Source organism: Oscillibacter sp. ER4, assembly GCF_000765235.1.
Classification (GTDB): Bacteria; Bacillota; Clostridia; order Oscillospirales; family Oscillospiraceae; genus Hominicoprocola; species Hominicoprocola fusiformis.
This window is the reverse complement of sequence record NZ_JPJG01000014.1, coordinates 55449-112519: the sequence shown is the minus strand read 5'-3', so window position 1 is coordinate 112519 and position 57071 is coordinate 55449. Positions and strand designations below refer to the sequence as shown.

The window sequence follows — 57071 nt, the reverse complement described above, 5'->3', positions numbered from 1 at the left end:
AGTTGTCAAGATTGGGCACAAGGAAGTACTTGACGCCCTCCAGCGCACCGGGGCGGGTCACGGAATACACGGCGATGATCAGCGACAGCACCACGAGAATGGGCATCATGATCTTGGAGACGCGCTCGATGCCGTTTTCCACGCCCGCGAAGATGATCGCCAGCGTCATGGCCGTGAAAATCAGAAAGCAAAGCTCCGAGGACACGCCGTTGGAGATGAAGGACGAGAAATAGCCGTCCTCCGCGACGAGGTGCGCCTCACCCATCAGGTATTCCGCCAGATATTTGATGACCCAGCCGCCGATGACGGAGTAGTAGGGGACGATCAGAATCGGAATGATGGCGTTGATCCAGCCGCTCACGCGCAGCGCAGGCTTATCGCTGAAGGACTTGTAAGCGCCGACAGGGCTCTTGCCGGTCATGCGGCCGATCGAAGTCTCCGCAATGATCATCGTGTAGCCGAAGGTCATCGCCAGAATGATGTATACCAGCAGGAAAATAGCGCCGCCGTATTTGGCGGCCAGATAAGGAAAGCGCCAGATGTTTCCGAGGCCGACGGACGCGCCCGCAGCCGAAAGGACAAAGCCAATCTTGCCGGAAAAGGAACCTCTTTTATGATCCATGAAGAATCTCCTCTCTTTTTTACGACATACAACTCACCCAGTATATCATAGAATAAAGATAAAAACAATCTGAAATCCGAAGAAAAGAGAGCTATTTGTCGTTGCCGTGCAGAAAAATAAAAAAGGAAGACTCGAAAGAGTCTTCCTTTTTCCATATTTAAGACCAGAGCAGCTGCATCGCGACGATTAGCGCCGCAGCGGCGAGGATATACACACCTGCGATCAGCAGTCCCGCCTTGAGCGCGCCGCGGATGGCGGCATTGCGCTCCTCGCGCGTCAGCTCACCGGCAACGCTTTCCCACGGGCGGTCGTTCGCACGGGGCGCGTCGGGCGCGGAAAAGTCGCTGCGCTTGCGGTGAAAGTGCGGGAGAAAGGTCGGCTGGCGTTCGATGCCGCTCATGTCGGCGATCGTGCGGCCGTCGTCCTCCTCGTAGAAGTCGTCCTTCTTCATCACATATCGTACAGGTGGCAGCACACGAAGTGGCCCGGCTCGATCTCGCGCTGGACGGGTGCTTCCTCCTTGCAGCAGGCCATGCAGTTGGCGCAGCGGGTGTGGAATTTGCAGCCCTTGGGCGGATTGGCAGGGGAGGGGATGGAGCCCTCGAGCACGATGCGGTTCATCTTCACCTTCGGGTCGGGGATGGGGATGGCGGAGAAGAGCGCCTTCGTGTAGGGGTGGAGCGGGTTGCGGAAGATATCTTCCTTCGCGCCGTACTCCACAAGGTTGCCGAGGTACATGACGCCGACGGTGTCGGAGATGTGCTCGACAACGGAGAGGTCGTGGCTGATGAAGAGGTACGTCAGCTTGTATTTATCCTGCAATTCGTTCAGCAGGTTGATGATCTGCGCCTGGATGGACACGTCGAGTGCGGAGACCGGCTCGTCGCAGACGATGAACTCAGGGTTGAGCGCGAGCGCACGCGCGATGCAGATACGCTGGCGCTGACCGCCGGAGAATTCGTGCGGGTAGCGGTCCTTGTGGAACGGCTGTAAGCCGCAGTTGTCCATGACCTGATCGATATAATCGTCGAATTCCGCCTTCGGGACAAGGTTGTGCTCGCGCACGGCCTCGCCGATGATCTCGCCGACCGGCATACGCGGGGAGAGCGAAGAGAACGGGTCCTGGAAGATGATCTGCATCTTCGTGCGCAGGGCGCGCAGCTCCTTGTGGGAGAGGTCGTAGACCTCCTGCCCGTTGAAGAGCACCTGACCGCCGGACTTGGAGTCATACAGGCGCAGGATCGTGCGGCCCGTGGTCGTCTTGCCGCAGCCGGACTCACCGACAAGGCCCATCGTCGTGCCGCGCTTTAAATTGAACGTGACGCCGTCGACGGCCTTGACATAGCCGACCGTCTTCGACACCATACCGCCCTTGATCGGGAAGTATTTCTTGAGGTGATTGACCTGCAGGATGTACTGCGGGTCGTATTCCACGGGGGTGAAATTGTTGTCGATGATGAGTGAGGACTTCTGCGCCTCATCGGCGTGCTCCTGCTTCTTGACAAATTCATCGGCATTCTGCTTCTGCGTTTCCTTCAGTTCATCGAGGACCTGATCGTCGTTCTTACCGGCTTTCCAAAACGGCATCTTATTCACCCTCCTTTCCGTTTTCCTTGCCCTCGGCCAGCTCTTCCTCCACGACCCCCTCAAGGTCGGGGCGCTTGCCGTCGTAATAGCGGTAGCAGCTCACCTTGTGCGTCGGCGAGATGCTGACCTCGCACGGGTAGTCGCCCTCGCAGCCGTTCACGCACATTTCGCAGCGGTCCTTGAAATAGCAGTAGTTCGGCATGTTGATGGGGTTCGGCACTTTGCCGGGGATGGAGTAGAGCTTGTCGACCTGACGGCCCACGACCGGCTTGGAGGCCATGAGGCCGATGGTGTAGGGGTGTGCGGGATGGGCGAAAATCTCCTCCGCCGTGCCCTGCTCGACGATGCGGCCAGCGTACATGACGACCACATAGTCCGCCATTTCGGCGATGACGCCGAGGTCGTGCGTGATGAACATGATCGAGGAATTGATCTGATCCTTCAGATTGCGCAGAAGGTCGAGGATCTGCGCCTGGATCGTCACGTCGAGCGCCGTGGTGGGCTCGTCGGCGATGATGAGCTTCGGGCTGCACGCAAGCGCCATGGCGATCATGACGCGCTGGCGCATACCGCCGGAGAGCTCGTGCGGGAACATCTTGTAAACGCCCTCGCTGTTGGCAATGCCGACCATTTCAAGGAGCTCAATGGTGCGCGCCTTGATCTGCGCTTCGTCGTGGCCCTTTTCGTTGTGCAGGGCCAGCACCTCGTCGACCTGGTCGCCGATGCGGAACACGGGGTTCAGCGCGGTCATCGGCTCCTGGAAGATCATGGAGATGTAGTTGCCGCGTAAGTGCTGCATGACGCTGTCAGGCGCCTTCGTGACGTCGTAGGCCTTGCTGCCGAGGTTCAGGCGAATTTCGCCTTCCACGACCTGACCCTGCGGGCGCTGCAAAAGTTGCATGAGCGACAAACTCGTGACCGATTTGCCGCAGCCGGACTCGCCGACGACGCCGACAGTCTTGCCGATGGGCACGGAGAACGTGACGCCGTCGACCGACTTGACAACGCCCGTGTCGGTGAAAAAGTAGGTGTGCAGGTTGTCGAATTCGACCGCGTTGTTGGGGTCGTGCATCTCGGTCAGATACTCGGATTCGGGAACGTTCTTGCGCTTGCGCTTCTTTTCGAGCGCATTTGTGATCTTGCGGTTTTCTTTGGAAATGCGGCGGGATTCCTTTGCGGAAAGATAGCCGTCATTATGCTTCTTAGCCATTCAAATTCCCTCCTTTCTCAGCGCTTCATCTTCGGGTCGAACGCGTCGCGCAGACCGTCGCCGACGAAGTTGAAGCCGAGGACCGTCAGCATCAGGCAGATGCCGGCGGGGATCCAGATGAACCAGTAGCTCGTGAGGACGTAAGAGTTGGAAACGTCGTTCATGATGTTGCCCCAGGAGGCGAACGGGAACTTGACGCCGAGGCCGAGGAAGCTGAGCGTTGCCTCGGTGATGATGGTGGAGCCGAGGCTCATCGTGCAGTTGACGATGAGCTGCGGGATGACGTTGGGGATCAGGTGGCGGAAGATGCGGCGCGAAACGCTGATGCCGCAGGCCTCCGTCGCGGTCATGAACTCCTGCTCGCGCAGAGAGAGGATCTGGCCGCGGACGAGACGGGCGATACCCGGCCAGCCGAGGAAGCCCAAGATCAGCATTAAGTAGAGCATTCGGATCTGTGGGTCGACGCGCATGCCGTCCATCGCTGCGCCCAGAATGATGATGAGCGGGGTGGAGGGGATGCAGTAGAAGATATCGACGATACGCATGATGAGGTTATCGACCCAGCCGCCGAAGTAGCCGGAGACGCCGCCGAGCACCACGCCGAGCGCCGCGGAGATGATGACGACGATGAAGCCGATCATCAGCGACACGCGGCCGCCGTACATCAGGCGGGTGAGCATATCCATACCGTTTTTATCCGTACCGAGCCAGTGCGCGGAGCTGGGGAAGGAATAGGCGTCGAACACGCGGGTGGACGTGCCCTCCTTGATCGACCACTGGTACTTGGCGGGATTGTATTCAAGCTTGATCTCGCGCTCCTGACCGGCGTCGTTCACATAGGTGTACTCGGTCTCACCGTTTTCGACGGCCTGCTGCACGCGCTCTTTGAAGTCCTTGCTGATGACCGTGCCGCTGACCTTGGACTGGATGACAAAGCGACTGATGTAGGCGATCTCCTCGCCATTCAGCATGACGCTGTCTTCATCAAGCGTATAGGTCTTGCCGTCGGCCGTGAACTCCGCTTCGCCGTTGGCGTGCGCCTTAAGGGCGCTGAAGCTGAAGTTGAAGCCGAACTTCTGGCTGGGGTCGTTCGAGCTGATGATGTCCTTATAGGCGATGGCAAGGAGCCTGCCGCCGCTCGAGACGGAGTAGAGCGAGTCGCCCTCCTCGGTCACGTCGTAGGTGACACCCTTGTAGGAGAAGCTGTCGTCCTTGCCCATGTGCAGCGTGAGCTGCGCCTGGAGGATCGTGCCGAACTCCTGGCCGTCGGCCACGAGATAGCGGTACTCGGTGTTCTCGCTCATGGCGGCGTATTCCTTGAGCTGGATATCGTCGCGGTAGAAGACCTCGTCCTGCCCGTAGGGGCTGATGAGGCCGCCGATGAAAGAGAAAATGAACATCACGGCGAGGATCGTCAGACCCACGACTGCGAGGCGGTTGCGGAAAAAGCGCTTGGCGACCAGCGTGCCCGGGGAAAGGACCTTGACGCGGCGGTCGTCGTTGAGGGAAAGCTGCTCGGGGGAGCCGCTCTCCTGCTGATCGTTGATCTTCTTTTCTTCAGACATGGATTAGCGCCTCCTTTCTTACGCGATGCGCACGCGGGGGTCGACCACCGCGTACAGGATGTCGGAGATCAGGTTGCCCAGCAGGGTCAGGATCGCCAGGAACGTCATATAGAACATGGAGAAGGGAATATCGCCCGCGACCATCGCGTTATACGAGATGTAGCCGATGCCGGGGATGGCAAACAGCGTCTCTGTGATCAGCGCGCCGGCAAAAAGACCGGGCAGCGAGCCGCCGATGAATGTCACGAGCGGAATAAGCGTGTTGCGGAAGGCATGGTGATAGATGACCTTGTGCTCGGAAAGACCCTTGGCGCGGGCGGTGCGGATGTAGTCGGCGTTGAGCACCTCGAGCATGTTCGTGCGCACATAGCGCATCCACGAGCCGATGGAAATGAACACCAGCGTCACGATGGGCAGCACCAGATGCTTTGCCATATCGAGGATCTGACCAAACTGGCTGAGGGAGTTGAAGTCACGTCCCGTCAGGCCGACAAGGTCGAACCAGCCGAGCTTGACCGAGAAGATGAGCTTTAAGAGCGTCGCGAAGAAGAACGTTGGCAGCGACATACCCAGCAGTGCGACCGTCGTGACGGTGTAGTCAGTCACGCTGTACTGCTTGGTGGCGGCCACGATGCCGAGCGGCACCGCGATGAGAAGCTCGAACACGAGCGAGATAGCGCCCATGATGAACGAGACCCAGATGACCTCGTTGAACTTCTGGATGACGGGCACGGTATACTTCCAGCTGTCGCCGAAGTTGCCGGTGCACAGGTTCTTGAGCTGGACGAAAAAGCCGGGGATGAGGCCCAGGTCCAGACCGTATTGTGCGTTGAGCTGTGCCAGCCACTCCTCATAGGGCTTGGAGCCGGGAGCCTGCGAGAGCTGCCGCGCCATATTCTCCACGTAGGAACTGGGCAGGCAGCGCATGAGCACGTAGATGATGAATGTCACAAAAAAGAGGATCACCACCGACAGCAGCAGGCGTTTTACCAGATATTTGCGCATAGAATCCCTCCGTTTTTTGATAACGGCCGCCCCGCGCCCGGGGCCTTGTCGCCGTTTCGGGTTTGATATGTCTCTCTCTGCATATCAGCCAAATGCTCCGATGCACCGGGGCATTTGGATCATAAGCAGATGTGCCTGAGGCAGGCTACCCCGCGGCAAAAGCCGCAGGGTAGCCATGCGCCTAAGTAACGTTTTTGTGCAGCGACGGAGCTTACTGCAGGTCGAGCAGCTCGATGTCGTTGTACCAGGCCCAGTAGGTGGTGATATCAGGCGTCACGGTGTCGAGGTTGACACGCTTGGCGGAGATGATCACGCAGTTCTGGCGCTGATAGATGGGGATCTCGACTGCCCAGTCGGCCACGATGTCAAGGCACTGCTTATACAGGGTCTTGCGGTAGGTCTGGTCGGTGGACTGACGAGCCATCATGATGAGCTCATCGAGGTCGGCATCCTTGATCCAGTAGGACTTCTCGTTGGAGCCGCCCTGGCTGTGATAGATCTGGAACATATCCGGGTCGGGCGTGGCCTGCCATGCCATGGCGAACATGTCGGCAGTACCGGCGTTGATCGCGTTGGTCATCTCGCTGAAGTTGGACATATCGGAGACGATCAGGTTGAAGCCGATCTCCTTGAGGGCATCGGACGCGAGGGTCAGAGCCATGAAGGAGGGGTGGTCGCCCGTGCCGCCGCCGCCGACCATGACTTCAGCGTCCATGCGGCCGCCGGCGGGAGCAGCGGTGATCTTGCCGTCAGCGACGGTGTAGCCGGCAGCCTCGAAGTAGCCGAGAGCGGCCTGCTTGGCGGCGGCGTATTTGTCGTCGGCGCTCATGCCTTCGGTGTAGATGTCGTTGCCGTTGACGTCAACGGAGAAGGCGACCTTGTAGCCCTCATCGGTAACGCGCGGAGCGGCCCAGGAGGTGTCGGAGATGGGGTAGTTGATGACGTTGGCGAACTCACCGTAGTAGGAGTCGACAGCGACATCGCGGTAAACGGCGATAACCGTGGCGATGGCCTTACGCAGATCCTTGGAGGCCTCATCACCGCCGTTGCCGTCGCCGACCTTCACGCGGTTGGCGTTGAAGCCGACATAGCCGTAGCCGAGGTTGGCGACGAGGTCGGTCTGGATGGTATCGCCGGAGATCTCACCGTTAGAGTTGGCTTCCTTGATCTGCTCGGCAGCTTCCTTGGAGTAGGAGGGGTCAGTGATGTCGATCGTGCCGGAGACAACGCCGGGGATCTTATCGACGTCCTGCATCTCGCGCCAGATGACGGTGTCGATCTTGGGCTCGCCCTTCCAGTAGGTCGGGTTCTTCTGCAGGGTGACAGCACCGTTGGACCAGCCCTCGAAGGTGTACGGGCCGGAGCCGATGGGGGTGGAGGTCACGGACTTGACGTGGGACAGATCGCCCTTGACAAAGCCGAACATGTTGTTGTCGTAGTCATACTTGTCAGTCTCGCCATAGTAGTGCATGGGGCACACGGTGACGGGGAGCTGATAGATGGCGGTGGCGTTGACCTCGGTGAGGGTGACGGTCATGGAGTAGTCACCGGTCTTGACGATACCGGCAACGTTGGGAGCGGACTCGCCGGTCTGGACGGCGACGGTATAGTCGGTGTAGGCGTCGCCCAGCTCAGCCTCGAGGAAGGAGGAGATGCTGGTGCCGGCGGTCTCGGCGTTGATACCGTCATCGGAGATGTCGTAGCCGTACTTAGCAACGATGGCAGCCCAGAAGTCTTCGACGGTCGCGTCATCGGCGAGCTCGAAGCCCCAGTTGCCAGCCTGCGCGGCGACGGAGTCGTCAGCGGTGGCGTAACCGGCGGCGACCACGTAGTCAAGGATCTCCTGGGCGAACTTCACGCCGGCGGCGTTGAAGGCGGTCCAGTAAGCGTTGTACTGCTCTTCGGTGTAGAAGTCGTTGGCGGCGTAGGCGTCAGGACCGGCGGCGAGGATCAGGTTCTGCACAGTCTCCATACCGCTGCGATAGGCTTCCAGACCCTTGATGGGCAGGGAGTACAGCGTGGAAACGCCGTCATAAGCGGGGTCAAGCAGGACATAGTAAGAGAAGATGACATCGTCGATGGTCATTTCCTCACCGTCGGAGAACTTGACGCCCTCTTTCAGCGTGATGTTGTAGTCGACCGTGCCGTCGCTGTTTTCAACGATGTCGCAGTCGGCAATGCCCTTGTAAGTATAGTCGGTGCCGTTGTAGGGACGGACGTCGCCCTCGATGCCCTTGAGGACGACAGAGCCCTCGCGGTCGACGAGAAACAGACCGTCGAAGACCATACCCATGACCTGGTTTTCATAGTCATTGGTATAGAAGAAGGGGGAGAACTTACCGTCGAAGTTCTGCGTGCCGACAACAAGCGTCTTGCCGTCGGTCTGGCCGTCGTCCGTCTTCTTGTCGCCGCAGCCGGCCAGAAGACCAAGACACATGACCAGAGAAAGGATCAGTGCAAGTGTTCTTTTCATTGAATCTACTCCTTTATAAATTTTTGCCAAAACGGGTCGCCCCGTGCAGCACAAAGTAAGATGCCCGCGCGTATACACGCGCGGAAAGGGAAGTGCGCCGCCTATGGACATTTGTGCGCCGAAAAACAGCGCATAGAATTTATTTAATTATAGCATGAAAAGATGAACATTGTACAGAGTAAAATCTTAGAAGTTATCTTTTTTAGGCAATTTGTCCCATTCTGCCTGCATAATTTCGGCGCGCAGAACAAGGACACTCAGTAGGGCTATCAGCTTCAGCAGGACATAGAGCAGCGCGAAAAACGTCTGTCCTGCGTGGTCATTGACGAAAAAGAAGATCAATTCGCACACGACGCCGAGAAGAGAAAAGACCGCCGTGACCGCCGTTCGCACGGGCAGAACGGCCACGCTTTTTTTGTAGTTGTACTCGCGCACCGCGCTCCAGTCCATTCCGAGCTTTACGAGCGCCCAGATGACGCTTCCCGCCGCCAGAAACTCGCCGAGGTAGGGGAGCAGAACGTAAAAACAGTTCTGCATCCCCGGCGCAGGAATGCACCCGCCCGCGGCGACCGCAACGGTCAGAATGGCTGCCATTCCCCACACGGCGCGCTTAGATCTGCGCTGCTTTGCATCATCGTTTTGGCAGGCGTAGAGTGCCCCATCGTAAACATATTCGCCCGCGATGTTCAGATGAAAGTCGTTCAGGTGCTCGCGGCGGCTGTGCTTTTTGTGCTGTTCACCCATTATTCGATGCCCGTGAGGTCAAAGTCCGCGAGGGCCTTCTCCGCCTCGGCGCACACGCCGCGAAGGCACGCTTCGTCAAACGGACTTTCAAGGCCGGCGTTTTTGAGAAGGTCGGTGAACGTCCGGCTGCCGCCCTGCACGGTGTAGGCCATGTAGTGCTGCCAGGCGTTCCCCACGTCCTTGCGGATCATCGCCCAGAATTCGAGCGCCACGGTCTGGGCAAGGCAGTAGTCAATATAATAGAAGGGGCTCGAATAGATGTGGTGCTGGCGCTGCCAGCCCATGCCCTCGGAGTAGAACGGGATCTCGCCGTCAAGCTTCATCCACGGCATGTAGACGCCGAGCAGCTCCTTCCAAACGGCGTGGCGCTCGGCGGGCGTCATTTCGGGCTTTTCATACACGATGTGCTGGAAGTGGTCGACCATCGTGCCGTAGGGGATGAACGTCAGCGCGCCGGAGAGGTGGCTGTAGAGGAACTTTTTCGCGTCGGGGCCGAAAAAGCCGTCCGCCCAGGGCTCTGCGAAGAACTCCATAGACATCGAGTGGACCTCGCAGGCCTCCATGCTCGGCCAGATGTAGTCGATGGGGATGCGCTTGCGGTTCGTCCAGGCCTCGAAGGCGTGACCGGCCTCGTGCGTCACGACCTCGACGTCGTGCTGCGTGCCGTTGAAGTTGGCGAAGATGAACGGCACCTGATAGTCCATGATGCTCGTGCAGTAGCCGCCCGCCTGCTTGCCCTCGGTCGAGAGCACGTCGAGCAGCTCGTCGCGCAGCATCGTTTCGAAGAACTCCTTCGTCTCAGGCGAGAGCTCGCTGTAGAACTTCATACCCTGGGCGAGAATGTCGTCCGGCGTGCCCGCGGGGCGGGGATTGCCGGAACGGAATTCGAGCGCGTTGTCGGCAAAGCTCATCGGATACTGCTTGCCCAGGCGCTTGGCCTGCTCGCGGTACACCTTGTCCGCCACGGGAACGAGATACTTGACGACCGCCTCGCGGAACTTCTCGACGTCGTCTTTCGTATAGCAGTTGCGGCCCATGCGGTAGTAGCCGAGCGTGGTATAGCCCTCGTAGCCGAGCTTTTTGCCCATCGCGTCGCGCAGATGCACGAGCTTGTCGTAGAGCTCGTCGAATTTTGCCTGATTGTCCTTGTACCACTGGCCCTCGGCCTTCCACGTGGCAAGGCGCTTTTCATCGTCAGCGCAGGTCTTGAACGGGGAGAGCTGCGAGAGGGTGTAGACCTTGCCCTCGAACGGGATCTGCGCCGAGGCGAGCAGCTTTTCATACTCCTGCGTCAGGTCGTTTTCCTGCTGCAATTCAGGAATGATGGCGGGGGAGAAGGTCTTGAGCGCGATCTCGGCGTTGACGAACATCAGATCGCCGTATTCCTTCTCAAAGTCCGCGCGGAAGGCACTTTCGAGCATCGCCGCCGTCCACGCCTGATTGTATTCCTCCAGCTCGGGGTTGAAGTTGTTCCAGAATTTTTCCTCGCCGTCGTAGAATTTGTCTCGTGTGTCGATCGAGTGGCGGATGCTCGCAAGCGTCGCGGCGGTGGAGATGTGGCTCATCAGCTCCTGCTGCGAAAGGAACACCTTGCGCGCTTCCTCATAGCTCTTGGCGGCCTTGAGTTCCGCCGTCAGCGCGGAAAGCTGCTGCTTGCTCGCCGCGGGATCGGGGCGGGTGTAGGTCATTTCGGAAAATTTCATGTTGTTTCCTCCATCAAATTTTTATTGTTACATTTCTTATTCTTGCCGGTTATAGATCGCGGACACGTCCTTGCGTCCGCCGCCGATGACGACGACCGCCGCGGCCGCCGTGACGAGCATAAAGCCCGTCAGCACGCCGCGCACGGGGAGAAACGCCACCAGCGCACCCGCGAGCAGATTGCCCGTGAAGCTGCCGACGGTGTTGAGCATGTTGAACGCGCCGTTGAAGCGGCCCTTTTTCTCGTCGGGCACGTAGCTCTGCGTGGCGGAGATGCGGATGGTGTAGCTCGTCACGCCGAGGATACCCGTTAAAAAGCACGAGACCATCATCACCGGCAGCGGGCAGTAGAGATAGAAGCCCTCACACAGCGAGATGACGACATAAACCATCAGGGCAATGGAATACTTATGCTGCACAGGCAGCTTGATTTTATAATGAATGCCGCCGCCGATGGCGCGGCCGAAGATCGCCATGCCCCAGACGAACATATAGATGTATTCGCCGTTATCGAATGTCGACTTGAAGTACGGCAGCGTGATGACCTGCGACGCGCCCGAGGCCAGCATGCTGAATGTGAAATAGATGGCCACGCGCAGAAGCCCCTTTTCACTCATCAGATAGCGAAAGCCCTCTTTGATGTCGCGCAGGAGCTGGCGGCCCGAGGAATGCTGCTCTTCGAGCGCGAGCGCGGCACGCTGCTTTTCGATGTAGTGTTCCTCGGCGCGGATCTGCGTCTCCGCCGTCGCGGCGATGAAGAAGCACAGCGCGTTGATGCCGAGCAGCGGCGCAATGCCGAAGAGATTATAAAAGTACGTTGCGATCGGGATGATGAGCGCCGAGAGCGTCTCCAGCACGCTCGCGATGGAGTAGGCCTTGGAGTAGTTCCCCTCAGAGATCAGCAGGGGATAGAAGCTGTCGTAGGCGACATAGTAGATGCTGTTGATCGAACCGATGATAAAGCAGAAGACCGCGAGCATCGGAAAGCTGAACCAGCCGCGGCTCAGGATCAGCGCAGCGACAAGGTAGACCCCGGAGGAAAGGAAGTCCAGCGTGTAGATCGTCTTCTTGCGCGAAAAGCGGTCGAGGATCGCGCCCGAGAAGATCGGCATGACGATCTGCGGCAGCGTAAATGTCGCAATATAGATGGCATAGAGCAGGTTCGAGCCCGTGTAGTCCAGCACAAGCAGGCTCAGCGCGAAGCCGGACATCGAATTGCCCAGCATCGAGATCACGCTGCCCAATGTGATGATAGTGAAATCCCGCGTCCACAGCGGTGAGACCGGAACTGGCGCGGGAGAAGAGGATTCGTTCATAGAAATAGCCTCCTTCCGGCTTAAGAGCGCAAACAAAAGCCCGCTCGATGCGGGAGGGGGACGGAAATCAACTGTATTATAAAGGATTTCGATAAAAGAATCAACTATAATTCCACCAAATATGGACAAATGCACAAATGCTGCCCCTGTTTTGTACGGCACAGAGGGAGTGTCCGCTTGCCGAGAAGCATGACATGTGCTATAATACCGCCAAACAAAAATAAACTGTGGAGGACATCACCATGCAACATGCACCGGCAAGAGAACTGCTGCATTTTATCAAAAATAGCCCCACCTGCTACCATGTGACCGAGAACATCCGCCAAAAGCTCCTCGCAAACGGCTATACCGAGCTTTCCGAACGCGAACGCTGGGAGGTAGCCCCCGGCGGGAAGTATTTCGTCCGCCGCAACGGCTCGAGCACCATCGCCTTCCGCGTGCCAAAGACGCTCAACGGCGGCTTTACCATGGCTGCGGCGCACTCCGACTCGCCAGCGTTCCGTTTAAAAGAGCATCCCGACCGCCGCAGCGCGCATTATGTCCAGCTCTCGACCGAAAAATACGGCGGCATGCTGATGTCCACGTGGTTCGACCGCCCACTCTCCGTCGCGGGCCGCGTCTTCGTGCGCGCAAACGGCGAGATTGTCGAAAAACTCGTGAGCGTCGACCGTGACCTGCTCGTCATTCCCAATGTCGCCATCCACATGAACCGCACGGCGAACGACGGCATGAAGTACCTCGCGAATATCGACACGCTGCCGCTGCTCGGCGGTAAAGACAGCGGCGGCATCCTGCCCATCGTCGCCAAAGCTGCGGACGTTGCAGAAAACGACATCCTCGGCAGCGACCTGTTCCTCTACTGCCGCGGCGAGGGGACGCTGCTTGGCGAGAACGAGGAGTACATCCTTTCTCCCAAGCTCGACGATCTCGAGTGTGCCTGCGGCTGCCTCGAGGGCTTCCTTGCGGCGAAAGAGAGCGGAAATATCGCCGTCTGCTGCATTTTCGACAATGAAGAGGTCGGCTCGTCCACCAAGCAGGGTGCGGGCTCGACGTTCCTGCGCGACACGCTGCGCCGCATCGCCCTGTGCCTCGGAAAGGACGAGCAGGAGCTCCAGATGATGCTCGCGCGCAGCTTCCTCGTCTCGGCGGACAACGCGCACGCCCAGCACCCTAACCACGGTGAATACGCCGACCCCGACAACTGCCCGTATATGAACGAGGGCGTCGTCATCAAATTCAACGCCAACCAGCGTTACGCGACCGACGGCCGCTCCTGCGCTGTTTTCCGCGCCGTGTGCGAAAACGCAGGCGTTCCCACGCAGGTCATGTCGAACCGCTCCGACCTTGCCGGCGGCTCGACGCTCGGCTCGATCTCCGACACGCTCGTGCCGGTCAGCACGGTGGACATCGGCCTGCCCCAGCTCGCGATGCACTCTTCGTGGGAGACCGCGGGCGTGCAGGACTATGAATTCCTGATCCGCGCGATGACGGAGTATTTCGGCAGCGCACTGTAAGAGACCTGCCGAAACGGTAGACAAAAGCGCGGAAACATGCTAAAATAAAACGATTTTTGATCAAATACGCTTTCAACGACAGAAAGGAAATATATCATGGACGTTAAGAAAATTCTCAAGCACGTTGACCATACCCTCCTCAAGCAGACCGCCACCTGGGAGGACATCAAGCAGATCTGTGACGACGGCATCAAATACGGCTGCGCGAGCGTCTGCATCCCGCAGACCTATGTGAACCACGCCGCACACTATGTTGCCGAGCAGCAGCACTACGGCTTTGGCCAGCTGCCCATCTGCACGGTCATCGGCTTCCCCAACGGCTACACGCCCAGCGGCATCAAGTGCATGGAGGCCGAGTCCGCCGTCGCTGACGGCGCGACCGAGATCGACATGGTCATCAACCTCGGCTGGGTCAAGGAAGGCCAGTACGACAAGATCCTTCAGGAGATCAACTCCGTCAAGATCTCCTGCCACGGCAACATCTTAAAGGTCATCATCGAGACCTGCCTGCTCACCGACGAAGAGAAGATCAAGCTCTGCGAGGTCGTCTCCAATTCTCACGCCGACTATATCAAGACCTCCACGGGCTTTGCCGGCGGCGGCGCGACCCGTGAGGACGTCGCCCTCATGGCCGCCCACATGACCAACGGCAAGAAGATCAAGGCCGCCGGCGGCATTGCGAGTCTGCAGGATGCCGAAGACTTCCTCAAGCTCGGCGCCGACCGCCTCGGCACGTCCCGCATCGTCAAGGCTGTCAAGGAGCTCGAGGCCAAGGGCGAACTTTAAGAAAGGGGAGGGCTCAATATGCCGACTCCGCATAACAGCGCGAAAAAGGGCGACTTCGCCAAGACCGTTCTGATGCCCGGCGACCCGCTGCGCGCGAAGTTCATCGCCGAAACATTTTTAGATGAACCAAGGCTCGTCAACAACGTCCGCGGCGTGCAGGGCTACACAGGCACCTACAAGGGCGTTCCCGTCAGCGTGATGGCCAGCGGCATGGGGATGCCGTCCATCGGTATCTACTCCTACGAGCTGTTCACGCAGTACGATGTCGAGAGCATCATCCGAGTGGGTTCGGCGGGCGCGCTGCAAAAGGACTTGAAGCTCGGTGACGTGGTCGCGGGCATGGGTGCGTGCACCAACTCGAACTACGCCGCGCAGTACGGCCTTGGCGGCACATTTGCCCCCATCGCGGACTTTCAGCTGCTCTCCGCCGCCGTTGAATCGGCGAAGGAGCTCGGCGTCCGCATGGACGTCGGCAACCTCTACTCGTCCGACACGTTCTACGACGCGTCGAACCCGTCGCTCAAGTGGGCGGACATGGGCGTGCTCGCCATCGAGATGGAGGCCGCCGCCCTCTACTGCAACGCCGCCTATACGAAAAAGCGCGGACTTTCCCTCTGCTCGATCTCCGACAATATCCTCACCGGCGAGGAGCTTTCGCCCGAGGCGCGGCAGACGAGCTTCACCGCCATGATGAAAATCGCGCTCGAAACAGCCGTGAAGATGGCGGCAGAATCCCAAAAGTAAGGAGATTATCATGCCATGCGCGTGATCGATATTGAAAACATTGTGACCAACATGAAGGACGACACCCGCTTCGTCCTGCGCTGCGAGGAGGTCTTCCACGACAAGATCAGCTCCGCCGCGGCGAGCATTTTAATGAACAAGGGACAAAAGCCCATCGTCTGCCTGACGGGCCCGAGCGGTTCGGGCAAGACGACGACGGCGATGCGTCTGCGCGAATACCTCGAAAACCTCGGCGTCAAGGTCTGCATGCTCAGCATGGATAACTTTTTCCTGCCGCTTGATCAGCGCCCGCCCGAGGCGAGCGACTGGGAGTCGCCCTACTGCGTGAACCGCGATTTACTCATCGAGGATATCCACCGCCTGATGGACGGCGAGCTCGTGGAGCTGCCGGTCTACGACTTCAAGGCCGGCGGCGTCGGCGGCTACAAGCCCATGCAGGGCGACAAGGACGCCGTCATCATCGCCGAGGGCATCCACATGCTCAACCCGCTGATTTTCGACCAGCTCAGAAGCGAAGCTACGGGCGTTTACGTTGCCCCACGTACGCGTATCATCACGCACAAGGACCGCATCGTTCGTCCCGAGCAGCTGCGCGTGGCGCGCCGCATGATCCGCGACTATCAGGGCCGCGGCCATTCGCTGCGTCAGACCGTCGAGCGCGCCGAGAGTGTCGACCGCGGCGAGCTCAACTACATCATGCCGAACAAGCCGAACGCGAGCATCCACATCGACACGTTCCACGACTACGAGCCGTGCATCCTCGCGCGGTATTTGAAGGAGATCCCCGAGTTTTACAGCCAGCTCGACGATCAGTTTATCGCCGAGCACGGGCTGAGCGACCTGATGGACGTTGTCAACTCCGTGCCGTCGCTGCGCACGGACTATGTCCCGCGCGACTCCATCGTGCGAGAGTTCGTCGGCGGCAGCTGCTTTGAGTATTAAATCGGCAAAATCCGACAACGAACTGCAATTTCTGATTTTGATAATACAAAACGTAATCGAAATTTGGCGCTTTTGCGCGAAAAGGGGAGGGAGAGCGAATGCATTCTGACGAGCGGCGAAAGGCCATTGCCGACGTGCTGCGCGCGGCGGACGCGCCGGTCAGCGCCTCCGCGCTGGCGGAAAAATTCTCCGTCTCGCGCCAGATCATCGTGGGCGATATCGCGCTGCTGCGCTCCTCGGGCGAGGAAATTCTCGCCACTCCGCGCGGCTATGTGACGCCGAAGGAGGCACGCGGCATCCTCCGTCGTGTCGCCGTGAAGCACACGCCGCAGGAGATGGAAGCCGAGCTCAACACCATCGTCGACAACGGCTGTACGGTCATCGACGTCATCGTCGACCACCCCATCTACGGCCAGCTCACCGGCCCGCTGCAAATTTCGAACCGCTACGAGGTCAGCCAGTTCATTGAGCGCTGCAAAAAGGCGGAGCCGCTGTCCAGTCTCACCGACGGCATCCACCTGCACACGCTCTCCTGTCCCGACGAGGCGGCGTTCGAGCGCACGAAGAGTGCGCTGCGCGCACTGCGCGTCCTGCTGGAGGAAAACGGAAATTAAGGGTTGACAATCCTCACACAAGCGATTATAGTGTCATATGCATGTGTCAAGACACCTGCATATGACACTATTTTATTTTTAGGCTGTGAGGATATCATGGAAAAATTCAAAGCGTTCTGCAAACGCAAAAACATTGAAGTTTCGGCCAAGCGCTACGGCATCGATGCGCTCGGCGCAATGGCGCAGGGCCTCTTCTGCTCGCTGCTGATCGGCACGATCATCAAGACGCTCGGCGCACAGCTTGGCGTCCCGTTTTTGACGGATATCGGCACCTATGCAATGTCCGTCTCCGGCCCTGCGATGGCCGTCGCCATCGGCTATGCGCTGCAGGCACCCCCGATGGTGCTCTTCTCCCTCGCGGCGGTGGGCTATGCGGCCAACGCCGAGGGCGGCGCAGGCGGCCCGCTCGCCGTGCTCATCATCGCGATCCTTGCCGCCGAGTGCGGCAAGGCCGTGAGCAAGGAGACGAAGATCGACATTTTGGTGACGCCCGCCGTGACCATCCTGGTTGGCGTCGCGCTCGCCAAGTGGATCGCCCCGCCCATCGGCACGGCGGCCTCGGCATTTGGCATTATCATCGACAATGCGACCAAACTCCAGCCGTTCTGGATGGGCATCGCGGTCTCTGTGCTTGTCGGCGTCGCGCTCACACTGCCGATCTCTTCCGCTGCCATCTGCTCGGTGCTGGGCCTGACGGGTCTTGCCGGCGGCGCGGCCGTCGCGGGCTGCTGCGCGCAGATGGTCGGCTTCGCCGTGATGAGCTTTAAGGAAAACCGCTGGGGCGGCCTTGTCTCTCAGGGCCTCGGCACCTCGATGCTCCAGATGCCGAACATTGTCAGAAATCCCCGCGTCTGGATCGCGCCGACGCTCGCCTCCGCCATCACCGGCCCCATCGCCACGTGCGTGTTCCATCTTGAGATGAACGGTGCACCGATCAACTCCGGTATGGGCACCTGCGGCCTGTGCGGCCTCATCGGCGTGTGGACGGGCTGGGTCTCTCCGAGCGAGGAGGCTGTCGCCAAGGGCGCGGCGGCCATGAGCCCAACGGGCTTTGACTGGCTGGGTCTTATCCTCGTCGCCATCGTGCTGCCCGCCATCCTTGCTCCGCTCATCAATATGGTCTGCCGCCGCCTCGGCTGGGTCAAGGACGGCGACCTGAAGCTCGACTGAGAAAATAACGTGTAAAAAGTGTGGACTTTTTGTAAAGAATCCCATCAATTATCACAAAAAAGTAAAATTGGGGAGAATCGGACTTGATTCTCCCCTTTGCTTTTGCTATACTGTCAGACGAAGTGCGTCCGCACTTCAAAATAAACCGGAGAGCGGCCCGCCGCCGACCGGAAAAATAAGGAAGGATAGAAGAATGAAGAAGTTTTTTGCGCTGCTTCTCGCTCTCGTCATGGTTCTGTCCCTCGTTGCCTGCGGTGATAAGAAGACCGACGACAACCAGGGCGACACCAACACTGACGATCAGCAGGGCGAGACCACCACTTACACCAATCCTGACGATATCGAAGACAACATGACGTCCGAGGACGGCAAGTATGAGATCGCGTTCGTCACCGACGTTGGCCAGCTGAAGGATAAGTCCTTCAACCAGGGCACCTTCGACGGCGTGAAGCTCTATGCCGCCAACAACGGCCTGAGCTACAAGTACTATCAGCCTGCCAACGGCGATCAGGCCACCGATGACGACCGCTACGACGCTATGAAGGCTGCCGTGGACGGCGGCGCCAAGGTCGTTGTCTGCGCCGGCTTCATGCAGGAAAAAGCTCTCAAGCGCGCTGCTGAAGAGTTCACTGATACCTCTTTTGTCTTCATCGACGGCTACAGCCTGAAGGACTCCAATGATCAGGTTCTCTCCAATGTTGCCGGTATCGCCTTCAAGGAAGAGCAGTGCGGCTACTTTGCCGGTTACGCTGTCGTCAAGGAAGGCTATGAGAAGCTCGGCTTCACCGGCGGCGGCGGCGGCACGAACCCCGCCTGCATCCGTTACGGCTGGGGCTTTGCTCAGGGCGCCAACGACGCTGCTAAGGAAATGAATAAGACCGTCGACCTGAACTACTCCTGGGAGTACGGCGCTTCCTTCCAGGCTTCCCCCGAGCTGCAGACCATGGTCTCCGGCTGGTATTCCAACGGCACTGAGATCGTCTTCGCCTGCGGCGGTTCCATGTTCCAGTCCGTCGCCGCTGCCGCTTCCGCTGAGGACGGCAAGGTCGTCGGCGTCGACGTCGACCAGTCCAGCGAGTCCGAGACCGTTGTGACCTCCGCCATGAAGGGCCTGAGCGACGCTGCCGTGTGGGCCATCGCCAAGGTCTATGACGGCACCTTCTCTGAGATCGGCGGCACTGACACCTCTCTGGGTGTTGCTGAGAACTCCGTTGGTCTTCCGACCGATACCTGGTCCATGGAGAACTTCACCGTTGCCGACTATGAGGAGCTCTTCCAGAAGGTTCTCAACGGCGAGCTCACCATCAACAACAACGACAAGATGGCCAACCCCGATGAGGGCGGTCTGACCAACGTCAACGTCAACTACATCGGCGGCTAATTCCCAATAGCGCATACATAAAAGAACGGAAGACTTCGGTCTTCCGTTCTTTTTCACATTTCTGACAGGGAAAGACATGCGAAAACCTTTTGCTTTTCATCGGAAAACGTGATATAGTATAATGTAGTTATGGTTTCCGTCCTCGCAGCGCAGCGCGTGCGGGCCATCAAAACGGAAGGAGGGCGAAAAAACTTGGAGAATCAGTATGCGATCGAAATGCTGAATATCACGAAGAAATTCCCCGGTATTATCGCCAATGACAACATCACCTTACAGCTCAAAAAGGGCGAGATCCACGCCCTGCTCGGTGAAAACGGCGCGGGAAAATCGACCTTAATGTCGGTTCTCTTCGGCCTTTATCAGCCGGAGGAGGGTATCATCAAAAAGGACGGCAAGGTCGTGTCCATCAAGGACCCGAACGACGCCACCGCGCTCGGCATCGGCATGGTGCACCAGCATTTCAAGCTGGTGGACGTTTTCACGGTGCTCGACAACATCATCCTCGGCGCGGAGACGACGAAGTGCGGCTTTTTGCAGAAGAAAGAGGCACGCAAAAAGGTCGAGGAGATCTCGAAGCGCTACGGCCTGAACGTCGACCTTGACGCGAAGGTCGAGGATATCACAGTCGGCATGCAGCAGCGCGTCGAAATTCTGAAGATGCTGTATCGCGACAACGAGATCCTCATCTTCGACGAGCCGACCGCGGTGCTTACCCCGCAGGAGATCGAGGAGCTGATGGCCACGATGAAGGAGTTTGCCCGCGAAGGCAAGTCCATCCTGTTCATCTCCCACAAGCTCAACGAGATCATGGAGGTCTCCGACCGCGTGAGCGTCCTGCGCAAGGGCAAGTATATCGGCACGGTCAACACGAGCGAGACCACCAAGCAGGAGCTTTCCAACATGATGGTCGGCCGCCCCGTGCAGCTCGAGGTCACGAAGGACGAGGCCAAGCCTGCGGGCGAGGTCTTGAAGGTCGACCACCTCTGCGTCCACTCCCACGTGCAAAAGCGCAACGCCGTGAACGACGTTTCCTTCACCGTTCGCGCGGGAGAGATCGTCTGCATCGCCGGTATCGACGGCAACGGTCAGACGGAGCTTGTCTACGGCCTGACGGGCCTTGATAAGCCGTCCTCCGGCACGATCACCCTCTGCGGCAAGGATATCTCTCATGCCTCCATCCGCCACCGCGGCGAGCACATGAGCCACATTCCCGAAGACCGCCACAAGCACGGCCTCGTGCTCGACTTCACACTCGAGCAGAATATGGTGCTCCAGCGCTTCAACGAGCCGCGCTTTGAAAACCACGGCTTTATCAACAACAAGGCCGTGCGCGACTATGCCAACTACCTGATCGACAAATTCGACGTGCGCAGCGGCCAGGGCGCGATTACGCGCGCGCGTTCCATGTCCGGCGGCAACCAGCAGAAGGCCATCATCGCCCGCGAGGTCGACCGCGACAAGGATCTCATCGTCGCCGTGCAGCCCACGCGCGGCCTTGACGTCGGCGCCATCGAATTCATCCACAGCCAGCTCGTCGCCGAGCGCGACCGCGGCAAGGCGATTTTGCTCGTCTCGCTCGAGCTGGACGAGGTCATGAGCCTCTCTGACCGCATCCTCGTCATGTACGAGGGAGAGATCGTCGGCGAGCTCGACCCGAAGAAAACCACCGTCGAAGAGCTCGGCCTTTACATGGCCGGCGCCAAGCGCATGGCGAAGGAGGAGGCGGCCGTATGAAAAAAGAACACTTCCTGCAAAGCGAAGGCTTCAAGACCGTCGCGGCGTCCGTCCTCTCGATCCTGATCGGCCTCGCCGTCGGCAGCATCGTCATTTTGATCGTCGGTCTCACGAGCCCGAACCTCTCGCTCTCCTCGGCGTGGGACGGCATCCGCATCGTGTTCGGCGGCCTGTTCTCCACGGGACGCGACGCCTCCGGCACGCTGACGTGGGGCTTCAACCCGACGAATATCGGCAACATGCTCTTCCGTGCCGCGCCGCTCATCATGACGGGCCTTTCCGTCGGCATGGCGTATAAAACGGGCCTTTTCAACATCGGCGCGCCGGGCCAGTACCTCATCGGTACGCTCGTGTCGCTCTCCATCGCCCTCGGTCTTCCGTCCGAGACGATGTCCACCACGCTCATCTGGCTGCTCGCCTTTCTCGGCGGCACGCTCGCGGGTGCGATCTGGGGCGCGATCCCCGGCCTTTTCAAGGCCCTGCTCAACATCAACGAGGTGCTCGCCTGCATCATGACGAACTGGATCGCGGCGAACCTCGTCACGTGGCTCTTTGATATCAGCAACTTTAAGAACGTCACCGAGTCCACCAAGACCGGCTACATCTACAAGACGACCTACAACGGCGTTGCCACCGCGAAGATGGGCCTTGACAAGCTCTTCCCGAACTCCCAGGTCAACGGCGGCATCCTCATCGCCATCGTCTTTGCAGTCGCCGTTTACGTGATGATGTCCAAGACGACGTTCGGCTATCAGCTCAAAGCCTGCGGCGCCAACCGTCATGCCGCGCGCTACGCCGGTATCGCCGACAAGCGCAACATCGTCATCTCCATGGCGATCGCGGGCGGACTGAGCGCGGCGGGCGCTTCGCTCTACTATCTCTCCGGCAACACAGAGTTCTTCTGGTCCACGTACCAGTCGCTCCCTGCCATCGGCTTCAACGGCATCCCTGTTGCGATGCTCGCCTCCTGTAACCCCATCGGCATCATCTTCACGGCGCTGTTCATGTCGATGCTCGATATCTCGGGCCTGCAGCTGACGAACCTGACGGCCTATAACGAGTACATCACGAACGTCATCATCGCCGTCATCGTGTACCTCAGCGCCTTCTCGCTGGTCATCAAGATGTGGATCGGCAAGCTCGGCAAGAAGAAGGACGACGGCGCGGATGCCAACGCGGAGCCCGCACCGGCGGCAGCTTCCGCACCAGCCGGTGCACAAGCGGAAACGGAGAAAGGAGGCGACGCGAAATGACATTCCTCATTCAGCAGACGCTCATTTATGCCGTCCCTCTGATGATCGTGGCGCTTGCGGGCGTGTTCGCCGAGCGCAGCGGTATCATCAACCTGGCGCTCGAAGGTATCATGGTCTTCGGCGCGTTCATCGGCGTCTGGTTCGTGCGCATTTTGCAGACGAGCGACGCCATCCTCTCCCTCAAGCAGAGCGGCAACTGGGTCGCACTTCAGGGCGTGGAGCTTCTCACGATGCTGGTCGCGGCGGCCTTCGGCGCGCTGTTCTCGCTGCTTCTGAGCTTTGCGTCCATCAACCTGCGCGCTGACCAGACCATCGGCGGCACGGCGCTGAACCTGATGGCTCCCGCACTCGTGCTGTTCTTCATCCGCATCATCGCCAACCAGAATACGCTGCAGATGCTCACGGGCGACGCGGCGAGCTGGTTCATGATCAAAAAGTCTACGCTCGGCATCGACAAGAACACCGACCTCGGCTTTTTCGGCGAGACGTTCGTCAACAAGGTCTACCTTGCGACCTACGTCTGCATCCTGCTTTTCATCATCCTGTCGATCCTGCTCTATAAGACGCGCTTCGGCCTGCGCCTGCGCGCCTGCGGCGAAAATCCCCAGGCGGCGGATTCGCTGGGCATCAACGTCTACAAGATGCGCTACGCGGGCACGACCATTTCCGGCGCGCTCGCGGGCATGGGCGGCTTCGTCTATGCGCTGACAACGGCAAACTGCGCCTCGAACGGCGACGTTGCGGGCTTCGGCTTCCTCGCACTGGCCGTTATGATCTTCGGCAACTGGAAGCCCGTGAATATCGCGGCCTCCTCGCTGCTGTTCGGCCTCTTCAAGTGCATCGCGGCGAGCTACGCGAGTATCGACATCAACGGCGACGGCGTCTACATGCTCGCCGAGATCGGCATCAGCGCCCATCTCTACCGCATGCTGCCCTACATCGTCACGCTGCTTGTGCTGGCGTTCACGTCCAAGAGCTCCCGCGCCCCCAAGGCCGAGGGCATCCCCTACGACAAGGGCCAGCGGTAAACGCACATCAAAAAGCGGTATGGCACGGCCATACCGCTTTTTTTGCAGACTGAATATTTAAAATGGAGAGAACTATGGAGATCAGAGAAATTACGACTCCCGATGAAAAGCGGCGCATTACGCGCTTTATTTTAGAATCGCTGCCCGACTGGTTTGGCATTCCAGAGGCGCGCGAGGAATACATCGAAAAGAGTGTTAAGCAGCCGTTTTTCGCCGCGTTCGACGGCGAGAACGCCGTCGGCTTCCTTTACCTTGCCGAAACGGGGAGGGATACGGCGGAACTCTATGTCATGGGCGTGCTGAAAGAATACCACCGCCGCGGCGTCGGCAAGATACTCTTTGCCGCAGCGAAGCAGCGGGCGAAGGAGCTTGGCTACTCGTTTTTGCAGGTCAAGACCGTGCAGATGGGGAAGTACCCTGAGTACGACGCGACGAACCGCTTCTATCTCGCCCTCGGTTTTGGCGAGTTTGAGGTATTCCCGACGCTCTGGGACGAGTGGAACCCGTGTCAAATCTACGTGATGAGCCTGAAATAAGAAAATGTTGGAACTTTTTCCCGCCGTTTTGCGTCTATAAAAGCAGAAAAACAGGGGAGGGAAGCATATGACCGTCCGCGAACCGAAAAAACGCTCTGATTTGCGGCTGAAGCTCGGCGGCGCGTATTTTAGCGCGCAGCGAAAACTCAGATGGCTTTCGATGCGGAAGCATTTTGCGCGCGAGCGCAGCGGGGAAGATTTAGCATATCAGGCGTTTTCCCACCATACGCCGCTCATGCGAAAGCTCAAGGACGTCGACATGCAGCTCCAGCGCAACAAGGTGACGAATCTCCGCCTCGCCTGTGCGCGGCTCGACGGGCTTTTGCTGCGCCCCGGTGAAACGATGAGCTACTGGTATCTCATCGGAAAGCCGACAGCGGGGAAGGGGTATCTGCCCGGCATGATCCTGCGCAACGGCGGGTATCTGGCCGCGACGGGCGGCGGGCTCTGCCAGCTCTCAAACCTCATCTACTGGATGACGCTGCACACGCCGCTCACGGTCGTCGAGCGCCACCGCCACGGCTACGACGTCTTTCCCGACGCGAACCGCACGCAGCCCTTCGGCAGCGGTGCGACCTGCTTTTACCCCTATCTTGACCTGATGATCCGCAACGACACACAGGACACCTATCAGATGCGCGTCCGCGTCGGCAAAACAGACCTTGAGGGCGAGTGGCGCGTGAGCGCCGAGCCGACCGAGCGCTATGCGGTCGTCGAGCGCAACCACGAGATGCGCGCGCAGTACTGGGGCGGCTACATCCGCCACAACGAGCTCTACCGGCAGACGTTTGATTTGCAGGGCAAGCTGCTCGCGGAGACGCCTGTCGCCGTGAACGACGCGGTGATGATGTATTCGCCGTATCTGGAAGAAAGCAAAAAGGAAGGCTGAAAGCCTTCCTTTTATTCAGCCGTTTCGTCCGCCTCTTCGGGCGTATCCTCTTCCTCGGGTTCTTCCCACGGCTGCATCGTGGCGACGCAGCGGTTGATGTTCTTGCCCTCGGCATAGAATTTGGCCTCGTAGTCGGTCATCACGCCGCGCTGTCCGTTCGCGTGCAGATCGCGTGTGACCTCAGAGAGTTCGAAGCCAAACTGCGGGATCTCCTCGATCGACCACTCAAACAGCGGGTCGTTGTCGGTCTTGAAATGAATTTGGCCGTTGTCCTTGAGCACCTTGCGGTAGAGCTTCAAGAAATTGCCGTGCGTCAGCCGGCGCTTGGCCTGCCGCTTGGGAGGCCACGGGTCGCAGAAGTTGACATAGATGCGGTCGACCTCACCCGCATCGAAGATCTCAGGCAGCTGGTTGGCATCGATGTCGATGAAGAAGACGTTGTGTAGCTCTGCCTTCGCCGCGCGCTCCATTGCGACGACCATCGCGTCGGGCACCTTTTCGACCGCGATGAGCAGCACGTCGGGTTCCGCCGCCGCAGTCTCGACGGTGAAGCGGCCCTTGCCGCAGCCGAGCTCCACGCGGATCTCCTTCGCCTCGGGCATCAAGTCGTGCCAGCGGCCCTTGCGCTCGTAGGGGTCCTTGATCTGATACGCCCCGCACCGCTCCATGCGGGGAAGCAGGTTTTTCTTTTTGCGCATTCGCATAGAATGAACCTCGTTTTCCTATAATTAAAGCCTATCATATCGAAAATTGGTGCAAGAGACAAGTCATTTTAAAAATTTTATACAAGAGTTGCTGCATTGGGAGAAAAGATCATTAAAAATGCAACGTTTCTTGCAATGACACCGGAAAAGTGTGAAACTTTTTTGAAAAAAGTGATTTTTCTCTTGCAAATATGCCTTGCCGCCCATATAATAGGGGGGCAGTTGAAGAAGACAGGAGGAGACACACGATGTCTTTTGTCAAATATGAACCCAAGGGCAACATTGCCTATCTCATCATTGACCGCGAAAAGGCGCTCAACGCGCTCAATTCTCAGGTGCTCGCCGATCTCGATGCCGCGCTCGACGCGGTGGACTTGAACGAGATCCGCTGCCTGATAGTCCGCGGCGCGGGCGAGAAGTCCTTTGTCGCCGGCGCGGACATCGCGCAGATGAAGAATCTCGATAAGAAAGAGGCCGAGGCCTTCGGCAAGCAGGGCAACGACGTCATGCGCAAGCTCGAAGCGTTCCCCATCCCGACGATCGCGGCGGTGGGCGGCTATGCCCTCGGCGGCGGCTGCGAGCTCGCGATGAGCTGCGACTTCCGCATCTGCTCCGATACCGCCGTCTTCGGCCAGCCCGAGACAGGCCTTGGCATCACGCCGGGCTTTGGCGGCACACAGCGCCTTGCCCGCCTCGTCGGCCCCGGCATGGCCAAGCAGATGATCTACACCGCCCGCAACATCAAGGCGGACGAGGCCTACCGCATCGGCCTTGTCAACGCGGTCTATCCGCTTTCTGACCTCTACGCCGCGGCGGAAAAGCTTGCCGGCCAGATCGCTGGCAACGCGCCCATCGCGGTGCGCGCGTCCAAGCAGGCCATCAACGACGGCCTTCAGGTCGACATTGACCGCGCCGTCGTGATCGAGGAGAAGGCCTTCGGCTCCTGCTTCCAGAGCGCCGACCAGCAGGAGGGCATGGGCGCCTTCCTCGAAAAGCGCAAGCACGAGCCCTTTATCAACAAGTGATTCCATAGAATTATCTATTTATATTGTAGGAGGATACACACAATGAAAGTTGCAGTTTTCGGCGCCGGCACCATGGGCAGCGGCATCGCTCAGGTCTTCGCGGGCAAGGGCCACACCGCTCTGATGTACGCTTCCAGCGTCGCTTCCGCTCAGCGCCACAAGGATAAGCTCGCCGCTTCCCTGCAGAAGCGCGTCGAGAAGGGCAAGATGACCGAAGAGGCCAAGGACGCCATCCTGAACAACATCCTCGTCGAGGAGAAGTCTGCCGCGGCGGACGCCGACCTCGTCATCGAGTGCGTGGCGGAGAACATGGACACAAAGCGTCAGCTCCTCGGCGAGCTCGACGCGATGTGCAAGGAGAGCACCGTCTTTGCGACTAACACCTCTTCTCTGTCCGTCACCGAGATGGGCCTCGGCCTGAAGCACGCCGTCATCGGCATGCACTTCTTCAACCCCGTGCCCAGCATGAAGCTCGTTGAGGTCATCCGCGGCGCCAACACCACGCAGGAGACCTTCGACTTCATCTACAACCTCTCCAAGGAGATCGGCAAGGAGCCTGTCGAGGTCGCTGAGGCTCCGGGCTTCGTCGTCAACAAGATCCTGATCCCGATGATCAACGAGGCCATCGGCCTGGTCGAGACCGGCGTTGCCTCTGTCGAGGATATCGACAAGGCCATGATGCTCGGCGCGAACCACCCCATGGGCCCCCTCGCCCTGGGCGACTTCATCGGCCTGGATGTGTGCCTCGCCATCATGAACGTCCTCTACAGAGAGACCGGCGATCCGAAGTATCGTCCCGCTCTGCTGCTCAAGAAGATGGTCCGCGGTGGCCAGCTCGGCAAGAAGTCCGGCAAGGGCTTCTACGATTACAGCAAGAAGTAATCCGTCCCTAAAAGGATAAAAAGGGGAGGCAGTTTACAAAAACTGCCTCCCCTTTTCTCTTTTGGAATGGAAAGGATTCCTGAAAATGACAGAAAACTGTCATAAAAGGAACGGAAATGTCAAAAAGACTTTAATGAATTCGGCAAAAAGCACGAATTCCAAAAAGGAATGATAGTTCCTCTTGCGAAAATGAAACGCACAGGATATAATGAGAGTCACGGAACTGATTTGTGAAAAATTAGACAATCCAATTATTTTTATAGTGAAGGAGCAAAAGACTATGGATTTCCATCTGTCCAAAGAACATCTGCTGGTCCGCAAAATGTATCGCGAATTTGCAGAAAATGAAGTCAAGCCTTTAGCTGAGGAACTCGATGAGGAAGAGCGCTTCCCCATGGAGACCGTCGAAAAGATGGCCAAGCTCGGCATGATGGGTATTTACTTCCCGAAGCAGTACGGCGGCGCCGGCGGCGATGTTCTCAGCTATGCCATGTGCGTGGAGGAGCTCGCTAAGGTTTGCGGCACCACCGCTGTTATCGTTTCCGCCCACACCTCCCTCTGCTGCGCTCCCATTTTCGAGAACGGCACCGAGGAGCAGAAGATGAAGTATCTGCCTGACCTTCTGTCCGGCCGCAAGATCGGCGCGTTCGGTCTGACCGAGCCCGGCGCCGGTACCGACGCCTCCGGCCAGCAGACCACCGCTGTCAAGAACGAGAACGGCGACTACGTCCTCAACGGCAGCAAGTGCTTCATCACCAACGGTAACGTTGCCTCCACTTTCGTCGTGTTCGCCATGACCGACAAGAGCAAGGGCAACCACGGTATCACCGCCTTCATCGTTGAGAAGGACTTCCCCGGCTTCTCCACCGGTAAGCACGAGAAGAAGATGGGTATCCGCGGCAGCTCTACCTGCGACCTCGTCTTCGAAGACTGCGTCGTCCCCAAGGAGAACCTGCTCGGTAAGGAAGGCGAAGGCTTCAAGATCGCCATGAAGACCCTCGACGGCGGCCGTATCGGTATCGCCTCCCAGGCTCTCGGTCTTGCCGAAGGCGCCATCAACGAGGCTGTCAAGTACACCAAGGAGCGTATCCAGTTTGGTCGCCGCCTGAGCCAGTTCCAGAACACCCAGTTCCAGCTGGCCGACATGCACACCCGCACTCAGGCTGCCCAGTACCTCGTTTACGCTGCCGCTATGAAGAAGCAGAATCACGAGGATTACTCCATGGACGCTGCCATGGCCAAGCTCTTCGCGGCCGAGACCGCTTCCGACGTCACCCGCCGCGCTGTTCAGCTCTTCGGCGGCTATGGCTACACCCGTGAGTATCCCGTTGAGCGCATGATGCGCGATGCCAAGATCACCGAGATCTACGAGGGCACTTCCGAAGTCCAGCGTATGGTCGTTGCCAAGTATCTTGGTGTGAACTAAAAAAGGAGGTAAAGATATAATGAAGATTCTTGTTTGCGTTAAGCAGGTCCCCGATACCTCCGGTAAGGTTGCCGTCAATCCCGATGGTACCCTGAACCGCGCTTCCATGCAGACCATCATCAACCCCGATGATATGAACGCCGTTGAGGCCGCTCTCAAGCTTAAGGATGAGCTGGGCTGCAAGGTCACCGTCGTCACCATGGGTCCCCCGCCGGCAGAAGGTATGCTGCGCGAGCTGATGGCCATGGGCGCTGATGACGGCTATCTCGTTTCCGCCCGTGAGTTCGGCGGTTCCGATACTTACGCCACCTCCCAGATCCTTGCCGCCGCTCTCGACACCATCGGTCTCGATGACGACGACATCGTCTTCTGCGGCCGTCAGGCTATCGATGGTGATACCGCTCAGGTCGGTCCTCAGATCGCTGAGAAGCTGCACCTGCCCCAGATCACCTATGCCGCCGATGTGAAGAAGGAAGGCGACACCCTGACCGTCAAGCGCATGCTCGAGGACGGCTACATGACCATCAAGGCTCAGACTCCGTGCCTGATCACCTGCATCAAGGAGCTCAATACTCCGCGTTACATGAGCGTCTCCGGTGTGTTTGAGTGCTACTCCAAGCCCATGACCGTTCTGGACTACAACGCCCTGAAGGATCACCCCCTCATCGACGCTACCACCATCGGCCTCAAGGGCTCCCCGACCAACATCCTGACCTCCTTCACGCCTCCCCAGAAGGGCGCCGGTCAGATGCTCGAGGGCAACGACATGGCTACCTGCGAGAAGCTCGCCGGTATCCTGCTCGAAAAACACATCATTTAAGGAAAGGAGATCAATACGATGCGTAACGAAGTGAAACTTGCTAATCCCAACTATGACTCCTCCAAGATCGAAGAGTTCAAGAACGTATGGGTCTTCTGCGAACAGCGTCAGGGCCAGATGATGTCCACCTCCTATGAGCTGATCTCCGAAGGCCGCAAGCTGGCGGACGAGCTGGGCGTGAAGCTTTGCGGTCTGCTGGTCGGCGACAATGTCGGCGATCTCGCCGAGAGCATTGGCGGCTACGGCGCTGATGAGGTCATCGTCTGCGACCACCCCCTGCTGAAGAACTACACCACCGACGCCTATGCCAAGGTCATCTGCGACGTCATCTCCGAGATGAAGCCCGAGGCCTTCCTCATCGGCGCGACCAACATCGGCCGTGACCTCGGCCCCCGCTGCGCAGCCCGTCTGCACACCGGTCTCTGCGCCGACTGCACCCACCTCGACGTTGACATGCCCATCTACAAGGACTTCCTGCGCGGCGCTTCCACGCTGCCCGAGGCCAAGATCGACGGCATGGCCACCGCGAAGGTCATGGGTAAGGATCACGATGTCTCTCGCGACCTGAAGATGACCCGTCCCGCGTTCGGCGGCAACCTGATGGCTACCATCATCTGCCCGCGCTTCCGTCCCTCCATGGCGACGGTCCGTCCCGGCGTTATGAAGAAGGCTGCTTACGACGAGGCGAAGGCCAAGGCTGTTAAGGTCACCAAGTACGACGTCAAGCTCGACGCCGCCGATCTCCAGACTGAGGTCGTCGAGGTCGTCAAGGCTGCCAAGAAGCTCGTCGACCTGGTTGGCGCTGACTACATCGTCTCCGTCGGCCGTGGTATCTCCAAGGACGTCGAGGGCGGCATCAAGCTCGCTCACGAGCTCGCCGATGTGCTCGGCGGCGTTGTTGGCGGCTCCCGTGTTGCCATCGACTCCGGCTGGCTCACTGCCGACCATCAGGTCGGTCAGACCGGTAAGACCGTCCACCCGAAGGTCTACGTCGCTCTCGGTATCTCCGGCTCCATCCAGCACAAGGCCGGTATGAGCGAGTCCGAGTGCATCATCGCGGTCAACAAGAACGACACCGCGCCGATCTTCGAGATCGCCGACTACGGCATCTGCGGCGACCTGTTCAAGGTCACCCCGATGCTGATCGAGGCCTTCAAGGCCGCGAAGGCGAGCAAGTAAGACAATTTCAAAAAAGAAGGGCATCGTTTTGCGATGCCCTTCTTTTTTGATTTTTTGCAGGCCGCTGCGCGCATAAATCAACCGCCGCAGGCGGTCGATTTCCACACTTGCGGCCTGAGAAGTGTAATTTCCAACGCACATGTCGTTGGAAATTACGATTAAAATTATTTCGCGCCTATGGGCGCGAAACTCTGCGAGGCTTTTTGCCGAGTTAGTGTCGGTGACATGCGTTTTGACAAAATTTACGTCTGGTTTCTTGCTGCTTCGTGCGCATACTATTGCTTGGGTATCGCGGGAGATGAACGTAAGGAGAAATGCAGCAATGAAGCAGACCCTTGCCATGCTTTTTGTGACGGCGCTGCTGCTCTTCTCGCTCGCGGGCTGCGGGGAGAAGAAGGACAGCAACACCGCCAACGGCCCGTCGACCGGTACGACCGACAACGGCGCGGCGGACAGCGGCAAAAAAAAGGATAACATGCCGGGCGACGACATGAGCGGCAAAAACAAAAAAGACGACAGCGTGACCGGCGACGGCATGATGGGCGACGACATGGACGGCGACGGAGAGAATACGACGCGCAGCGTCGACCGCCGCAATGCCGCCGCGAGCGCCAGCGACCGCAGCCGCTATTTTGGCAGCGACAAGACCATCACGCACGAAAACGGCAACCTCTACGGTAAGACCTATCTGAACCCCGAGACGGAAAAGAGCGCAAACGCGCAGCTGCGCAGCAACGGACGCAGTTTGACAGGCACAAATATCAATGGAATCTCGAACGATGTGCGTTACCGGCAGATGCTGTCGAACGGCCGCGTGCACGACACGGACGGCTTTTTGTTCGACGGCGAAAATACGCACTACAACACCTTAAAGTGAAGAAAGCGGGAGCGGCATGCTCCCGCTTAGCTTTTGCCGTATTGACGAACCGCATTCACCTGGATATAATGAAATACAACAGAAAGGAAGTGCCGCCCTATGGAACGTGAGCTCCGCGTTGTTCTCTCCGCCCGTGTGTTTTCCGACCAGAAATGCTTTGGCCCCGGCGTGTCCCAGCTTTTGAAGCGCGTAGACGAGCTGCATTCGCTGCGCGCGGCGGCGCTGTCGATGTCCATGGCCTATTCCAAGGCGTGGACGGTCGTCCGCAATGCCGAGGACGGGCTGGGCTTCCATCTTTTGACCTCCACGGCGGGCGGCAAGCACGGCGGCGGCGCGGTACTGACGGACGAGGCGCGGCAGATGCTCACCGCCTACGATGAATACTGCGAGAAGCTGCGCGCCTACGGCGAGAAGCTCTTTGAAGAGACCTTTGCCTTTTACGATGACATTCCCAAGCAGGAAGTGCATAAAAAGGAGGAACGATATGCTCGGTAAGCTTTGCGTCTGCGGACACGAAATGAAGCCTCAGGGGAAGCAGACGCTCGAGATGAACGGCTCGAGCCTCGGTTCGAATCTCTGGACCGATCATGTCGAGGTGGATATGTACATCTGCTCGTGGTGCGGCCGCATGGCATTCTTTGAGCCGGAGGACGTGCGCGAAAAGCGCTTTCGGGATGCCTGCGAGGAAATGACGATGGACGAGTTGCGTGCGATCGTTTACGATGCCAATCCGGATATGCTGCGCGCTGTTGCGCGCGAGCGCATTGAAGAACTGGAGTCGATCGAGCGTTACAAGGCGGAGCAGAAGCAAAAAGAGGAGGAAAGGCGTGCAAAGCGCAAAAAACTCTTTTCGGGTATTCTCGGCAGAGACGAGGACGACGGCAAGTCGCCCAAAAACCGCCCGCCGGAGTTTTGATGAATTTATTGTAAAAGTGCGCACACTGTGCACACTTTTTGCTTGACAAACGGGCGCGGCGGGTGTACACTCCCATCATCAAAATGGCTTGGATAGGGAAGAAACCGGAGTTCGCCGCCAAGAGAGGGATGCATTTGCTGCGAGCATCCTGCGGAAGAGACCGGCAGTACCACCCTTGAGCCGCCCGCGAAACAAGCGGGACGGGATCGCCCGTTACAGCGGACACAAGCGGCGCGCAACGCGCAAGCAGGGTGGAACCGTGGAGTATTTCGATGCTTCACCCCTGATAGACATCGGGGGTGGAGCTTTTTTGCACCCTCAAATGAAAATGGAGGTAAATAACATGTCTGAAGAAGTCAAGATCAGCGAAGAGAACCAGTTCTCGTTTGAAAATCCCGAGTACCGCAAGACCTATTGGCACACCTGCTCCCATGTGCTGGCGCAGGCCGTCAAGCGCCTCTGGCCCGAGGTGAAGCTCGCCATCGGCCCGAGCATCGACAACGGTTTCTACTACGATATGCTCGCCCCGTTCTCCTTCACGCCGGAGAATTTGGCTGAGATCGAAGCCGAAATGCGCAAGATCTGCAAGGAAAAGCTCAAGCTCGAGCGCTTTGAGCTCCCGCGCGCCGAGGCCATCAAGTTTATGGAAGAAAAGGAAGAGCCGTTCAAGGTCGAGCTCATCAACGACCTGCCCGAGGACGCCGTCATCAGCTTCTACAAGCAGGGCGAGTTCACCGACCTCTGCGCCGGTCCGCACCTCGACTCCACCGGCCGCATCAAGGGCAACGGCATCAAGCTGACCGCCTGCAACGCCGCCTACTGGCGCGGCGACTCGAACCGCGAGGTGCTCCAGCGCATCTACGGCGTCGCTTTCCCGAAGAAGGAAGAGCTGGACGCCTACCTCAAAGAGCGCGAGGAGGCCGTCAAGCGCGACCACAACAAGCTCGGCCGCGAGCTCGAATATTTCACCACCGTCGACTGCATCGGTCAGGGCCTTCCGGTGCTGCTACCTAAGGGCGCGCGCGTCGTGCAGGTGCTCCAGCGCTGGGTCGAGGATACCGAGCAGAAGCGCGGCTATCTTCTCACCAAGACCCCGCTCATGGCCAAGCGCGACCTTTACAAGATCTCCGGCCACTGGGATCACTATCTCGACGGCATGTTCATCCTCGGCGACCCGTATGACGAGACGAAGGAGTGCTTCGCCCTGCGCCCGATGACCTGCCCGTTCCAGTATCAGGTCTACCTGAACCGCCAGCGCTCCTACCGCGACCTGCCGATGCGCCTGGGCGAGACCTCGACGCTGTTCCGCAACGAGGATTCCGGCGAGATGCACGGCCTCATCCGCGTGCGTCAGTTCACCATTTCCGAAGGCCACCTCGTCCTGCGCCCCGACCAGCTCGAAGAGGAGTTCAAGGGCTGCCTCGACCTTGCCAAGTACTGCCTCGGCACCGTCGGCCTTCTTGACAAGTGCACGTTCCGCTTCTCCCAGTGGGATCCCGCGAACCCGAACAACAAGTACGAGGGCACGAAGGAGCAGTGGGATCACGCCCAGAGCGTGATGGAGCGCATCCTCAAGGACCTCGACGTCGACTACACCGTCGGCATCGACGAGGCCGCATTCTACGGCCCGAAGCTCGACATCCAGTATAAGAACGTCTACGGCAAGGAAGACACCCTCGTCACCATCCAGATCGACATGTTGCTCGCCGAGCGCTTCGGCATGTACTACATCGACGAAAACGGCGAGAAGAAGCTGCCGTACATCATCCACCGCACGTCTCTTGGCTGCTACGAGCGCACGCTCGCCTACCTCATCGAGGAGTACGCCGGCGCGCTGCCGACGTGGATGGCGCCCGAGCAGGTGCGCTTCCTGCCCGTTACCGACCGCGCCGCCGACTACTGCGCCGAGCAGGCGAAAAGGCTCGAGAATATGGGCTTCCGCGTCGAGGTCGACTACCGCAACGAGAAGATCGGCCGCAAGATCCGCGACGCGCAGATGGAGAAGGTCCCCTACATGGTGGTCGTCGGCGACCGCGACATGGAGAACGGCACCGTTTCCCCGCGCCACCGCGCGGACGGCGACCTCGGCGCGATGAGCATGGACGAGTTCTCCGCGCTTCTCAAGCAGGTCGTGGACAACAAGGAAAAGAAATAATAGCATACCGATTTTGCATAATTAGCATTTGAGCCTTTCATAGAATCAGGGCGGCGCTTTGCCGCCCTGATTTTTTATACCTAAAGAAAAATTTGAAAACCTGATAAATGTTTAACGAAATAATCGGTCGAATGATGACGCAATTCAACGATAATTTGGCGAAATATCCAAAAAAGTAAAAACGTCTTGCAATAGACCTGTCATTCGGTTATAATGAGATTGCCTGAAAGAGGCAAGTAAATTTCGGAATTCAACGCTTCTCCAACGTAGGTGCTCCGAAGCGCCCCCACGCGGCGGAGCATGTGCCGGTGAAGCGGTGAATGCCGGAAGAATCAAAAAGGAGATTGCGTATGAAAAAGTTTTTAGCTCTGATCCTCTCTCTCGCGATGGTCTTCGCGCTGGTCGCCTGCGGCGGTGAGAAGACGGACGACAGCCAGAACAACGACGGCGACACCAGCTCCGATTCCCCCGTCGCGATCACTCTGGCGACCGGCGGTACCTCCGGTACCTACTATGCTGTCGGCGGCGTTCTCAAGACCGTCCTCGACTCCAAGCTGACCCTTTCCACCCTCAATGTTGAGTCCACCGGCGCTTCCGTCGCGAACGTCAACATGATCACCGACGGCGAGGCTCAGATGGCCATTCTGCAGTCCGACGTTATCAACTACGCACACGAGGGCACCAACTCCTTCGACGGCGCTCCCGAGACCAACGCTCTTTGGGTCGCCGGTATCTACAACGAGACCGTTCAGATCCTTGCCAAGCCCGGCATCAACACCGTGTCCGACCTCAAGGGCAAGACCATCTGCGTCGGTGACGTTGGTTCCGGTACCGAGATCAACGCCTGGCAGGTCCTCAGCGCTGCGGGTCTTACCAAGGACGATGTCACTGCGGTGAACGGCTCCTTCCAGGATGGCGTTGACCAGCTCAAGGACGGCAAGATCGACGCCGCCTTCACTGTCGCCGGTGCTCCCACGACCGCTATCGTCGACTATGCCACCACCAACACCCTCAACCTCGTCTCCCTGAGCGACGATGAGCTCACCGCCATCCAGGAGGCATATCCGTTCCTGATCCGTGACGATCTGGCTGCCGGCACCTACACCGGTCAGGATGCCGACGTTACCTGCGTCGCTATCCAGGCTACTCTCGTTGCCTCCGAAGAGCTGAGCGAGGATGTCGTTTATGAGTTCGTCAAGGCCATGTTCGACAACAAGGACGCTCTGACCGAAGGCCACGCCAAGTTCGGCTTCCTCGATCCCGAGGCTGCCTCCGCCGGTGCGACCGTCACCATGCATCCCGGTGCTGAGAAGTACTACAAGGAAATCGGCGTCCTGTAAGCAGGATCGCTACCGTGTATTGACGTGAATTCTCATCTGCGGAAATACATAATTGCGGCCGCTGCAATAATAACGATTATTGCAGCGGCCGCCGTGCTTCTTCCTCGCTCCGGCTACTATCTGACCCTGCGCAACCGCGACACCGGCGAGGTCTACGCCCGGTACAAAATGGGCGAGGGAGACCGCTTTTCCGTGACCTTTATCCATTCCGTGAACAAATACCCCCTGACCGATACCTACGAGATCGAAAACAAAACGATCTATGTGGAGGAGACGACCTATTGCTCCTTTGGCGCAGGCGTGCAGACGGAGCTCAACCCCGGTGAAACGCTTGACAAGGTCTATGTGGACCGCCCCGATTACAAGGGCTGGGCAATGGTCATCCGAAACATCCATCAGGACAGGACAAACGTCGGCTACATTGTCGGTACGGTCTCTGACCATGTACTCAATGTAAACGGCGAGGATGTCAGTCTGCGTGATTTGTGTGGAAAAAACGCGCCTGTGCGTTTTAATTACGAATTCTGGCTCGTCTGAGCGCACGGATGCTCTCAAATAGAATTAGGAGGAAATTGCATCATGGCTGAAAACGAAAAGCTCAACAATGTTGCAGTCGACAACGACGTCGGCACCATGGAAGACGTCGATGCGATCATGAAAAAGTACGACCGTGAGTCGAACACGCGCGTCTGGGAGGGGACTCCCCGCAAGATTCTGCGTGTCCTTACGGCACTGTTCGGCATTTTCCTGATCGTGATGAACATGTGGATCAAGATGGACGAGCGTGCGCGCCGTCCGCTCTTCCTCGGCCTGGTCATCATTCTCGTGTTTATCTACTACCCCATCAAGAAGGGCTCTCAGAAGGTCAACTACATGCCTTGGTACGATATCGTCATGGCGGCAGTCGGCGCGTTCTGCTTCTTCTTCTACCCCTTAAATCTTGAAAAAATCGTATCTGCCGGTACGCGAATCCAGAAGGCCTTTGTCGTGCAGATCGGCAGCATTTCCATCCCCCTTCTGATCGTATTTGCAATCATCGGCACTTTGATCCTCGTCGAGTGCTGCCGCCGCGTGGTCGGTATGCCGATCATCTGCGTAGCGACGGTGTTCGTGCTCTACGCCTTCTTAGGTGCGGGCAAGGACTTAAAGACCGTTATGTATAACCTCTTCTACACCACGACCGGTATCCTCGGCACCCCGATCGGCGTCTGCTCGACCTACATCGCGCTGTTCGTCATCTTCGGTGCCTTCCTTGAGGCCACGGGTGTTGCAAACTTCTTCATCGACTGCGCGAACGCGCTGGTCGGCTGGGCTTCCGGCGGTCCTGCAAAGGTCGCGGTCGTTTCCTCTGCCCTCTGCGGCATGGTCTCCGGTTCCTCCGTCGGTAACACCGTGACCACCGGTTCCGTCACCATCCCGATGATGAAGAAGACCGGTTATCCCCCGGAGTTTGCCGGCGCGGTCGAGGCTGCGTCTTCCACTGGCGGTCAGATCATGCCCCCGATCATGGGCGCTGCGGCGTTCCTGATGGCGGAAATGGTCGGCGTTCCCTATGCTGATATCATCGTGCGTGCGATCCTGCCCGCATTCCTGTACTTCCTCGGCATCTTCCTCGGCGTGCACTTCAAGGCCAAGAAGCTCGGCCTCAAGGGCCTGCCCCGCGAAGAGCTCCCCAAGTGGAAGATCCTGCTCCCGCAGATCTACCTCATCCTCCCGCTGGTCGTTCTGGTCTACATGATCATGATCGGCTTCACGATGGCCACCGCCGCCGTGTACGCGACCCTTTACTGCGTGGTCGTCGCCATGATCAGCCGTGAAGAGGGCAAGAAGAAGCTCGTCATGGCCATCCCCCTGATCCCGCTTCTGTTCATGACCCTCATGAGCCGCAGCTTCGAGCCGGGCACCTTCATGGGCGAGAACGGCAGCACGCTCTGCCTTGCCATCGCCTTCGCGCTGCTGGTTATCAACTACGCCATCAGCAAGCCCAACGTCAAGAGCCTGCCCACCATCATCGACGCGTTTGAAAACGGCGGCAAGAACTGCCTGAGCGTCGGTATCGCCTGCGGTATGGCTGGTATCATCGCCGGCGTCGTCACCATGACCGGCCTCGGCCAGGTGCTCATCGGCGCGATCGTCGGTCTGTCCAACGGTCACCTGATCATCGCTCTCGTGCTGACGATGCTCTGCTGCATCGTGCTCGGCATGGGCGTTCCCACCACCGCGAACTACATTATCATGGCCACCACCTGCGCGCCGATCCTTGCCTCCGGCATGGGTCTCAACCTGATGGCTGCCCACATGTTCTGCTTCTACTTCGGTATCGTCGCAGACATCACCCCGCCCGTTGCGCTGGCTGCCTACGCCGGTTCCGCCATCGCCAAGGCTACCCCGATGAAGACCGCCTGGAACGCGACCCGTCTCGCAATCGCGGCGTTCATCATCCCCTACATCTTTGCTTACAATAACGCCCTGATCTTTGTCGGCAGCGACGTCAACTTCCTGAGCGTTGCCTCCATCGTCATCTCCGCGACCCTCGGTATGGCGTCTATCGCCTCCGGCCAGATGGGCTACCTGATCCGCGACATGAAGGCGATCAGCCGCGTCGCACTGGTCATCGGCGGCCTGCTGATGGTCATCCCCGGCACGGTCACTGACCTTGCGGGTCTTGCGGTGCTGGTCGTCGTCCTCGTTCTCCAGCGTATCGAGAACAAGAAGGACAAGGCGGCTGCGTCCGTGTAACGCAAAGCATCCTGCTAATGAAAAAGAGACCGCTTCGGCGGTCTCTTTTTTTTGCATGTGCGCCGCTTTTCAAGCATAGGCTGGAAACGACGGGAGGTTTTGCACATGCCCAGAATTTATTTGAGTCCCTCCACGCAGGATTGGAACCCGTATGTCGACGGCAGTGGCAGCGAGGAATACTGGATGAATCTGCTGGCCGACACGCTCGAGCCGTACCTTTACGCAAACACCATCTCCTTTGTGCGCAACACGCCGGAGATGACCGCGGCCTCGTCCATCGCGCAGGCGAACAGCCTCGGCGGCTTTGACTTTTACCTTGCCCTGCACTCCAACGCCTCGGGGGAGGAGCAGGCGGGGAAGAACCGCGGCATCATCGTCTTTTACTATCCCACGAGCAGCGACGGAAAGCGTGCTGCCGAGCTCTTCGCCGCGCAGCTGCGCATGGTCTACCCGCTGCCTGCAAAGGTGACGACGCAGGCGACCACAACGCTCGGCGAGGTGCGGCGGCCCAGATACCCTGCGAATCTCATCGAGCTCGGCTATCACGACAATTACGACGATGCGCGCTGGATCGAAAATAACCTCGACGCCGCGGCGCAGGCCATCGCGCGGGGACTGACGGAGTATTTCGGCCTGCCGTTCATTTACCCGCAGCTCGTGCGCACCGGCGTCGTCACGACGGAGGGCTCAGCCCTGCGCCTGCGAAGCTACCCGGGCATCGACGGGGAAACAGTCGGCAGCATCCCGAACGGCGAAAGCGTGCAGGTCTACGGGAGCTATCAGGGCTGGTACTCCGTGGGCTACGACGAGCAGCTCGGCTACGCGGCGCAGGCCTACATCGCGGTGTGATCTTCGCCCGTTTCCGATATTTTCCGAACGCGACTTTTCCTTGACAGCTGGTCATAAAAAGTTTACAATGTTTTTTGGATTTATGGAGGGGAGAGAAGGGGAATCTCCCGTTTATGATTCAAAAACCCAACGATAGATCAATCGCATCGATCAAAAAAAGCACACAGGAGGAATCGCATGATCAGCTATCTCTACGCTGCGCTTATCGCGGTGGGGACGCTCGTCATTGGCATTCTTCTTGGTATTTGGATTCGCAAGAGAGCCGCTAAGCGCGCCGAGGAGAAGATCTCCAACGCCGATGAAGAGGCTCTTCGTATTGTCAACGAAGCGATCAAGAGCGCTGAAAACAAGAAACGCGAAGTCATGTTGGAGGCAAAGGAAGATATCCTGCGCTCCAGAAACGAATACGAGAAGGAAGTCAAGGAACGCCGCGCCGAGCAGCAGAAGCAGGAGCGCCGGCTCCAGCAGAAGGAGGAGAACCTCGACCGCAAGACCGACGCGCTGGAAAAGCGCGAGGAGGCTCTCAACCAGAAGCATGCCGCTCTGGACAAGGAAAACGAAGAAATCAAGATCATCAAGCGCAGCCAGACCGAAATGCTCGAACGTATTTCCGGTTTTACTGCCGAAGACGCCAAGAAGTACCTGATCGAGCAGGTCGAGAGCGAAGTGACGCACGAGACCGCGCTCAAGATCAAGGAGCTGGAGCAGCGCGCCAAGGACGAGGCCGATTCCCGCGCCCGCGAGATCGTCGCCTCTGCCATCCAGCGCTGCGCTGCCGACCATGTTGCCGAGATCACCGTCAGTGTGGTGCCCCTGCCCAATGACGAGATGAAAGGCCGCATCATCGGCCGCGAAGGCCGCAACATCCGCACGATCGAAACGCTCACGGGCGTCGACCTCATCATCGACGACACGCCCGAGGCGATCACCGTCTCGTGCTTCGAGCCCGTGCGCCGCGAAGTCGCGCGCCTGGCGCTCGAAAAGCTCATCGCCGACGGCCGCATCCATCCCACGCACATTGAAGAGATGGTCAACAAGGCCCGCCGTGAGGTGGACGCCATCATCAAGTCCGAGGGCGAGCGCGCCGTGCTGGAGACCGGCATCCGCGGTCTGCATCCCGAGCTTGTGAAGATGCTCGGCCGCCTGCACTACCGCACGAGCTACGGCCAGAACGTTCTGCAGCACTCTATCGAGGTCTCGCACCTTGCGGGCATGATGGCCGCCGAGCTGGGCGCGGATGTTTACGCCGCCAAGCGCGCAGGCCTGCTGCACGATATCGGCAAGGCCGTCGACCACGAGATGGAGGGTACGCACGTCGCCCTCGGCGTCGAATTTTTGCGCAAGTACCACGAAAAGGACGACATCATCCATGCCGTGCAGGCGCACCACAACGACGTGGAGCCGCAGACCATCGTTGCCTGCCTCGTGCAGGCGGCGGATGCGATCTCTGCCGCCCGTCCCGGTGCCCGCCGCGAGAATCTGGAGAACTACATCAAGCGCCTCGAGCAGCTTGAGGAGATCACCGGCAGCTATCCCGGCGTCGACAAGGCCTATGCCATTCAGGCCGGCCGCGAGGTGCGCGTGATGGTCAAGCCCGACCAGGTCAGCGAGGACCAGATGGTCATTCTGGCGCGCGAGCTTGCCAAAAAGATCGAGGAAGAGATGGAATATCCCGGCCAGATCAAGGTGCACGTCCTGCGCGAGACGACCGCCATCGAATACGCGAAATAAGAAAAAGGCTCCGCTTTTGCGGGGCCTTTTTTCATGCCTTTCTTGCGTTTTGTCCCGCGCCTTGCTATACTGGGGAAAACGCAAAGCGGAGGAACGCCATGCTCTACAATATTCTGGCCATCGGCGATGTGGTGGGCGGCTGCGGCGTCAGCTGCCTCGAGCACCATCTGCGCGCCGTGAAAAAACTCAAGAACATCCACTTCACCGTGGTCAACGGCGAGAATGCCGCGATGGTCGGCCTGATGCCGAACGACGCCGAGCGCATCTTCTCTGCGGGAGCGGACGTCATCACGCTTGGCAACCACACAGTCGGCAAGATGCAGATCACCGACTACCTCGACGACTGCCCGTATATTCTGCGGCCGCACAATCTCGGCGCGCGCGTGCCGGGAAGGGGCTACGGCGTTTTCGACTGCGGGCGCGCCCGCATCGCGGTGATGAACCTCATCGGCCGCTGCGACCTCGCGTTCCATGCGGACAATCCGTTCAAAACGGCGGACGAACTGCTCAAAAGCGGCGAAAAGCCGACGTTCACGCTGCTTGACTTCCACGCCGAGGCGACGAGCGAAAAGCTCGCCATGGCCTATTACCTCGATGGCCGCGTCAGCGCCATCTGGGGCACGCACACCCACGTGCCGACGGCGGACGAAGAGGTCTTCCCCAAGGGGACGGGCTACCTCACGGACCTCGGCATGACGGGGGCGGTGCGCAGCGTGCTCGGTATCAAGCCCGAGCAGTCGGTCGAGACGTTTCTCGGCGGTCTCCCGGGCCGCTACCGCGAGCCGGAGAAGAGCGCCGGCAAGATGCAGGGAGCGATTTTTACATTGGATGACGCGACGGGGCTCTGCGTGGGCGTCGAGCGCGTCGATGTGCGCTGAGAAAGCGCGAGATAGAAGGGAACAACGCAAATGTCCATCGAAAAAGTGAGAGCCTATTTTGAACACTTCGGCATCGCCGACCGCATCCGCGAGTTCGACGTGTCGAGCGCGACGGTCGAGCTGGCCGCCGTCGCCGTCGGCGTGGAGGGCGCGCGCATCGCGAAGTCCATGAGCTTCAAGCTCGCGGACGATGCGCCCATCATCATCGTGACGGCGGGGGACAGGAAGATCGACAACGCCAAGTACAAGGCGTATTTCCACGTGAAAGCAAAGATGCTGACCTTTGACGAGGCCTGCGCATTCACCGGCCACGCGCCGGGCGGCGTGTGCTCGTTTGCTCTGCCGGAGAATGTGAAGACCTATCTCGATGTATCGCTCAAACGCTTCGACACGGTTTTCCCCGCGGCGGGCAGCGCGAACAGCGCCATCGAGATGACCTGCGACGAGCTTGAGAAGTATTCCTCAAACTTTGTCGCCTGGGTCGACGTGTGCAAGGAGAAAGCGCCCGCCCCGCAGGCATGAGAGGAGAGAACACATGAGCGTGAAGATCGTCCACGCGGCGGACTTCCATTTGGACAGCGCGTTCGGCGCGCTGAGCGCCGAGCAGGCGCGCCAGCGCCGCCGCGAGAGCCGCGAGCTGCTGACGCGGCTTTGCAATTACGTGAATCAGAACGGCGTCGATCTCGTGCTGCTCGCGGGCGACCTGTTCGACAGCGACACGACCTATCGCGAGACGCTGGAAGCGCTCTCTGAGGCGCTGGGCGCAATGCAGGCGCGGGTGTTCATCGCCCCCGGCAACCACGACCCGTACAGCGCGAAGTCACCCTACGCGACGCTTTCCTGGCCGGAGAACGTGCACGTCTTCACGTCGAAGACGGTCGAGCGCGTGGAGCTTCCGGAGCTTCAGTGCGCCGTGTACGGAGCGGCGTTTACCGCGCCGGTGCAGGATGAGAGCCTGCTTGCGGGCTTCCGCGCACCGGAGGACGATTTCATCCATCTGATGGTGCTGCACGGTGATATCTCCGCCACGGAATCGCGCTACGATCCCCTCACGAAAGAGCAGATCAAGGAGAGCGGGATCGACTATCTTGCGCTCGGCCACACACACCAGTTCGGCGGTTTCCTGCGCGAAGGGCAGACGACCTACGCCTACTCCGGCTGCCCGGAGGGCCGCGGTTTCGACGAGCTGGGCGAAAAGGGCATCCTTACGGGCACGGTGGAGCGCGGGAAGGCCGAACTTTCGTTTGTGCCGTTCGCGCGCAGACGGTATGAGGTCCTGAACGTCGATGTGACGGGAAGATCGGCAGAGGACGCGCTGCGCGCGGCCCTGCCGGATGCGACTGTGCGCGATATTTACCGCATTATTTTCACCGGAGAGACGGATGAGCGCGGGCTTGATCTCAAGTCGATCGAAGAGCAGTTTGCGCCCGACTTCTTCCACTTGGAGCTGCGCGATGAGACGCGCATTGGCGAGGACGTCTGGGCGCGAGCGCAGGAGGATTCGCTGCGCGGCCTGTTCCTGCGTGAGCTGCGCACGAAATTCGATGTTGCATCCTCGGACGACGAGCGCGCGAAGATCAGCCTCGCCGCGCGCTTCGGCCTTGCTGCGCTCGACGGGTGTGATTTGTGAGGAGGAGAACTATGTCGATCTGGTACAGCCGGCGGAAAAAAGAAGAAAAGTCTCTGTGCCTCGCGGCGGCGGGGAAGTCCGCGTTCTGCTTTGCAGAGCTTCATTACAACGCGCGCAGCCTTACGCACGCCGCGGGCGTCGCGGCGGAGAGAGCGCTCCGCCTTTATCGCAAAATTGACCGAAAAAGATAAGAAAACAACCGAGAAAGGCCGAAAGGAAGCCCCTTTCGGCCTTTTTTGAGAGGATATTAAGTAAGAATTAAGAAACAATCGCTGTTTTTGTTTGAAAACGGCTGATACAATGACCAACATGAGGTGAGAAAATGTACAACATTCTGATTTGTGACGACGAACAGGACATTGTCAACGCGCTCAAGATCTATCTCTCCGGCGGGGACTACTGCCTGTTTGAGGCGAGCAACGGGCGCGAGGCGCTGGAGGTCGTGGAGAAGAACGACATCCATCTGATCCTGATGGACATCATGATGCCCCAGCTCGACGGCATCGCCGCGACGGCGAAGCTGCGCGAAAAGAGCAACGTGCCCATCATCCTGCTCACGGCCAAGAGCGAGAGCAGCGACAAGGTTCTGGGCCTGAACATCGGCGCGGATGACTACATCACAAAGCCCTTTGACCCCGTGGAGGTGCTGGCGCGCGTGCGCTCTCAGCTGCGGCGCTACACGCAGCTGGGCGCAAAAAAGGAAGAGGAGAAGCCGAACGTCTACACCGTCGGCCCCATCGTGCTCGACGAGGAGAAAAAGAGCGTCAGCGTGGACGGCGACGAGGTCGCCCTCACGCCCATCGAATTCAACATCCTGCGCCTTTTGATGAAGAACCCCGGGCGCATCTACTCCTCCGCGCAGATCTATGAGCTGGTGTGGAAGGAGGATTCGCTGGGGGCGGAGACGTCGGTGAGCGTGCACATCCGCCACCTGCGGCAAAAATTAGAGATCAACCCCTCCGAGCCGCGCTACCTGAAGGTCGTGTGGGGGCTGGGGTATAAAATGGAGGACAAGAAATGAAGGCTGCGTGGATACGCAATTTCTGGACAAAGACGGTCGCTTTTTTGCTGGCGGCGGCGCTCGTGCCGGTCATCCTCACCTATGCTGTGGGGCTTGTCTACTCCTACGGCGGTATGGGTCGGGACTTTTACACGAGCGACCTCTGCCTGAATGCGGTCGGCAAAAAGACGTGGGAGATCTGCGACGACTATATCGCCATGGAAGGCGGAAACTATGATTTCGACAAGATCTACTCCAAGGGAGACAGCTACAGCAACATTCGCTTCCGTGTGACGGACGAGCAGGACAAGGTGGAGTTCAGCAACGTCAGCGACGGTGATACCTTCTGCTACAGCACCGTTTATGTTGACAAGACCTTTGATGTCTACCTTGTGAAGGGCCTTCCCGCGCAGGATGATATCTACTGGGCAAAGGTATTTTATGACAAGGCAGAAAACTGGGGGCAGAACGCCCTGGAGATGCTCATCCTCTTTGGCGCGATGGAGCTGTTCCTGCTCATCTTCCTCGCCCGCACGGCGGCGCGGCACGAGGACGGCGAGCTGCAGGGCGGCTGGCAGGAAAGAATCCCCTTCGACCTCTATCTTCTCGTTGACGGCACGATCATTGCGCTGCTGTGTGTGGCAGTGGAGGAGGTCTACTCCTATGTGAGCTTTTACACCCCGCCCTACGATGTGCTGCTGCTGGCGATGAGCTTTGCGCTGGCGGTGCTCGTCTTTGCCGCGTGGGTGACATTCTGTGCGCGCGTCAAGGTGGGCGGACTGTGGAAGGGAACGCTCATCTATAAGGTGTTATGCCTGTGCTGGAAGATCGTCAAGTGGTGCTGGGGCGTGCTCTGCGCCTTCGGCCGCGGCGTGGCGAATCTTCTGCACGCCATTCCGATGATCTGGCGCACGGCCGCGCTCTGCGTTCTTGTCAGTGCAGCGACCGTGATCCTGGCGGATGCAGGCTATTACGACGGATACTTTAAGCTCGTGACGCTTCTTTTTCTTCTCTCCGTTGCGGCGTGCCTTTTTTCCGCGCAGCTGCGAAAGCTCCAGAAGGAGGGCGAAGCCCTCGCCGCCGGCAATCTTGACGCGCAGGTGGACACAAAGTGGATGTATTGGGACGTTAAGCGCCACGCCGAGAACTTGAATTCCATCGGCGACGGCATGGCTGCGGCCATCGACAAGCAGCTCAAGAGCGAGCGGCTCAAAACGGAACTTATCACAAACGTTTCGCACGACATCAAGACGCCGCTCACGAGCATCATCAACTACGTTGATCTTTTGCAGCATGAGCACACTCCCGAGCAGGAGGAAGAATACCTCGCCGTCCTCAAGCGGCAGGCGTTCAAGCTCAAAAAGCTCACGGAGGACTTGGTCGAGGCCAGCAAGGCCACGACGGGTAACCTGCCCGTGAACGCCGTGCGGTGCAGCATGAACGAGCTTCTATCGCAGGTCGAGGGCGAGTACGGCGACAAGCTGAGCGCGGCGGAGCTGACGCTCGTGAGCGTGATGCCGGACAAGGAGCTCTTCTGCAATGTGGACGGCGCGCTGATGTGGCGCGTGATCGACAATCTGCTCTCGAACATCTGCAAATACGCGCAGAATGGCACGCGCGTTTATCTGACGCTTGAAAAGACCGGCGGCGACGCGGTCGTGACCTTCAAGAACACCTCGCGCGCGGCGCTGAACATTCCCGCCGAGGAATTGATGGAGCGCTTTGTGCGCGGCGACAGCTCGCGCTCGACCGAGGGAAACGGCCTCGGCCTCTCCATCGCGCAGAGCTTGACGGAGCTGCAGGGTGGGAAGATGTCACTCGCCATCGATGGCGACCTCTTCAAGGCCATCCTCCGTTTCCCGACGGTGGTGTGAGAAAAATACAGAAAGGTGCGGAAAGGCGTTGCCGCTCCGCACCTTTTCCGCGCCTGTGCTTGACAATTCGGCGCAAAAACAATACAATAACAGTTCAGAACTCTATCCTGAAACTGAGGGAGAACATAAACATGGCAAAAGATAAAAAGGTAGAACAGATCACGAATCTGGAAGACGATTTCGCCCAATGGTATACCGACATCTGCCGCAAGGCGGAGCTTGTTGAGTATGCCAGCGTCAAGGGCTTTACTATCCTGCGCCCCTATGGCTTCGCCATCTGGGAGAATATGCAGCGTTTGATGGACGCGGAGTTTAAAAAGACCGGACACGAGAACGTGGCGATGCCCGTTCTGATCCCTGAGAGCCTGCTCAAGAAAGAGAGCGAGCTCGTCAACGGCTTCGCGCCCGAGGTCGCGTGGGTCACGATGGGCGGCAGCGAGAAGCTCGAAGAGCGCCTTGCCTTCCGCCCCACGTCCGAGACGATGTTCTGCGACCACTGGTCCCGCGTATTGCAGACCTACCGCCAGCTGCCGATGCTCTACAACCAGTGGTGCTCCGTCATCCGCTGGGAGAAGACCACCCGCCCGTTCCTGCGTTCGCGCGAGTTCTGGTGGCAGGAGGGCCACACCATCCACGAGACCGCCGAGGAGGCGCAGGCCGAGACGATGCAGCAGCTCAACTGCTACGCCGACTTCTTCCGCCACGTGCTCGCCATCCCCGTCGTCCCCGGCCGCAAGACCGAGAAGGAGAAGTTCGCGGGCGCCGAGGCGACCTATACCGTCGAGTGCATGATGAAGGACCGCAAGGCGCTTCAGGGTGCGACGAGCCACTACTTTGGCGATAAGTTCTCCCGCGCCTATGACGTGACCTTCACCGGCCGCGACAACAAGCTCCAGTACCCGTTCCAGACGTCCTGGGGCTCCACCACGCGCATGATCGGCGCGGTCATCATGACCCACGGCGACAACAACGGCCTTGTCCTGCCCCCGCGCATCGCGCCCACGCAGGTCGTCATCGTGCCCATCGCCGCGCATAAGAATCCCGAGGTGCTCGAGACCGCCAAGAGCGTGATGGCGGACCTCATCGCCGCCGACGTCCGCGTCAAGCTGGACGACAGCGACCAGTCTATGGGCTGGAAGTGCGCTGAGTACGAGATGCGCGGCGTGCCCATCCGCCTCGAGCTCGGTCCCCGCGACCTGGCCGAGGGCAACTGCTGCCTCGTCCGCCGCGACAACGGCGAAAAGGTCACGGCCAAGATCGAGGGGATCGTTGACGAGATCAAGGCGCTGCTTGACGCCATCCATGACAACATGTACGCCGTGGCGGAAAAGAATCTGGAAGACAACACGTTTGATCTTAAAACCATCGACGAGGTTAAGGCGATGGCCTCCGGCCGCGGCGGCTTCGCTCGCACCAAGTGGTGCGGCAACCTCGAGTGTGAGCTCAAGATGAAGGAACAGGCGGGCGTTTCCTCCCGCTGCATGCCCCTCAAGCAGAGCGGCACCACCGGCAAGTGCGTCTGCTGCGGCAAAGAGTGCACTACTGATATTTATTGGGGCGTTGCCTATTAAGTATCAGCTTTCCATCGAATGATATAGTTCCCTGCGCGTCGCAGGGGAACGGCAAAGGGGGCCATTCTCTTTCACAAAAGAGAATGGCCCCCTTTAGATCCCCCAAGAGAAAGGTTTAGATTGGCAGTTTGGAGCTTGAACAATCTTTGTGCCTCCGGAATGCAGCTGCCTGCGCGCGGCTTTGCCGCGTTAGCATTGCTATACGATTTGACCTGCTCCTACTATCCGCTGCCGCTCTGCTCATCTTGTAGGAGTGCAGACTAATTTCCGCCTACCGGAGTGCTAATCAATGCGGCGAGCGCAGCAATGCCGCATTCCGCAGGCAGTCTGCCGCCGACGTAACGTCACACGCGCCTCACGATAGTAAGGCGCGGTTGCTGGATGTGTCGAAACGTAGGGATTCATGGCGAAGCCATGTACACCGCACCTGATTGCGCAGCGCGTGCAGCTCTTCAAGCTCCAGACCAGCAATGTCGGGGTCAAGGGGCAGCGCCCCTTGCGTTCTCTTGGGGGTCAAAGGGGGCCATTCTCTCACGTGAGAGAATGGCCCCCTTTATTCACGCAGCCCTTGGGCTGCAATATTCTTCCCTTAAAAGGGAAATTTTCCAAAAATCAAATGAGATTCTTTTCAGAATCAGCATCAAACAAATGCACCAGTTTGGCATCAAACCCAAACTTCACCGCCGTATGCCGCGCATACGCCATCGGATCAATATTCGCGGTGGGAATGACTGCCACAACATCCTGCCCATTCGCGGCAAGGTGCAGATGCAGCTCGCTTCCCATCAGCTCGCTGACGTCGACCTCAGCAGGGATGCCGCTCTCGCCGAGCGAGATATGCACGGGGCGCACGCCCGCGGTGACACTGCGGCTCTCGACGCCTGCGGCGGCGAGCTTTGCGCTCTGCTCCGCGGTGAGCGTGATAGTCTCGCCCATGACGGTGAGCGTATAGCCGCCGGCAGTCTTCGTGAGCTGGCAGTTTTCAAAGAAATTCATCTGCGGCGAGCCGATGAAGCCCGCGACGAACAGGTTCGCCGGATGGTTGAAGACCTCCTGCGGCGTGCCGATCTGCTGGATGTAGCCGTCGCGCATGATGACGATGCGGTCGCCGAGGGTCATGGCTTCGACCTGATCGTGCGTGACGTAAATGAAGGTGGTGTCGATCTTCTCGCGCAGCTTGATGATCTCCGCGCGCATCTGGTTGCGCAGCTTCGCGTCGAGGTTCGAGAGCGGCTCGTCCATCAGCAGAACCTTGGGGCTTCTGACGATGGCGCGGCCGATGGCCACGCGCTGGCGCTGGCCGCCGGAGAGCGCCTTGGGCTTGCGGTCGAGGAACTGAGTGATGTCGAGGACTTCGGCCGCCTCGCGCACGCGGCGGTCGATCTCGTCGTTGGGCATTTTCTTGAGATGCGTCTTGCCGTCCGCGTCCGTCTCCGCGATCTTCTTGAGCTTGAGCGGGAAGGCGATGTTTTCATAGACGGTCATGTGCGGATAGAGCGCATAGTTCTGGAAGACCATCGCGATGTCGCGGTCCTTGGGCGCGACGTCGTTCATCTGCTTGCCGTCGATGAAGAGCTCGCCGCCGCTGATCTCCTCGAGACCGGCGATCATGCGCAGCGTGGTCGACTTGCCGCAGCCGCTCGGGCCGACGAGCACGATGAACTCCTTGTCGGCCACGTCGATATTGAAGTTCTGCACGGCGACAACGCCTTCGTCGGTGATCTCCAGATTGTTCTTCTTTTCGACGGCCTCGTCTTTCTTCTTTTTCTTCTTGCTTTCGGTGTTGGGGTAGACCTTTCGGACATTTTTCAGAATGACCTCTGCCATAATCGTGAACCGCAGTCCTGCCGCCTCCGCGATGCAGGACCTCGCAGCCGCCTGAGCGCGCCGCTTTACGGCAGGTCTCCACACTGCCGCACCGCCGGTTCGGCGGAAAACGTTCCTCCTTTTGTATTTCCCGCGAGCGGTACGTAAAAGGTGGAGTAGCGCAGGCGGGAGGGAATGGAAGTGAGCAAAATTGCCCAAATTCAGTATACGGCAAAGCGCGGCTTTCCACAACGGAAAACCGCGCTTTCATGCTGTATTTTGGTAAGATGAATAACAAAAAGTGCCGAAATTTATGCCTTTTTACCACGGCGGCGGCGATAGACGACCGCCAGCCGGTCGATGAGCAGATCGTAGACGAAAAAGAGCAGCAGCCCCATCGCCGCCGTCGCCCACAGCAGCCACGCTGCGCTCTCGGAAAACTCCTGCACCACGGCGGGGAGCTTAAAGACAAAGATGATGAGCGCGTACATGACGCCCATGCTCACGGCGCAGAGACCGAGCTTCGCCAGAAGCCGCAGCGCTTTGGGCGAGATCGCGTCAAGATTCGGCTTCACGAGGGGATAATAGCCGAGAAAGCAAAAAACGAGGGCCGCTTCCTTATCCGCGCAGAGAAGAAGTCCCAAGACCGCCGCCGCGGCAAAGCAGCTCCATGCGTAGCTTTTGCGGCATTCCTCGCGCGCGGGCAAAAGCGTAGTCGATGCGAGGATCGGCCAGGCGTAGGTCGAGAGCGGAATGACGCCGCTGAGCCAGAGGAAGGCGACCGCGAGCGCGCACAGTACGCCGCACAGCGCCAGTTCATGTGTTTTCTTTGCCAAAATTTACTTCACATCGCTTTTACAGATATTCCGGCTCCATCGCGTCGTGGAGCACGGTGGTGATCGCGTCGGAAAAGACGCTGTCGGAGTGTGCGTGCAGGGCGTTGAGCGTTTCCGCCACGGCGGCGACCTTCACTTTGCCGGTGGAGTACACATCCTGATCGAAGATGAAGCGCACTTCCTTTTCTTGTACCTGCTGAACCTGATTGCCGCTGCGGATGTTGCGCTGGACAAAGCCTGGGCCCGCGTGCAGCTTGAGCGCCGCGAGCGCATCGAGCTTGCGCTCGACGTCGACCGAGCACTTGGCGACGCTTGCCTCGTCCACGTCGTCCTCGTCGAGAATGCCGAGGTACGGCGGCTGGAGCAGATCGTTCCAGCGGCGGCCCGTGAGGCCAAGCTGCTCGCGCGAAATGGCGTTCACAAAGCGAAGCCCCACGCGGTCAAAGCAGTTGGGACGGTAAATCTTGATAAACTGGCCGAGCGGCTCGTCGAGACGGGCGGCAAAGTCCTCCCAGTGCGTGTAGCGCATGGTAGAAAGGGCGATAAAGTCCTTCGTGAGGCTCAGCTTGTAGCCGCCGTCCTCGGAAATGAACGTGTGGTTATTGACCGTCCGCGCGGGCGCGCCGTTCACGCCGGGCAGCTTTTCCACCTGGCACTGGTAGCGCGGGAACGCCGCGCGCACGGTCTCCTGAAAGTCGGCGGGCTCGCGCGTGTCGATCGAGAGAATGGTGGGGAAGCGCAGCTGGCAGATGACTTCGATGAGCTGAGATTTGCCGTAGGCGTAGCGGCGGTTATCGGAAGAGATCATAACGTAAATACCTCCGTCATGTTGCAATTTTGATTATAAATTATAGAGGAAAGAAAAGCGATTGTCAAATCAGCGTTCGTGCGCGAAGAAGCGCTGATAAAACTTACCAGCAGAAAAACTGCATATCCGATTTTTTATGAGTCAAACTACCCTTGCGATACCCAAACAGCAAAACTCTTTCAAACAGGTGAAACCAAAAACAATTGTAGGAAAAGGAGAAAATCATTATGTCCAGCAAGAACAGCAACAAGCTCAACATCCCCGAGGCCAAGGCCGCTATGAACAAGTTCAAGATGGAAGCCGCCAGCGAGGTCGGCGTCAACCTCAAGCAGGGCTACAACGGCGATCTGACCTCCCGCGAGGCTGGCTCTGTCGGCGGCCAGATGGTTAAAAAGATGATCGAGAGCTACGAGAAGAACCTGTAAAAAAGGCTCTTTCGCAAATCGCAGACAAAGGGCGCGGCCAACAGGCCGTGCCCTTTTTGCTGTGATGGACGAAATGACAGAAGATATTCTGCAAAGCCTTCCGGCACGCTCGCTCCGCGCGGGAATATTTTCCATTCCCGCGCGGAGGAGACAAAAGGGCAGGGGACTTGCCGCCCTTGGTGCTCATTTTGCGCAATTTATTTGCAAAAATACCTTATTGCATTTTCTGCTGATTTGATATAAAATTTCAATAACTGTGCATGTATTACTTCAAACGGAAACATACGCGCGCGGGAAAGCGGCGAACCGCGGCGGGCGGCCTGCCGGAATACGCAGGGAGGTGTCCGTATGCGCGCCATCGAGCACTTTAAAACCATCACGCATCATCGCCATCTGGTGCGGCAATACTGTTTTCGCCTCGGCCTGTACTATCAGGGGTTAACGCATGACCTGAGCAAATACAGCCCCTCGGAATTCTGGCGCGGCGTCAAGTATTATCAGGGCTACCGCAGCCCGAACGACGCCGAGCGGCGCGAAAACGGCGTGAGCCTTGCGTGGCTCCACCACAAGGGGCGCAACCGCCACCACTTTGAATACTGGATCGACTACTGTATTGCCGACGACGGCAAGGTCTACATGGGCGGGTGCAAAATGCCGCTCAAATATGTAGCCGAAATGTTCTGCGACCGCATTGCCGCCTGCAAGGTCTATCAGGGCGACAAATATACCGACGCCTCGGCCTACGACTACTACGAAAAGTCGCGCGGCCATATCCTCATCCATCCCGAGACCGGCGAGCTCATCGGCAAGATGCTGCTCGTACTCAAGGAGCAGGGCGAGGACGCGGCGTTCGACTATGTGCGCGCTCTTCTGCGCGAGGAAAAGCAATGTCCGACAAAATGAGAAAACTGTCAGAAGATCGCTTGCAATCCTGCATATTTCAGAGTAAACTATTTTCATTATAGAATTTTAACAGAGGACGGACAAGAACCAATGACTCATCCCTACAAGACGCGCGAGGGCGGCGCGACGGTAACGATCTTTGTACCCTACGATTGCCGGAACCACTGCCCGTTTTGCGTGAACAAGCAGGAATACGCCCATGCTGAGGGCTTCAGCGTGGAGGCGATCCTCAAGAGCATCGCCGTGATGGACGAGATCACGCCGCGCTGCGACTTTGTTTTCACCGGCGGCGAGCCGTTTGCCAACTTAAAAGCGCTCCAGCGCATGCTCGACGCCATCCCCACGACCCACAAGGTCTATATCAACACGACCTTCCCCGTGCAGCCCGGGTGCAGCGCGGAGGAAATGATTGCCTTCACCGAGCGCAATCGCGACAAGATCACCTGCATCAACATCTCGCGCCACCTGACGAAGTATGTCGAGGAGTCGCCCGACGAGGTCGTCGCCCGTATCGCAACGCCCAAGCGTGTGAACTGCGTGCTGTACATGGACTATCCCGCCGACGAGCTTGTGGACTACGCAGAGCGCTGGCGCAAGTACAACATCCCCGTGCAGTTCCGCTACGACTACACCGAGACGACGCCCGAGAACCTCTATCAGGAGGAGGGCGACAAGATTTTGGCAGACCTTAAAAAGCGCTTCACCTACAAGGGCCTCGACGGCTGCCGCATGCGCAACGGCTACCACTTCGACTACAAGGGCCTGCACATGACCTACCATAAGACGTTGCCCTATTCCACCATCGTGGAGACGGGTGACGACGGCGTGACCTACGATATCCTCTATGATATCCTCATCAAGCAGACCGGCGAGATCCATTCCGACTGGACGGGTGTGAAGCTCGATGTGGACGCGTACCGCAAGGTGGTCTACGAGCCCTATGATCTGCGCGTGCGCGAGGGCACGATCGACTTTTGAGAAAGGCGGCAATGCTATGAGCTATCAGGCGGCAGTCATCACCGTGAGCGACCGCGCGTCCGCGGGCGTGTACGAGGACAAGAGCGGCCCCGCTGTGGCCGCGATGCTGAAGGAGGCTGGCTACGAGGTTGTGTACACGTCCATCGTGCCGGACGAACAGGAGAAGATCAGCGAAGAGCTCATCTCCTGCGTGGATGAAAAGCACTGCGGCCTTGTCATCACGAGCGGCGGCACGGGCTTATCTCCCCGTGACGTGACGCCCGAGGCGACGCGCGCCGTGCTCGAGCGCGAAATTCCCGCGATCCCGCAGGCGATGATCTATTACAGCTTGCAGATCACGCCGCGCGCGATGCTTTCCCGCGCCGTGGCCGGCACGAGAAGAAACAGCCTCATCCTGAACCTCCCCGGCTCGGAAAAGGCTGCGCGCGAAAACCTGAGCGCCGTGCTCGGCGCGCTTGACCACGCCCTCAAGATGATCGCCGGCGGCGGGCATTGAGTAAAAAGTATAAAAAAAGTTCCCACGTTTATACGCGGGAACTTTTTTTATACCTTTTGCAGGGGGATCATGATTTCAGTGACGAACTTTTCCGTGTCGGTCGTGAAGCCGTAGTCGATGACTGTAATCTCGCGCGAAAATCCGGCGGCGGTGTAGCCTTCCTCGCGGATGAACTGCATCAAGCGGCGGTACTGCGCGGGCGACTCGGCGTGGTGTCCGCGGAAGCGCACGCATGCGCAGAGCGAAGCGGGCAGATCAATGACGTCGCCCGCAAAGCGGTCGGCCTCGTCAAGCACGAGAAATTCGCCGTCGTACTGCCCAAAGCTGCCATCGTTCAAGTGCTCCTGCGATACGCTGAAGCCGACCTTGCCGAGGAAGACCAGCGCTTCGGCCTGCGCGGCGGCAAGACGGCTCGTGGAGAGCTCGAGCGCGGAGTAGTCCGGCGCGGTCAGCGCCGTGTCGATCCAGAAAAGGCGAAGCGCGGGCGAATGGATGAGCGTGATCTCGCCGAGCGGCGCATGCCGCACATCTTGGAGCTGGCTAAGGCGCGCGTCGAGCTTGCGCTCGATGCGCTTGAGCTCCTTTTGCTTCTGTACGACGGCGGCCTTCTGCGCGCGCAGCTTTTCTTCGATCGTCTCCACGTCGCGGTTTTGCAGAAAATCAGCGATCTCGGTGAGCGGCATGTCCATCGCGCGCAGATACCGGATGGTGTTGAGCGGCTCAAACTGGCGGACGCTGTAGTAGCGGTAATTCGTCGACGGGTCGACGTATTCCGGCGTAACAAGGCCGAGCGCCTCGTAGTGGCGCAGGCTGCTCACGCTGAGATGGAAAATTTTTGCCATTTCGCCGATGGAGAAAAGCTGGGGAAGAGCCATTTATGATGCCTCCTGCGCACGTTTTTCCCGCCGCGTGAGGATGGCGTAGGCGATCACGCAGACGAGGATGGAGAAAAGCGACCCCGCGGCGTTGGCAAGGCCCATGGGCAGCAACGTCTGCGGGAAGTATTTGGACGCAAGGTACGCCCCCGGCACGCGCACGAGCAGGATCGAGAGCGAATTGTGCAGAAACGAGATGCCCGACTTGCCGCAGGCGCAGAAATAGCCGCTGAAGCTGAACTGCACGCCGGCAAAGAAGCTGTCCCAGATGTAGCCGCGCAGATATTGCCCGCCCGCGGCGGCGACGGCGGCATCAGGCGTGAAGAGGCCGACGAGCGGCTCGGCGATAAACTGGATGAGGATGACGACCGCGATGCCGAACGAGCAGGCGATCATCGCGGCGTAGCGCAGCGTGAGACGCGCGCGCTCGGGCTTGCCCGCGCCGATATTCTGCGCGCCGAGCGCCGAGACGGTCGAGAGCATCGACGACGGGATGAGGAAGAGGAAGCCGATGATCTTTTCGACGATGCCGACGGCGGCCGCGTCCGTCAGACCGCGGCGGTTGGCGATGATCGTGATGATGACGAACGAGACCTGAATAAAGCCGTCCTGCAGAGCGACGGGCACGCCGATCTGAAGGAGCTTACCCATGACGGTGCGCTGCGGGCGAAAGTCCGCGCGGCGGACGGAGATGAGCCTGCGCTTCAAGATGACCGCGAGCGAGACGAGGACGCTCACCGCCTGCGAGAGCGTGGTGCCGAGCGCCGCGCCCGCGGGGCCGAGGTGCAGCGTGCCCATGAAGTAGTAGTCGAGCGCGATGTTGACGACGCAGGCCACGGCGATGAAGTACATGGGGCTCTTGCTGTCACCAAGGCCGCGGAAGATCGAGGCGATGATGTTGTACGCCGTGATGAACGGAATACCGATAAAGCAGACCGTGAGATAGGCGAGCGTGCCCTGCACGGCCTCCTCCGGTGTGGACATGATGGAGACGATACCCCCGCGCAGCGCGAGCAGCAGTGCCGTCAGCGCAAGAGACAGCAGCATGAAGAGCGTGACTGTGTTGCCGATGGCAGAGGCGGTGCGCTTTTTGTCGCCGCCGCCGGCGGCCTGCGCGATGCTGACCGTCGCGCCCATCGCAAGGCCGACGAGCATGACCGTGAGCATGTGCATCACCTGCGAGCCGATGGAGACGGCGGTCGTGCTGGCGACGCCCTCAAACTGGCTGATGATGAAGAGGTCGGCCATGCCGTAGAGCGTCTGCAAAAAGTAAGAGAGCAGATACGGCAGCGAAAAGGACACAACGTTGCGAAAGACGCTGCCGGTGGTGAGATCGTTTTGCATCGGAAAGGACTCCTTGTCAGTATAGCATGGAGTCATCATAAACTCTATAACAATTGTAGAGTCAAGCGTAGATTTCTCCGCGCGGAAAAAAGTCTCACTTTCCCGGATAGCCCAGTGCGGCGGAAAGCATCTGCCCTGCGGCGACGACCGCGCGCTCGGCGTGCGCGAACTCGTCCGAGTGCACGGAGCG

At 58.9% G+C, this 57071-nt stretch carries 54 protein-coding genes (2 of these 54 cut by a window edge); 37 read left to right on the top strand and 17 right to left on the bottom strand.

Features of this window, described 5'->3' with window-relative positions; all coding sequences use genetic code 11:
* The 10 genes from NI20_RS0102745 to NI20_RS0102700 form a co-directional block, all read right to left on the bottom strand.
* Window positions 1-622 carry the 5' end (the start) of a sodium-dependent transporter gene (locus tag NI20_RS0102745; RefSeq protein WP_033119905.1) on the bottom strand. 743 nt of this gene lie to the left of the window's left edge, so only the first 622 of its 1365 coding nucleotides appear in the window; it begins with the start codon at window positions 620-622; the stop codon falls past the left edge of the window.
* Window positions 623-779: 157 nt separating this feature from the next.
* Entirely contained in the window at window positions 780-1073 is a 294-nt protein-coding gene (locus NI20_RS0102740; RefSeq protein ID WP_033119904.1) for a hypothetical protein, read from the bottom strand.
* The gene (locus NI20_RS0102735) at window positions 1073-1987 is read right to left on the bottom strand and encodes an ABC transporter ATP-binding protein (protein ID WP_369699387.1); all 915 of its coding nucleotides are present in this window, start codon (window positions 1985-1987) and stop codon (window positions 1073-1075) included. Before NI20_RS0102735 ends, NI20_RS0102740 begins: the two co-directional genes overlap by 1 nt.
* 223 nt (window positions 1988-2210) lie before the next feature.
* A complete protein-coding gene (locus NI20_RS0102730) occupies window positions 2211-3281 on the bottom strand; it encodes an ABC transporter ATP-binding protein (RefSeq protein ID WP_369699386.1) in 1071 nt (356 codons plus the stop codon).
* Window positions 3282-3436: 155 nt separating this feature from the next.
* Window positions 3437-4984, bottom strand: coding sequence for an ABC transporter permease (locus NI20_RS0102725; RefSeq protein ID WP_033119903.1), 1548 nt, complete (start codon window positions 4982-4984; stop codon window positions 3437-3439).
* A gap of 18 nt (window positions 4985-5002) precedes the next feature.
* Window positions 5003-5989: an ABC transporter permease gene (locus NI20_RS0102720; RefSeq protein WP_033119902.1), complete on the bottom strand. Its 987-nt coding sequence runs from the start codon at window positions 5987-5989 to the stop codon at window positions 5003-5005.
* Window positions 5990-6200: 211 nt separating this feature from the next.
* Entirely contained in the window at window positions 6201-8462 is a 2262-nt protein-coding gene (locus NI20_RS0102715; protein WP_033119901.1) for an ABC transporter substrate-binding protein, read from the bottom strand.
* Between the two features lie 186 nt (window positions 8463-8648).
* Complete coding sequence (locus NI20_RS0102710) at window positions 8649-9206, bottom strand: hypothetical protein (protein WP_033119900.1); 558 nt, start codon at window positions 9204-9206, stop codon at window positions 8649-8651.
* Window positions 9206-10909 carry a M3 family oligoendopeptidase gene (locus NI20_RS0102705; RefSeq protein WP_033119899.1) on the bottom strand — a complete coding sequence of 568 codons (1704 nt, stop codon included), beginning with the start codon at window positions 10907-10909 and terminating at the stop codon, window positions 9206-9208. The genes NI20_RS0102710 and NI20_RS0102705 overlap by 1 nt, the downstream gene beginning before the upstream one ends.
* Before the next feature lie 36 nt (window positions 10910-10945).
* On the bottom strand, window positions 10946-12223 hold the full coding sequence (locus tag NI20_RS0102700; RefSeq protein ID WP_033119898.1) for an MFS transporter: 1278 nt from the start codon (window positions 12221-12223) through the stop codon (window positions 10946-10948).
* 242 nt (window positions 12224-12465) lie between these two features.
* On the opposite strand from NI20_RS0102700, the gene NI20_RS0102695 reads away from it, so the two are divergent.
* The 12 genes from NI20_RS0102695 to NI20_RS0102640 all read left to right on the top strand — a co-directional run bounded on the left by NI20_RS0102695 (window position 12466) and on the right by NI20_RS0102640 (window position 24814).
* Window positions 12466-13737: a M18 family aminopeptidase gene (locus NI20_RS0102695; RefSeq protein ID WP_033119897.1), complete on the top strand. Its 1272-nt coding sequence runs from the start codon at window positions 12466-12468 to the stop codon at window positions 13735-13737.
* A gap of 96 nt (window positions 13738-13833) precedes the next feature.
* A complete protein-coding gene (gene deoC / locus NI20_RS0102690) occupies window positions 13834-14523 on the top strand; it encodes a deoxyribose-phosphate aldolase (protein WP_033119896.1) in 690 nt (229 codons plus the stop codon).
* A gap of 18 nt (window positions 14524-14541) precedes the next feature.
* Entirely contained in the window at window positions 14542-15267 is a 726-nt protein-coding gene (deoD, locus tag NI20_RS0102685) for a purine-nucleoside phosphorylase (RefSeq protein WP_033119895.1), read from the top strand.
* A 15-nt stretch (window positions 15268-15282) separates the two neighbouring features.
* Complete coding sequence (locus NI20_RS0102680; RefSeq protein ID WP_033119894.1) at window positions 15283-16209, top strand: uridine kinase; 927 nt, start codon at window positions 15283-15285, stop codon at window positions 16207-16209.
* A 98-nt stretch (window positions 16210-16307) separates the two neighbouring features.
* Window positions 16308-16823, top strand: a complete 516-nt coding sequence (locus NI20_RS0102675) for a transcription repressor NadR (RefSeq protein ID WP_033119893.1) — start codon at window positions 16308-16310, stop codon at window positions 16821-16823.
* Window positions 16824-16919: 96 nt separating this feature from the next.
* Window positions 16920-17993, top strand: a complete 1074-nt coding sequence (locus tag NI20_RS0102670; RefSeq protein WP_033119892.1) for a PTS transporter subunit IIC — start codon at window positions 16920-16922, stop codon at window positions 17991-17993.
* Between the two features lie 193 nt (window positions 17994-18186).
* Window positions 18187-19374 carry a BMP family protein gene (locus NI20_RS0102665; RefSeq protein ID WP_033119891.1) on the top strand — a complete coding sequence of 396 codons (1188 nt, stop codon included), beginning with the start codon at window positions 18187-18189 and terminating at the stop codon, window positions 19372-19374.
* A gap of 216 nt (window positions 19375-19590) precedes the next feature.
* Complete coding sequence (locus NI20_RS0102660) at window positions 19591-21108, top strand: ABC transporter ATP-binding protein (RefSeq protein ID WP_033119923.1); 1518 nt, start codon at window positions 19591-19593, stop codon at window positions 21106-21108.
* Complete coding sequence (locus NI20_RS0102655; protein WP_033119890.1) at window positions 21105-22361, top strand: ABC transporter permease; 1257 nt, start codon at window positions 21105-21107, stop codon at window positions 22359-22361. The genes NI20_RS0102660 and NI20_RS0102655 overlap by 4 nt, the downstream gene beginning before the upstream one ends.
* Window positions 22358-23389 carry an ABC transporter permease gene (locus tag NI20_RS0102650; RefSeq protein WP_033119889.1) on the top strand — a complete coding sequence of 344 codons (1032 nt, stop codon included), beginning with the start codon at window positions 22358-22360 and terminating at the stop codon, window positions 23387-23389. Before NI20_RS0102655 ends, NI20_RS0102650 begins: the two co-directional genes overlap by 4 nt.
* A 74-nt stretch (window positions 23390-23463) precedes the next feature.
* Window positions 23464-23925, top strand: a complete 462-nt coding sequence (locus NI20_RS0102645; protein WP_033119888.1) for a GNAT family N-acetyltransferase — start codon at window positions 23464-23466, stop codon at window positions 23923-23925.
* Window positions 23926-23992: 67 nt separating this feature from the next.
* Window positions 23993-24814, top strand: coding sequence for a VanW family protein (locus NI20_RS0102640; RefSeq protein ID WP_033119887.1), 822 nt, complete (start codon window positions 23993-23995; stop codon window positions 24812-24814).
* 11 nt (window positions 24815-24825) lie between these two features.
* Here the strand turns inward: NI20_RS0102640 and trmB are convergent, their stop codons facing one another.
* Window positions 24826-25518, bottom strand: coding sequence for a tRNA (guanosine(46)-N7)-methyltransferase TrmB (trmB, locus tag NI20_RS0102635; RefSeq protein ID WP_033119886.1), 693 nt, complete (start codon window positions 25516-25518; stop codon window positions 24826-24828).
* 248 nt (window positions 25519-25766) lie between these two features.
* On the opposite strand from trmB, the gene NI20_RS0102630 reads away from it, so the two are divergent.
* The 21 genes from NI20_RS0102630 to proS all read left to right on the top strand — a co-directional run bounded on the left by NI20_RS0102630 (window position 25767) and on the right by proS (window position 48410).
* The gene (locus NI20_RS0102630; protein WP_033119885.1) at window positions 25767-26543 is read left to right on the top strand and encodes an enoyl-CoA hydratase-related protein; all 777 of its coding nucleotides are present in this window, start codon (window positions 25767-25769) and stop codon (window positions 26541-26543) included.
* A 42-nt stretch (window positions 26544-26585) separates the two neighbouring features.
* Window positions 26586-27425: a 3-hydroxyacyl-CoA dehydrogenase family protein gene (locus tag NI20_RS0102625; RefSeq protein ID WP_033119884.1), complete on the top strand. Its 840-nt coding sequence runs from the start codon at window positions 26586-26588 to the stop codon at window positions 27423-27425.
* Window positions 27426-27705: 280 nt separating this feature from the next.
* The gene (locus NI20_RS0102620) at window positions 27706-28851 is read left to right on the top strand and encodes an acyl-CoA dehydrogenase (protein WP_033119883.1); all 1146 of its coding nucleotides are present in this window, start codon (window positions 27706-27708) and stop codon (window positions 28849-28851) included.
* A gap of 19 nt (window positions 28852-28870) precedes the next feature.
* Window positions 28871-29671 carry an acryloyl-CoA reductase electron transfer subunit gamma gene (gene acrB, locus NI20_RS0102615; RefSeq protein WP_033119882.1) on the top strand — a complete coding sequence of 267 codons (801 nt, stop codon included), beginning with the start codon at window positions 28871-28873 and terminating at the stop codon, window positions 29669-29671.
* Between the two features lie 18 nt (window positions 29672-29689).
* Window positions 29690-30850, top strand: coding sequence for an acryloyl-CoA reductase electron transfer subunit beta (acrA, locus tag NI20_RS0102610; protein ID WP_052084379.1), 1161 nt, complete (start codon window positions 29690-29692; stop codon window positions 30848-30850).
* 322 nt (window positions 30851-31172) lie between these two features.
* Entirely contained in the window at window positions 31173-31727 is a 555-nt protein-coding gene (locus NI20_RS0102605) for a hypothetical protein (RefSeq protein WP_033119881.1), read from the top strand.
* Window positions 31728-31826: 99 nt separating this feature from the next.
* Window positions 31827-32222, top strand: coding sequence for a winged helix-turn-helix domain-containing protein (locus NI20_RS0102600; protein WP_052084378.1), 396 nt, complete (start codon window positions 31827-31829; stop codon window positions 32220-32222).
* On the top strand, window positions 32212-32643 hold the full coding sequence (locus NI20_RS0102595) for a hypothetical protein (RefSeq protein ID WP_033119880.1): 432 nt from the start codon (window positions 32212-32214) through the stop codon (window positions 32641-32643). The genes NI20_RS0102600 and NI20_RS0102595 overlap by 11 nt, the downstream gene beginning before the upstream one ends.
* Window positions 32644-32986: 343 nt before the next feature.
* Window positions 32987-34798, top strand: a complete 1812-nt coding sequence (gene thrS, locus NI20_RS0102590; RefSeq protein ID WP_242842901.1) for a threonine--tRNA ligase — start codon at window positions 32987-32989, stop codon at window positions 34796-34798.
* 350 nt (window positions 34799-35148) lie between these two features.
* Window positions 35149-36138: a TAXI family TRAP transporter solute-binding subunit gene (locus NI20_RS0102585; protein WP_052084377.1), complete on the top strand. Its 990-nt coding sequence runs from the start codon at window positions 35149-35151 to the stop codon at window positions 36136-36138.
* A 93-nt stretch (window positions 36139-36231) separates the two neighbouring features.
* Window positions 36232-36675 carry a DUF1850 domain-containing protein gene (locus NI20_RS13985; RefSeq protein ID WP_052084376.1) on the top strand — a complete coding sequence of 148 codons (444 nt, stop codon included), beginning with the start codon at window positions 36232-36234 and terminating at the stop codon, window positions 36673-36675.
* Between the two features lie 42 nt (window positions 36676-36717).
* Window positions 36718-38877 carry a TRAP transporter permease gene (locus NI20_RS0102575; RefSeq protein WP_052084375.1) on the top strand — a complete coding sequence of 720 codons (2160 nt, stop codon included), beginning with the start codon at window positions 36718-36720 and terminating at the stop codon, window positions 38875-38877.
* 105 nt (window positions 38878-38982) lie between these two features.
* The gene (locus NI20_RS0102570) at window positions 38983-39726 is read left to right on the top strand and encodes an N-acetylmuramoyl-L-alanine amidase (RefSeq protein ID WP_033119878.1); all 744 of its coding nucleotides are present in this window, start codon (window positions 38983-38985) and stop codon (window positions 39724-39726) included.
* Window positions 39727-39903: 177 nt separating this feature from the next.
* Window positions 39904-41457 carry a ribonuclease Y gene (gene rny, locus NI20_RS0102565; RefSeq protein WP_033119877.1) on the top strand — a complete coding sequence of 518 codons (1554 nt, stop codon included), beginning with the start codon at window positions 39904-39906 and terminating at the stop codon, window positions 41455-41457.
* A 98-nt stretch (window positions 41458-41555) separates the two neighbouring features.
* The gene (locus tag NI20_RS0102560; RefSeq protein ID WP_033119876.1) at window positions 41556-42335 is read left to right on the top strand and encodes a TIGR00282 family metallophosphoesterase; all 780 of its coding nucleotides are present in this window, start codon (window positions 41556-41558) and stop codon (window positions 42333-42335) included.
* A 30-nt stretch (window positions 42336-42365) separates the two neighbouring features.
* Window positions 42366-42857: a YbaK/EbsC family protein gene (locus NI20_RS0102555; protein ID WP_033119875.1), complete on the top strand. Its 492-nt coding sequence runs from the start codon at window positions 42366-42368 to the stop codon at window positions 42855-42857.
* Window positions 42858-42870: 13 nt separating this feature from the next.
* The gene (locus NI20_RS0102550; RefSeq protein WP_033119874.1) at window positions 42871-43965 is read left to right on the top strand and encodes a DNA repair exonuclease; all 1095 of its coding nucleotides are present in this window, start codon (window positions 42871-42873) and stop codon (window positions 43963-43965) included.
* A gap of 11 nt (window positions 43966-43976) precedes the next feature.
* The gene (locus NI20_RS0102545) at window positions 43977-44156 is read left to right on the top strand and encodes a hypothetical protein (protein WP_033119873.1); all 180 of its coding nucleotides are present in this window, start codon (window positions 43977-43979) and stop codon (window positions 44154-44156) included.
* Between the two features lie 131 nt (window positions 44157-44287).
* Window positions 44288-44986: a response regulator transcription factor gene (locus NI20_RS0102540; protein ID WP_033119872.1), complete on the top strand. Its 699-nt coding sequence runs from the start codon at window positions 44288-44290 to the stop codon at window positions 44984-44986.
* Window positions 44983-46839: a sensor histidine kinase KdpD gene (locus NI20_RS0102535; protein ID WP_052084374.1), complete on the top strand. Its 1857-nt coding sequence runs from the start codon at window positions 44983-44985 to the stop codon at window positions 46837-46839. Before NI20_RS0102540 ends, NI20_RS0102535 begins: the two co-directional genes overlap by 4 nt.
* 131 nt (window positions 46840-46970) lie before the next feature.
* Complete coding sequence (gene proS / locus NI20_RS0102530; protein WP_033119871.1) at window positions 46971-48410, top strand: proline--tRNA ligase; 1440 nt, start codon at window positions 46971-46973, stop codon at window positions 48408-48410.
* Window positions 48411-49022: 612 nt separating this feature from the next.
* Here proS and NI20_RS0102525 read toward each other — a convergent pair.
* The 3 genes from NI20_RS0102525 to NI20_RS0102515 all read right to left on the bottom strand — a co-directional run bounded on the left by NI20_RS0102525 (window position 49023) and on the right by NI20_RS0102515 (window position 51860).
* Window positions 49023-50237, bottom strand: coding sequence for an ABC transporter ATP-binding protein (locus NI20_RS0102525; RefSeq protein ID WP_033119870.1), 1215 nt, complete (start codon window positions 50235-50237; stop codon window positions 49023-49025).
* A gap of 290 nt (window positions 50238-50527) precedes the next feature.
* Window positions 50528-51052 carry a hypothetical protein gene (locus tag NI20_RS0102520; RefSeq protein ID WP_033119869.1) on the bottom strand — a complete coding sequence of 175 codons (525 nt, stop codon included), beginning with the start codon at window positions 51050-51052 and terminating at the stop codon, window positions 50528-50530.
* Between the two features lie 19 nt (window positions 51053-51071).
* Window positions 51072-51860 (bottom strand): TIGR04255 family protein, encoded by a 789-nt coding sequence (locus NI20_RS0102515; RefSeq protein ID WP_033119868.1) that lies wholly within the window; start codon window positions 51858-51860, stop codon window positions 51072-51074.
* Between the two features lie 227 nt (window positions 51861-52087).
* Between NI20_RS0102515 and NI20_RS0102510 the strand changes: the two genes are divergently transcribed.
* The 4 genes from NI20_RS0102510 to NI20_RS0102495 all read left to right on the top strand — a co-directional run bounded on the left by NI20_RS0102510 (window position 52088) and on the right by NI20_RS0102495 (window position 54662).
* Window positions 52088-52285, top strand: coding sequence for an alpha/beta-type small acid-soluble spore protein (locus tag NI20_RS0102510; RefSeq protein ID WP_033119867.1), 198 nt, complete (start codon window positions 52088-52090; stop codon window positions 52283-52285).
* A 348-nt stretch (window positions 52286-52633) separates the two neighbouring features.
* Window positions 52634-53188, top strand: coding sequence for a DUF5662 family protein (locus tag NI20_RS0102505; protein WP_033119866.1), 555 nt, complete (start codon window positions 52634-52636; stop codon window positions 53186-53188).
* A gap of 90 nt (window positions 53189-53278) precedes the next feature.
* Window positions 53279-54166, top strand: coding sequence for a 4Fe-4S cluster-binding domain-containing protein (locus NI20_RS0102500; protein ID WP_033119865.1), 888 nt, complete (start codon window positions 53279-53281; stop codon window positions 54164-54166).
* 16 nt (window positions 54167-54182) lie between these two features.
* Window positions 54183-54662 carry a molybdenum cofactor biosynthesis protein B gene (locus tag NI20_RS0102495; RefSeq protein ID WP_033119864.1) on the top strand — a complete coding sequence of 160 codons (480 nt, stop codon included), beginning with the start codon at window positions 54183-54185 and terminating at the stop codon, window positions 54660-54662.
* A 47-nt stretch (window positions 54663-54709) separates the two neighbouring features.
* Here NI20_RS0102495 and NI20_RS0102490 read toward each other — a convergent pair whose 3' ends face one another.
* From NI20_RS0102490 to NI20_RS0102480, 3 genes are all read right to left on the bottom strand, one after another.
* The gene (locus NI20_RS0102490; RefSeq protein ID WP_033119863.1) at window positions 54710-55537 is read right to left on the bottom strand and encodes a MerR family transcriptional regulator; all 828 of its coding nucleotides are present in this window, start codon (window positions 55535-55537) and stop codon (window positions 54710-54712) included.
* The gene (locus NI20_RS0102485; protein WP_033119862.1) at window positions 55538-56881 is read right to left on the bottom strand and encodes an MATE family efflux transporter; all 1344 of its coding nucleotides are present in this window, start codon (window positions 56879-56881) and stop codon (window positions 55538-55540) included.
* A 94-nt stretch (window positions 56882-56975) separates the two neighbouring features.
* Window positions 56976-57071: the 3' portion of an IclR family transcriptional regulator gene (locus NI20_RS0102480; protein WP_052084373.1), read on the bottom strand. 672 nt of this gene lie beyond the right edge of the window; the window shows 96 of its 768 coding nt (coding positions 673-768); its start codon lies off the right edge, out of view; its stop codon occupies window positions 56976-56978.

Excerpts from the sequence above, each read along its gene's own strand:
- NI20_RS0102585 (WP_052084377.1), top strand. The coding sequence starts at position 35,149 with ATGAAAAAGTTTTTAGCTCTGATCCTCTCTCTCGCGATGGTCTTCGCG.
- acrB (WP_033119882.1), top strand. The coding sequence starts at position 28,871 with ATGAAGATTCTTGTTTGCGTTAAGCAGGTCCCCGATACCTCCGGTAAG.
- proS (WP_033119871.1), top strand. The coding sequence starts at position 46,971 with ATGGCAAAAGATAAAAAGGTAGAACAGATCACGAATCTGGAAGACGAT.
- NI20_RS0102505 (WP_033119866.1), top strand. The coding sequence starts at position 52,634 with ATGCGCGCCATCGAGCACTTTAAAACCATCACGCATCATCGCCATCTG.
- NI20_RS0102670 (WP_033119892.1), top strand. The coding sequence starts at position 16,920 with ATGGAAAAATTCAAAGCGTTCTGCAAACGCAAAAACATTGAAGTTTCG.
- deoC (WP_033119896.1), top strand. The coding sequence starts at position 13,834 with ATGGACGTTAAGAAAATTCTCAAGCACGTTGACCATACCCTCCTCAAG.
- NI20_RS0102630 (WP_033119885.1), top strand. The coding sequence starts at position 25,767 with ATGTCTTTTGTCAAATATGAACCCAAGGGCAACATTGCCTATCTCATC.
- NI20_RS0102710 (WP_033119900.1), bottom strand. The coding sequence starts at position 9,206 with ATGGGTGAACAGCACAAAAAGCACAGCCGCCGCGAGCACCTGAACGAC.
- NI20_RS0102640 (WP_033119887.1), top strand. The coding sequence starts at position 23,993 with ATGACCGTCCGCGAACCGAAAAAACGCTCTGATTTGCGGCTGAAGCTC.
- NI20_RS0102625 (WP_033119884.1), top strand. The coding sequence starts at position 26,586 with ATGAAAGTTGCAGTTTTCGGCGCCGGCACCATGGGCAGCGGCATCGCT.
- NI20_RS0102680 (WP_033119894.1), top strand. The coding sequence starts at position 15,283 with ATGCGCGTGATCGATATTGAAAACATTGTGACCAACATGAAGGACGAC.
- NI20_RS0102515 (WP_033119868.1), bottom strand. The coding sequence starts at position 51,860 with ATGATCTCTTCCGATAACCGCCGCTACGCCTACGGCAAATCTCAGCTC.
- deoD (WP_033119895.1), top strand. The coding sequence starts at position 14,542 with ATGCCGACTCCGCATAACAGCGCGAAAAAGGGCGACTTCGCCAAGACC.
- NI20_RS0102720 (WP_033119902.1), bottom strand. The coding sequence starts at position 5,989 with ATGCGCAAATATCTGGTAAAACGCCTGCTGCTGTCGGTGGTGATCCTC.
- NI20_RS0102740 (WP_033119904.1), bottom strand. The coding sequence starts at position 1,073 with ATGAAGAAGGACGACTTCTACGAGGAGGACGACGGCCGCACGATCGCC.
- NI20_RS0102495 (WP_033119864.1), top strand. The coding sequence starts at position 54,183 with ATGAGCTATCAGGCGGCAGTCATCACCGTGAGCGACCGCGCGTCCGCG.
- NI20_RS0102645 (WP_033119888.1), top strand. The coding sequence starts at position 23,464 with ATGGAGATCAGAGAAATTACGACTCCCGATGAAAAGCGGCGCATTACG.
- NI20_RS0102620 (WP_033119883.1), top strand. The coding sequence starts at position 27,706 with ATGGATTTCCATCTGTCCAAAGAACATCTGCTGGTCCGCAAAATGTAT.
- NI20_RS0102570 (WP_033119878.1), top strand. The coding sequence starts at position 38,983 with ATGCCCAGAATTTATTTGAGTCCCTCCACGCAGGATTGGAACCCGTAT.
- NI20_RS0102705 (WP_033119899.1), bottom strand. The coding sequence starts at position 10,909 with ATGAAATTTTCCGAAATGACCTACACCCGCCCCGATCCCGCGGCGAGC.
- NI20_RS0102695 (WP_033119897.1), top strand. The coding sequence starts at position 12,466 with ATGCAACATGCACCGGCAAGAGAACTGCTGCATTTTATCAAAAATAGC.
- NI20_RS0102725 (WP_033119903.1), bottom strand. The coding sequence starts at position 4,984 with ATGTCTGAAGAAAAGAAGATCAACGATCAGCAGGAGAGCGGCTCCCCC.
- NI20_RS0102485 (WP_033119862.1), bottom strand. The coding sequence starts at position 56,881 with ATGCAAAACGATCTCACCACCGGCAGCGTCTTTCGCAACGTTGTGTCC.
- NI20_RS0102735 (WP_369699387.1), bottom strand. The coding sequence starts at position 1,987 with ATGGTGTCGAAGACGGTCGGCTATGTCAAGGCCGTCGACGGCGTCACG.
- NI20_RS0102575 (WP_052084375.1), top strand. The coding sequence starts at position 36,718 with ATGGCTGAAAACGAAAAGCTCAACAATGTTGCAGTCGACAACGACGTC.
- NI20_RS0102675 (WP_033119893.1), top strand. The coding sequence starts at position 16,308 with ATGCATTCTGACGAGCGGCGAAAGGCCATTGCCGACGTGCTGCGCGCG.
- NI20_RS0102715 (WP_033119901.1), bottom strand. The coding sequence starts at position 8,462 with ATGAAAAGAACACTTGCACTGATCCTTTCTCTGGTCATGTGTCTTGGT.
- NI20_RS0102535 (WP_052084374.1), top strand. The coding sequence starts at position 44,983 with ATGAAGGCTGCGTGGATACGCAATTTCTGGACAAAGACGGTCGCTTTT.
- NI20_RS0102655 (WP_033119890.1), top strand. The coding sequence starts at position 21,105 with ATGAAAAAAGAACACTTCCTGCAAAGCGAAGGCTTCAAGACCGTCGCG.
- thrS (WP_242842901.1), top strand. The coding sequence starts at position 32,987 with ATGTCTGAAGAAGTCAAGATCAGCGAAGAGAACCAGTTCTCGTTTGAA.
- NI20_RS0102700 (WP_033119898.1), bottom strand. The coding sequence starts at position 12,223 with ATGAACGAATCCTCTTCTCCCGCGCCAGTTCCGGTCTCACCGCTGTGG.
- NI20_RS0102600 (WP_052084378.1), top strand. The coding sequence starts at position 31,827 with ATGGAACGTGAGCTCCGCGTTGTTCTCTCCGCCCGTGTGTTTTCCGAC.
- NI20_RS0102560 (WP_033119876.1), top strand. The coding sequence starts at position 41,556 with ATGCTCTACAATATTCTGGCCATCGGCGATGTGGTGGGCGGCTGCGGC.
- acrA (WP_052084379.1), top strand. The coding sequence starts at position 29,690 with ATGCGTAACGAAGTGAAACTTGCTAATCCCAACTATGACTCCTCCAAG.
- NI20_RS0102605 (WP_033119881.1), top strand. The coding sequence starts at position 31,173 with ATGAAGCAGACCCTTGCCATGCTTTTTGTGACGGCGCTGCTGCTCTTC.
- NI20_RS0102525 (WP_033119870.1), bottom strand. The coding sequence starts at position 50,237 with ATGGCAGAGGTCATTCTGAAAAATGTCCGAAAGGTCTACCCCAACACC.
- NI20_RS0102490 (WP_033119863.1), bottom strand. The coding sequence starts at position 55,537 with ATGGCTCTTCCCCAGCTTTTCTCCATCGGCGAAATGGCAAAAATTTTC.
- NI20_RS0102540 (WP_033119872.1), top strand. The coding sequence starts at position 44,288 with ATGTACAACATTCTGATTTGTGACGACGAACAGGACATTGTCAACGCG.
- rny (WP_033119877.1), top strand. The coding sequence starts at position 39,904 with ATGATCAGCTATCTCTACGCTGCGCTTATCGCGGTGGGGACGCTCGTC.
- NI20_RS0102550 (WP_033119874.1), top strand. The coding sequence starts at position 42,871 with ATGAGCGTGAAGATCGTCCACGCGGCGGACTTCCATTTGGACAGCGCG.
- NI20_RS0102665 (WP_033119891.1), top strand. The coding sequence starts at position 18,187 with ATGAAGAAGTTTTTTGCGCTGCTTCTCGCTCTCGTCATGGTTCTGTCC.
- NI20_RS0102595 (WP_033119880.1), top strand. The coding sequence starts at position 32,212 with ATGCTCGGTAAGCTTTGCGTCTGCGGACACGAAATGAAGCCTCAGGGG.
- NI20_RS0102545 (WP_033119873.1), top strand. The coding sequence starts at position 43,977 with ATGTCGATCTGGTACAGCCGGCGGAAAAAAGAAGAAAAGTCTCTGTGC.
- NI20_RS0102555 (WP_033119875.1), top strand. The coding sequence starts at position 42,366 with ATGTCCATCGAAAAAGTGAGAGCCTATTTTGAACACTTCGGCATCGCC.
- trmB (WP_033119886.1), bottom strand. The coding sequence starts at position 25,518 with ATGCGAATGCGCAAAAAGAAAAACCTGCTTCCCCGCATGGAGCGGTGC.
- NI20_RS0102730 (WP_369699386.1), bottom strand. The coding sequence starts at position 3,281 with ATGCACGACCCCAACAACGCGGTCGAATTCGACAACCTGCACACCTAC.
- NI20_RS0102500 (WP_033119865.1), top strand. The coding sequence starts at position 53,279 with ATGACTCATCCCTACAAGACGCGCGAGGGCGGCGCGACGGTAACGATC.
- NI20_RS0102510 (WP_033119867.1), top strand. The coding sequence starts at position 52,088 with ATGTCCAGCAAGAACAGCAACAAGCTCAACATCCCCGAGGCCAAGGCC.
- NI20_RS0102650 (WP_033119889.1), top strand. The coding sequence starts at position 22,358 with ATGACATTCCTCATTCAGCAGACGCTCATTTATGCCGTCCCTCTGATG.
- NI20_RS0102660 (WP_033119923.1), top strand. The coding sequence starts at position 19,591 with ATGCTGAATATCACGAAGAAATTCCCCGGTATTATCGCCAATGACAAC.